The sequence below is a fragment of the Streptomyces sp. NPDC055749 genome (assembly GCF_053617235.1).
The window spans coordinates 94,044-151,714 of sequence record NZ_JBSHFH010000006.1; the positions used below are offsets into that span (position 1 = coordinate 94,044).

The window sequence follows — 57,671 nt, forward strand, 5'->3', positions numbered from 1 at the left end:
CTGGGGTTCGGGGGGGGCGTTTGGCGGCCCCCGACCGCCGCCGCCCTGACCCGGGGGGCTTCCCGGGGGGGCCCGCCCGACGGGGGGGGGGGGGCGGCCCCCCCGGGCGCCCCACCACCGCTCGTAAATCGCAGTGCACCTGCCTGGGGGCATCAGGTACAGTTTTTTCGTCCTGTTGTCTCCGATAGAGGTGGACGTTGCGCATCTGAGGTTCGCGATCATCGCGCCGTACGGCAGTCGCCGTACGCCCGTCACGCTGTAGCCGGCTTCATGCCGCCCGTGACCCTGCGCGGATGCGACCTCGGTGCATGGGCCGTCCTCTCGTTCTCCGGAGGCCCACACCCCCGTCCTTTCCCGGTTCGGTCGCCGCGTGGTGCTCGCATACGACGCCCCCATCCCTGCGTTTGCGACTGCGAGAATCCTCATGACCCATCCCATCGCGCCCAGCGCCTCCGTGACGTCCTCAGCCCTGTCGTTCCGCTGGCCGGACGGCACAGCGGTCTTCGACGGGCTCTCCCTCACCATCGGCCGGGGCAGCACCGGTCTGGTCGGTGCGAACGGCTCCGGTAAATCCACCCTGCTGCGGCTGCTGGCCGGCCGGCTGCGTCCCTCCCAGGGATCGGTGAGCGTCACCGGAAACGTCGCCTACCTCCCGCAGAACATCACGCTCGACACGTCACTGCGCGTGGACCAGGCCCTGGGCGTCGCAGAGCGGCGCGCCGCTCTGCGCGCCATCGAGGCCGGAGACGTCGACGAGGCGCACTTCGAGACGGTCGGTGACGACTGGGACGTCGAGGAGCGGGCCCTGGCGACCCTGGGCTCGCTCGGACTCTGCGAGGTCGGCCTCGACCGCACCGTGGGCGAGCTGTCGGGCGGGGAGACCGTGCTGCTGCGCCTGGCCGCCCTGCTGCTGGAGCGTCCCGAGGTCCTGCTCCTCGACGAGCCGACCAACAATCTCGACGTGTTCGCGCGCCGCCGTCTGTACGACGCCGTCGGCTCCTGGCGCTCCGGAGTGCTGGTCGTGGTCAGCCACGACCGTGAACTGCTGGAGCGGGTGGACCGGATCGCCGAGCTGCGATCGGGTTCGGTGAGCTGGTACGGGGGCGGCTGGTCCCTGTACGAAGAGACTCTGGCCACCCAGCAGGAGGCGGCCGGGCGGCTGCTGCGGGCCGCCGATGCCGATGTGCGTCGGCAGAAGCGCGAACTGGAGGAGTCGCGGATCAAGGTGGCCCGCCGCGAGCGGCACAGCAAGAAGATGGACGCCCAGCGCAGAGCTCCGCGCATCGTCGCGGGCGAGAAGAAGCGGTCCGCGCAGGAGTCGGCGGACAAACTCCGCGGCGTACACGAGGACCGGCTCGTGGAGGCGCGTGAGCGGCGTGAGGAGGCCGCGGACGCGATCCGTGACGACGCCGAGATCCGTGTGAGCCTTCCGCACACCGCCGTGCCCGCGGGACGCACCGTACTGGCCCTGGACCAGCTGCGCCCCGGGTACGGCAGGCTGCGCGAGGCCACGATGCGTGTGCAGGGCCCCGAACGCGTCGCCCTGGTCGGCCGCAACGGCTCGGGCAAGACCACGCTCCTGCGCATCCTCGCCGGGGAGCTCGCCCCGCTGTCCGGGGAGGCCAGGGCGTACGTACCCCTGCGGTTCCTCCCGCAGCGGCTGGACGTCCTGGACGAGGAGCTGAGCGTCGCCGCGAACGTGGCCCGCATGGCTCCCGGCGTCACCGACAACCACATCCGGGCGCAGCTCGCCCGCTTCCTGTTCAAGGGGGCTCGCGCGGAGCAGCAGGCGGCCACGCTGTCGGGCGGCGAACGCTTCCGCGCCGCTCTTGCCGCCACGATGCTCGCAGCGCCGGCCCCGCAACTGCTGATGCTGGACGAGCCGACCAACAACCTGGACCTGGCCAGCGTCCGGCAGCTGACGAGCGCGCTCGGCTCCTACGAGGGAGCGCTTCTGATCGCCAGTCACGATCTGACGTTCCTCGATTCGGTCGGCATCACGCGCTGGCTGCTGCTCGGGGAAGAGCTCCGGGAGACCAGCGCCGAGGAGGTCCGCGAGCTGCTCGAATCACCGGAGGCCGACTGAGACACGGGAGGGGAAGGCCGGGCGCGTAATTCAGGAGACCCCGGCGGGCGGGTCGGCCATAGTGGGGCCATGTCCGCAGGCGCGCACGAACTGCTCGGCTTCCCCCCCGATGCCCGCGTTCTCCTCGTCAACTGCGACGACTTCGGGATGTATCACTCGGTCAACGCGGCGGTCGTCGACTCCATCGAGCAGGGCATCGCTTCCTCGTGCAGTCTCATGGTTCCGTGCCCGTGGGCGCTGCACGCGATGCATCTGCTCGGCCAACGGCCGCACATCCCGTTCGGGATCCATCTCACGCTCGTGTGCGACACGACGCACTACCGCTGGGGTCCCCTCACCGCCAGGGAGAAGGTCCCCTCGCTGCTGGACGCGAACGGGGAGCTGTACACCCCGGCCGGTATTCCCGGCCTCCTCGCCAGGGCCCGCCCGGCGGAGGTGGAGCTGGAGTTCCGCGCACAGATCGACGCCGTCATCGGCGCCGGTCTGGCGCCGACGCACCTGGACTGGCACTGCCTCGCGGACGGCGGACGCGAGGACATCCTCGACCTGACCGTGGCGCTGGCCCGGGAGTACGGTCTCGCGGTACGCGTCTGGGGCGAACCGGGACGCCCGAAAGTCCGGCTCCAGGGGCTGCCGGTCACGGACCACGATTTCCTGGACAGTTTCTCGCTGGGCCTCGACGACAAGCCGGACCGCTATGCCGGACTGTTGCGCGCGCTGCCGCCCGGGCTCAGCGAGTGGGCCGTCCATCCCGGTCTCGGCGACGCCGAGTCCCGGGCCATCGACCCCGACGGCTGGCGGGTGCGGCTGACCGACTACGAGTTCCTGACGTCTCCCCGGGCCCGCGAACTCCTCGACGAGGAAGGCATCTTCGTCGTCGACTACCGGCCCGTGCAGGACGTGTGGGCCCGCACCGGTGACGGGACGCTCTAGGCAGTTTCGTTCTTCACCCGTCGCCTACAATGGGCCGTGCTACAGTGCAAATGGCACGTGTGTACGCCCCTCCTTTCCGGGCGCCGGTGCTGTTCTCGTTTCTCGTTCCACTCGCTGTTGCGCCCGTCCTTTCACGACCGGCGATCAAGCTTCTCTTTTCTCTCCGTTCGGCCTTCTGTCCGGCCCCGGGTTCTCATTCCCGTGTACGGGGCGTGATTCCACCGCCTCCGCCGTTCGCCGGACCCCCATATCGCCATGTCCGCGAAAGGACTTCCCATGACCAGCACACTCGAACGCCCCGTTGCCAAGCAGGACGAGCCCGTGCGTACCGCCGGTGTCCTCGACACCGCGCAGAACGGACACGGCGTACTGCGCACCGACGGCGGCCACCCCTCCCCCGGCGACATCCAGGTGTCGTCCTCCCTGATCCGCCGGCACGGCCTGCGCCGAGGCGATCTGGTCGAGGGCGCCTGCGACAAGCCCCGCGCCCTCAGCCGGGTCGACCGCGTCAACGGCCTTGCGCCGCAGGCCCTTCGGGCCCGGCCGCACTTCCGTGACCTCACCCCTCTGCACCCACGGGAGCGGCTCCGTCTGGAGACCCCGACGGGCGGGCCCGCGATGCGCCTCGTCGATCTGATGGCGCCGATCGGAAAGGGGCAGCGCGGACTGATCGTCGCGCCGCCCCGTACCGGCAAGACGGTGCTCCTCCAGCAACTCGCCGCAGCCGTGGCCACGAACCACCCGGAATGCCATCTGATGGTGGTGCTCCTCGACGAACGCCCGGAGGAGGTCACAGACATGCGCCGGTCGGTACGGGGCGAGGTGTACGCCTCCACCTTCGACCGGCCCGCGAAGGAGCACATCGCCCTCGCCGAACTGGCCGTGGAACGCGCGAAGCGCCTCGTCGAGCAGGGCCGGGACGTGGTGATCCTCCTCGACTCCCTCACCAGGCTCTGCCGGGCCCACAACAACGCGGCGGGTGCGGGCGGCCGGACCCTGAGCGGCGGCGTCGACGCGGCGGCGCTCACCGGCCCCAAGCAGGTCTTCGGTGCGGCGCGCCTGGCCGAGGAGGGCGGCTCGCTGACCATCCTGGCGACCGCGCTCGTGGAAACCGGCTCCCGGGCCGACGACTACTTCTTCGAAGAGCTCAAGAGCACCGGCAACATGGAATTGCGGCTGGACCGCTCGCTCGCGGAGAAGCGGATCTTCCCGGCCGTCGACATCGCCCCGTCCGGCACGCGGCGCGAGGAACTGCTGCTGCCCGCACCGGAGTTGGCGGCGGTACGGGGGCTGCGGCGCGCGCTGCGGTCCAGGGACGGGCAGACCACCCTGGAAGCGCTGCTGGCCAAGATCCGCAGCACCCCGGACAACGCGGCCTTTCTCCGGCAGGTGCACCAGACCGTGCCCGGCGCCTGAACGCCGGGCACGGAGGGTTCCGGTCGGTTCCGGTCGCGGACGCGCCGCGGCACCCTGCGGCGCCGCGGCGCGCGGGATCACCCCGCGGCGTTCAGCGCTGCGGAGACCAGCGCCCGGGCCTCGTCCTGGACTTCCGCCAGGTGGTCAGGTCCCTGGAAGCTCTCCGCGTACACCTTGTAGACGTCCTCCGTGCCGGAGGGCCGGGCGGCGAACCAGGCGCTGTCGGTGCAGACCTTGAGGCCGCCGATGGCCGCGCCGTTGCCGGGAGCCTCGGTGAGGACGGCCGTGATGGGTTCACCGGCCAGCGTGTCAGCCGTGACCTGCTCCGGGGAGAGCCGGGCCAGGACCGCCTTCTCCTCACGGGTCGCGGGAGCGTCGACGCGGGCGTACGCGGGATCGCCGAAGCGTGCGGTGAGCTCACCGTAGTGCTGGGAGGGCGTGGAACCCGTGACGGCGGTGATCTCGGAGGCCAGCAGGGCGAGCAGGATGCCGTCCTTGTCCGTGGTCCACACGCGGCCGTCGCGGCGCAGGAACGAAGCGCCGGCCGACTCCTCGCCGCCGAAGCCAAGACTGCCGTCGAAGAGCCCGTCGACGAACCACTTGAATCCCACCGGCACCTCCGTCAGCGGACGGCCGAGGTCGGCGGCGACCCGGTCGATCATGGAGGAGGAGACCAGGGTCTTGCCGATGCCCGTACCGGCCGGCCAGCCCTCGCGGTGGGAGTACAGATAGCGGATGGCGACGGCGAGATAGTGGTTCGGATTCATCAGCCCGCCGTCGGGGGTGACGATGCCGTGCCGGTCGGCGTCGGCGTCGTTCCCGGTGGCGATGGTGTACGCGTCGCGCTGCGCGATCAGCGAGGCCATGGCGTACGGGGAGGAGCAGTCCATACGGATCTTCCCGTCCCAGTCCAGCGTCATGAAGCGCCAGGTGGGGTCGGCGAGCGGGTTGACCACCGTGAGGTCGATGCGGTGGCGTTCGGCGATGCGCCCCCAGTAGGCGACGGATGCACCGCCGAGCGGGTCGGCGCCGATGCGGATTCCGGCATCGCGGACGGCGTCCAGGTCGAGGACGGACGGCAGGTCGTCCACGTAAGCGGAAAGGAAGTCGTGACGGCCCGTCGTGTCGGCGGCCAGCGCCCGGGCGTACGGAACGCGGCGGACCTCCTTCAGCCCGCCCTCGATGAGGGTGTTGGCCCGGTCCTGGATCCACGACGTGGCGTCCGAGCCGGCCGGGCCGCCGTGCGGCGGGTTGTACTTGAAGCCGCCGTCGCCCGGGGGGTTGTGCGAAGGGGTCACCACGATGCCGTCGGCGAGGCCGACCGTGCGGTTCCGGTTGTACGTCAGGATGGCGTGCGAGACGGCCGGCGTCGGGGTGTAGCCGTCGTCCGAGTCGATCAGGACCGTGGCGCCGTTGGCGGCCAGGACCTCCAGGGCGGTCACCCGGGCGGGTTCGGACAGCGCATGGGTGTCGGCACCGAGGAACAGCGGTCCGTCGGTGCCCTGGCGCGCCCGGTAGTCGCAGAACGCCTGGGTGGTCGCGGCGATGTGGTCCTCGTTGAAACCGGCCGTGAGAGCGCTGCCGCGGTGCCCCGAGGTGCCGAAGGCGACGCGTTGGCCGGGCTCCGCCGGGTCGGGGTGGACGGCGTAATAGGCCGTCACCAGCCGTGCCACGTCCACCAGATCTCCTGGCTGTGCCGGCTGTCCGGCCCGTTCGTGCACCATCTGATCTCCTACGTCTCGGTCGGCCGCCTGCTGTTGCGCCTGATTCTGCCCTCCGGCCCGGCCGCCCTTCACCGGGCATGGCCGGAATGCCGGGCCTTTCAGGTCTTGACCGGTTCCTGCGGCGGCCCGACAGTGGGGTGCGGCCTCGGCCGCCTGCGACAGGCCCCAGGGACGGGGTGGGGGTGGGGACTCATGCAGCTCATCGACGTGTCCGGCTACGCGGTGCGCTCGGCCGTGATCATGATGCGGCGCAAGGACACGCCCCTGACCTTCATGCTCTTCCCGATGGTCCACGTCGCTTCCCCGGCGTTCTACGCCCGTGTGAAGAGGCGGCTCGCCGAGTGCGATCTGATCGTGCTGGAGGGAATCAAGGGGAAGTCGCGGCGGGCGTCCATGCTGCTGCTCGCCTACCGGTTCGCGCCCCGGAGGCGCCGCAACGGACTGGTGGAGCAGACTTCGGCGAACGTACTGCCTCCTGGGGTGCCGGTGCTGTCCCCGGACGTGAGCGCGGTCGAAGCCATGGACGAGCTACGCAAGCTGCCACGCTGGATGTACTGGTCGCTGCTTGCCTGGGCCCCGGTCATGGGCCTGGTCTTCGCGCTGCGGGGACCGCGCGCCTTCCTGGACCCGGATCTGACCGTCGAGGACCTGCCCTCCACGGCCCGCGCGGAGATGCTGGCGGACAACGAGCTGGAACACGCGCTGCTCGACCGGCGTGACGCGCAGCTGCTCACCGCGCTGGCGCGGATACACGACGAACGGTGGCAGGAACCGATCACCGTGGCCGTGGTCTACGGTGCGGCGCACATGCCCGCGGTGGTCTACGGCCTGCTGGACACGTACGGGTACCGACCTCGCGACGGAGAGTGGTTCACGGTCTACGTACCCGATCCGTGACCGCCGCCTTCGTTCACCGTCCACGTGCCAGGTGGACGCGCCCGTGTCGCGGAGGGCGGGTTTCCGACGTCGACTGGTGGTGAACCGATTCCCGACGAGGAGTACGTGATGCCTGCAGGATCCAGCCGCAAACGTGAGCGCCAGTACGAGCACGTCAAGGAGAGCGCCGAGAAGCGCGGCGAGCCCGAGAAGCGCGCGAAGGAGATCGCCGCGCGCACGGTGAACAAGGAGCGGGCACGCGCGGGCGAGGCGAAGACCGCGAGCAGGACGTCGACCCACGACCCGAAGTCCGCCTCGCAGCGGGGCGGCGAGCGCTCGCACAGCGGCGCCCAGGGGCCCACCAGGGACCAGCTGTACGCAGAGGCCAGGAAGAAGAACATCGAGGGCCGTTCAACGATGAACAAGGACCAGCTCCTCAAGGCCGTCGGCCGCTGATCCGTCTCCGCTTCAGGGGCCACCTCAGGGGCCGGACGTGCGGCGGGCCCTCGCTTCCGCTTCCGCTGTGCGGCCGGCGGCTTCGTAACGCCGCCCCTCCGCCTTCAGGCGTTCGTCCCCGAGGGCGGCTCCGTCCGCCTTCAGTATCGCGCCCTTCGCCCTCATGACCTTGGCTCGGATGAGCTCTGCGTGCCTTCCCATGTCCTGCCTGTTCCTCCTCGGCCGGTGCCGTATGCCATATGCGGTGTGCGGTTTGCGGTGTGCGGCTGCATTCGGGACTCGGCCCGAATTGCGCACATGGACGGCATTTCCGGTATGCCGCTTTTGAAACATGCGTGGCGCCGCCCTTCTGAGCTCACAGACAGTTGCCGCTGCGGCGCGCCGGGGCCAAACTGGATGAAAGCTGCACGAGAAGGGAGTGGGTCATGATCCTGCTCGGAGTCATTCTTCTCGTCATCGGGCTCGTGGCCGGCATCGGCATTCTGTGGACGATCGGCATCGTGCTCGTGGTGATCGGAGTCGTCCTGTGGATCCTCGGATCGATGGGGCACGCAATAGCTGGACGAAAGCACTACTGGTAGATCGTCGATCACGTAGGACCCAGCACACCACCGACGGCAGCGACTGCGCCACGGTCGCACCACCCGTGCCGTCGGTCGGCGTGCTGCCCGCAGCCGGGATCGGCCGGGACCCCTCTCAGTACCAGAACGCTTTGACGACTGCCTTTCCTCCGGTCGAGGTGCGGTGGTAGAAGGCACGCAGGGCGGTGTGGTGGTCGTCGTAGATGCGCTTGACGTCTCCCTCCGCCCACCCCGGGCCGAACGCCTCCCGGAACCGGGGATCGGCTGATGCCCAGAGGGCATCGAACGAGACGTCCGCGAGAAAGGCCGACGCCCGTCGCGTCGCATCCGGTGCGAGGCAGACGAACGGCGGCTTCTCGTCCGCGGGGCTGTAGTGGACGATGTCGCCGCCGAAGACGGGCAGCTCCCAGGTACCGTCCCGCCCCTCGGGGAGACGACTGGCCGCTTCATAGAGTTCGTGAACAGAACCGAAGTCCTTCTCGATGGACTCCGCGATTCCCGCGTCGTGCTCCGCCCGATGGACGTCCCAGTCCCACGCGGCGCCCATGAACTCCTCGAGCCAGGCGTGGTCGTGCCTGATCTCGGAGTGCTCGACAGCGCGCAGATGCATATGGAAACTCATGGCCCACCCCTCGTCCCGAGCGACCCGGCGTCCACGGGCCGTCAAAGCTCAGACACTATTCCGGGGCACTGACACAGGAACCTGGCGGCGACGGTCATGCACGGCCCGCCCTCCGGGTCGACTCCCGGGCCGGGCATGGCAAGTTGACCCGGCCGGTGAGGCGTTTCGTAAGATCATGGAAAATTCGGAGTGGAGGGGCCAGGTCGGATGGCAACGCGGCGCAAGAACGGCAGAAGCGGCAGAGGCGCCAGGGACGCCAGCCGAAAGGAGAACTGCGGCGACGCGTGCGCCGACAGTTGTTTCTGGAGTCGCACCTGCTGCCCGGACATGTGGCTCATCTCCTTCCTCCTAGTTGTGCTGCCTCGGGCAGCCGGGCCGTCAAGCCGTGCTGGTGATGATCCGGCGGCGCCCCGTCCGCGTGGCCGGGCGGCGGGCGCGCTGCATGAGGGCGTCCGGCGCTACCGGGCGAAGGTCAGCCCGGTGTTGCCCGCGTGCTGTCCGTACACGCCGAGCTGTTCCACGTACGCCGTCAAGGCGCTGCATCGGCATGGTGCGCTGCGTGGTGGGTGGCTGGTCCTGGGGCGTCTCCTGCGGTGCCGGCCGGGAGCTGCCCGGGCGCGGGGGTTCCACGATCCAGTGCCCGTCTGAGTGTTGGGACGCGTGAAGGGGCCCGGCTGGTGCCGGGCCCCTTCACTTCTCGTAGCGGGGACAGGATTTGAACCTGCGACCTCTGGGTTATGAGCCCAGCGAATTCCCGCCGACCGGACACAGGCCGGCCGACACGGTGGCCTACGACGGCGACCCACGCCACTGCGGATGACCACCCGCGGCGGCTCTCATGTTGCCGTCCCAGCGATGGGCTTGCTGGGCCGCGTCCCGTCCGGTCAGCAGTTCAGCTGCCTGATGCTGCACGTGATCAGCCGCCAGCCGAGCTGCGGCGACGACGTCACCACATTCGCGTACCAGGTCCTCATAGATCGGCAGGTGATCGTTTTCGGTGGAAGTGCGTGTCACAGTCGACCCTTCAGTCGCCGTTACTTCCCTGCATGGCTATCGGCAAGGAAGGCGCCGGCGACAGTGGTTCGTGGCGATCGGTAAAGACCGGTCCGCTGTCAGGCTCGGTTGAGCCGGGCAGCGATCCCATGGCCGATCAGCAAGTACATGGCAGCCGGAAGGCCATAATTGAGGGTGACCCGCAGCCCCTCGGTGTCCATCGTGAAAATGTCCTGCGCCCACCAGGCCAGCCAGTCCGCCGTTCCCCGCACGAACTCGACGAACACATTCGCCTGGTTCGCGTCGAGCAGGAACAACAGGATCCACAGGCCGAGCAGACCTGCCGCGATGTCGGCGATCGTGCAGATGGTGAGGGCGGTGCGCCGCGTGGCGGTCCGGTGACGCACGGGGCGGTCCGGCGGCGGGGGCTGGTCGTACGTCTGGTATCCGGGAACCGGGTCGATGTTGCTCACAGGAAATCCGATCAACGTAGTGCGATGTCGGCGCGCTCTCTGGGTTCGAAACTCAACCCGGCTCGTCGCCCCGCTTCTTCCTTCTTCTGCGTTCCGCATGCGTTACCTGTTACACCCCACGCGCGACGACTCACATACGGCTTCCTATTCAGGTACTTACGCACATGTGGGCGCAACGAGCCTTATTTCGGGATGGAATGGAATCCCATGTGTGCGTGAATTGTGACCAAGTCATGGTGAAGGCAAGTGCGCACCCCCATAAGGTGCCGGGCGCAACTGGTAGATGAATCCCAATTACCTTCCCGCAGGCAGTGGTTGGCAGATTGTTCTTGCGTTTCGTGTGGGAATTCTGGAAGTCTCCGGTCGACTCGTGACGCTCATGAGTCGCACCCGTAACGGAGGCAACCCCCGGCATGTCCCGAAGTCGCATACGTCGTATCAGGCTGGCGACCGCGACTTCACCCTGGCGCCGGGCGTCATGAACGCCAGCGCGAGTGGACCCCTCAGGCCATGACCGGCGTCTCGGACGCCGCGAACGACGAGCTCTACGGAGCCGCCGCGAACATCCAGCTCTTCGCGTCGTACGACAACCATGACCCGGGTAGGGACACCAACCACAACGAGTACGGCGACTGCAACCCCGATGAGGCGGCGCTCCGCGACTCCTGCAACCAGAAGGGGTGCGCATCACCTTCGTCCAGAGCCGGACGAACCCGGCCACGGGCAGCCCCGAGGTCAAGTACCGGCACGTCCTGCTGGGCTGGTCCTACATCAACAGCGCGGACCACATCTCCTTCGACGGGGTGCACTCGACGGCGACAGCAAGGCCGGCGACACGATGGGCAAGGACGGGGCCGGCGATGTGACGACGACCTCCAACGTCGAGGACAAGACGAAGGTCGGCCGTCACAACAACGTCTGGTACAGCTACGGCTACCGCTATGTCATGCCGCAGGTGGCTGCCTGGAAGTTCCAAGCCGCCCAGAACAACCCCACCGGCGATGCGGACAAGTTCAAGTGCGCCACCACGGGCCGTCCGAAGGCCTCGTACCTCTCCCTTGACCGCAGCACGGTCCCGGACCGGCTGATCATGGGCGAGTACTGCCGCCCGGGCGGTTCCACGACGTACCCCTCGACCGGTCGGGTCGCCTCCTATCCGATCGCCGCTCTCGAAGGCCGTACCAGTAACGTCAACGCCGAGGGCTGGGCCAATTACCTGCCTCTGGCGACGGGCGGGGCCCAGGGTGCGTCAGCGTACGACGACACGCTCTACGTCAACGAGAGCCGGGGGACGGACGAGCCGGGCAACCTGTGGCGCTACAAGTGGATCGAAGGTCAGCTGAGCGCCGACGGCAAGGCCCCGATCCAGACCGCCACGGGCGCCGAAGACCTCTACATCGATCGCGGCGCAGGCCGTCTCTGGTCGGTCTCCGAGCACTGGGAGGGAGCCGTGAACGCGGAGCTGGCTGAGGACGGCAAGCCGGAGGGGTGCTACACCGGCCCCGTCAGCGCCCACATCTGCCAGCGCGTGCTCTACGCCCACAAGCTGAGCTGGCTCAACTCCCAGCCGTAGGCGACCCTTTGCGCCACATCAGAACGGCCCCGCCGGAGCACCAGCTCCGCCGGGGGCCGTTCCCGTACGCCGGCTCCTCACACCTCGGTCAAGCGTGGCCCACCTGGAGCAGGTCCTGCACCTGTCTGCTCCTGCCGCTCTATCCCCTCGCGTACTGGACGATCAACGCGTTTTCGGTCGGGCGGGCCGCCCGCGGTCTTGCCAGGAGCAGGTCTGCCGGGGATCCCGCCGCTCTTTCATCGCTGTGCCCGGCGGCGGGCGATGATCAGGCCGAGGCAGATGCCCACGAGGAGGGTTACGGCGAGAACGATCCAGAGTGGGAGCGTTACTCTCGGAATCCACAGTCTGATGGTGACCGACCCGGTGTTCACCGCGATGAACCAGACAGCCAGGCCGGCCAGAGCCACGAACCCGATGGTGCGCAGCCGCATGTTCCGCCCCTTGACCGTCACGGTCGACGGTCGATGCGCCTTCTTCTCGGTATTCTGGGACATAAGACTTATTATCGGCGAGGTGGCTCGAACGGGCGACTTACCCGCTCTTCCGGCGTTCCGAATGCCGGTCGGGAGGTCCAGGGCAGGGCACTGTCAGCGACTCATGCCCTGCCCCTACGGCGTGACCGGTCACGGGCACCGTCGGCGCCTCTGCCCTGGTCCGGCAGCCGAGCAGTGGGTGGTGTGCGGGCAGCGGGGCGCAGGGAATCGGTGCCGCATGCGGAGCGGCCGACATGCCGGCAGGCTCCGTCGCGGAGTGGGTCCACCGCTACAAGACCTGGCTGAACTGGTGCGCCGTCATGCTCGCAGCTCTTGCCTTCGCACCTACGGTCAGTGATCAAATCGGTGGAATACGGAGTCGGACGGAGCGGCCGAGGACGACAACGACGTCACCGTGTCCATAGCACACGCACCGGCGCGGCCATCTCGGCACCCGGCGAACTCCCGCTCCCCCCAGGGGCCGACGCGGGCGACGTGGTCGGGTTCGAGGTGGTCTTCACCAACAGCGACGGCGATCCGCTCCCGTTTACGACGCGACCGGCGGAACCGTCGAGGTGAACCCGGAACTGCGCGACACCAAGCGCTCGGACGGTACGCCGCTGAGGCCCACGGACAGGGTCACCGTCAACAACTGTGCGACCCCGTCCGCCCGGGAGGCCACCGACGGTGAAGTGACCGGGGACCAGGCGTGCGACACGTACGACATTCTTCCGGACGTCCTGGTGCTGAACGGCACCAAGAACTACACCGAGACGCCAGGCCGACGCCCTGGGGACGCTCCTGGACCGGGCGCCCTCACACGGTCAGCCAGCCCCGCAGCGCCGCCTGCACCCCGGCCTGGAACCGGGTCTCCGCGTTCAGGGCCTGCATGAGGCGGGTGATGCGGCGGCGGACCGTGTGTACGTGGATGTCGAGGCGCCGGGCCATCGCCTCGTCCTTCAGGCCGGAGGCGAGCATGGTCAGCAGTTCCCGGTCCTCGTCCGTGATCCGGTCGTGTGTGACGGAACCGATGGGGACGGCCCGCTCCCAGACCGACTCGAACAGTGGCACCAGCGCGTTGCTCAGGAGCGAGTCGCTCACCACCAGGGCCGAGGCCGTCGGGTCCGCCGCGTCGGTCGGCGGCAGCAGTGTCACCCGCCGGTCCACCGTGATCAGTTTCGTCGGCAGATCCGTTCCCACGCGTATCTGCACACCCTGCACGGCCAGATCGCCCAGGCCCCGGGCCCGCCCCTGATAGCTCAGCCCCTCACGGTCCACAGCGACTCGCACCCGTACCCCGCGCCGGACCGGTTCGGCCACGTCGAGGGGCGCGGGCATCCCGTCCGCCTGGCTGGCCGCGTACGGCGGCCGGTCCAGAAGTGCCACCTCCTCGCTCGCCGCCACCAGCAGCGAGGCCACCCGCGCGGCGATCGCCGCCCCGCCCCGGACCGTCTCGATGCCGGTGGCGCGGGGGGTGTTCACGGAACTCAGCAGCTGGGCGGCGATCCGGTCGACGGAGCCGGTCAACTCCTCCAACTCCGCTGATTTGTGCAGAAGTTCAGCCTGTCGAAGGTGAATCAGATTACGCAGCGCGGTGGACGGGGCCACGGCAAGGGGCAGCTTTGCCGCGTCTCGGGCCGGGTGGGTGAAGTTGTGCTCGGCCAGGTGGTCGAGCGCGCTCGTGACCCGGCGGACGGTCAGCCCCAAGGACTGGGCGAGGGCGGTTCGGGAGGGGAGGCCGGGTACGTCGAGCAGCGCTTCGTACACCCGGAGTTCGTCCGCTCCGAGCCCGAGCGCCTGCCATTGCGTATCCCACCCAGTCAGCCCCACTGGCTGAATTCTCACCTGTCAATGCAGGCCACACAAGTGTGGACGTCCACAAGTGCCCACCCGGAACTCATTGTTCACACCCCTGTTCCGGTACTTGCATGTCGGCGTCCGATATCCGTTCATGCAGCAATGGCACCGGAGGGGCACCGTGCGGAGTTCAGCACGCAAGAGATCAGCCAGAGCAGGACAGGGATCCGGCAGCGTGATCGTCGGCCAGGGCATTGCGGCAGTGCTGGCCGCCGCGGGCCTGTTGGTGACGGCGATACCGGCCGCCCAGGCGGACACCGCCGCCGCGTCCACCGCGTCCGAGGTGACGCCGGGTGCGAAGACCGAGACTCCGTCGCTCGTCACCGGACTGAACGAGGAGGCCGCCGCCACCGGCACCGCGGCCGACGCCGCCCGCGGCCACCTCAAGGCCAAGAAGGGCCGCTACCACATCGCGGAGACCTCGGCGAAGGACCTGGCCTCGGCCGGGACGACGACCGAGAAGGGCGGCAAGGAGACGGTCCGCCTCCAGCAGAAGTACAAGGGTGTCGAGGTCCTGGGTGGCCAGTACCTGGTCCGGATGACCAAGAAGGACGGCAAGCGCACCGTCACCGGCACGTCCGGCAGCTACTTCACCCAGTTGAAGCTCGGCACGGTGACGCCGGAGATCTCCGAGGAGACCGCGATCGAGCGTGCGATCGGTGCCGTCTCCTCGCAGTTGGGCGGCGGGCTGCTGCGCGCCCCGGCCAAGAGCGAGAAGCCGGGTGAGCAGAAGCTCGCCGGCACGGTCGAAGGCGTAGCGATCCTGCCGCAGGGCACCGGCGTACTGACCCGGCAGATCACCGTCACCGGTATCAGCCCGGCCGACGGGCAGCCGGTGAAGCAGCAGGTGTACATCGACGCGTACTCCGGCTTCCCGGTCCTCCAGTACAGCGACATCAAGACGTTCGGCGCGACGGGAACCGCCGCAGGCGGCACCGGCGAGACGGGCGCGGATCCGGAGGCGTCGACGGCGGCCGCCGACCAGCTCGTCGTGAAGGGCTCCGGCACTCGCTACGACGGCAAGAAGGTCGAGCTCAACCTGTACAAGGACATCTACGGCGAACTCCAGACGATCGACTACGGCCGTCGGGCCGCCGACTCCCCGTACGACGGCCCCATGCTGACGACGTATGACGCCCGCGGCCGCGAGGTCGCCTCGGCGTCCGGCAGGTGGCCAACCGGAATCAAGACGTTCCGCCCGGCCTCGCCCGACCTCGGCGAGGAGTACACCAACTCCGGTGCGGTGGATGCCCACTGGGCGGCCGGCCAGGTCTACGACTACTACAAGAGCCACTTCGACAGGGCCGGCATCGACGGCAAGGACGGTTACATCTACTCCCTGGTCGGCGTGGTCGCCAACGGGCAGCCGTACAACAACGCCTTCTGGGACGGCGCCAAGATGGTGTATGGCCAGGACGGCGGCGACTACCGCACGTTCTCCGCGGACACCGACGTCGTCGGCCACGAAATGACCCACGGCGTCATCGAGCACACCGCGAACCTGGTCTACGCAGGCCAGTCCGGCGCCATGAACGAGGCCATCGCCGACTACTTCGGCAACGCCATCGACCTGGAGGCCAACAACCAGTCGATGGACGACCCGGACGCCGGGCTGCTCGGCGAGGACCTGTGCACCACGCTCGGCCCGCGCGAGTGCGCCCTGCGCGACCTCAACGACGGCGCCACCACATCGAAGAACTTCATCGGCACCACCTACCGCGGTGACAACGGCGGTGTGCACCTCAACTCCACGATCTTCTCGGGCGCGCTGTGGGACATGCGCCAGGACCTCGGCAGTGAGCTCGCCGACAAGATCGTCTACCGTGCCCTGTCCGCGTACATCACGCCTCTGGACGGCTTCACCGAGGGCCGCGCCGCCGTGATCGCCGCCGCGCAGGAGCTGGGTGTCACCAGGGCCCAGCTGACCACGGTGAAGAAGTCGTTCGACGCGCACGGCATCGTGCCGGGTTGGGAGAAGGCGCTCGGCGTCGACACCGACACCCTCCAGACCAAGGTCAACATCGCGGGAACCGGCGTCGGTGCGGGCGGCGGCAAGTACGCCGTCTCCAACTCCAACGAGGAGGGCAGCGAGCCGTACTCGGTGTGGCTGGGCAACACGTCCGGCGCGGGCACGCCCCAGCTGATGAGCGCCAACAACGGCAACTACAACGTGTACCCGGACACGGACGGCAAGACCGTCGTGTGGACCGAGTTCGGCTCGTCCATCGTGTTCAAGGCACGCCCCGTCAGCGGCGGCGTGGCGAAGACCATCGGTGGTCCCGGCGGCAACACCTCGGGCCTCGCGGTCGACGGTGACCTCGCGGTCTACACCGTGACCGACCCCTCCACCGGGGTCCAGCACGTCGGCTACATCAACATGAAGACCGGCGTAAAGAGCCTGGTCGACCCGGGCCGACCGCACATCTCCACGGCCCTGCCTTCCGTCAAGGACGGGAAGATCGCCTACGCCAAGCTGTGGTACGAGGCCGATGGCCCCAAGCTCGGCGTCGAGGTCCTCGACACGGTCAAGGGCACCAAGACCCTGATGCCGATGGACAAGAACACCGCGCTCGGCGTCGGCCAGACCGCGATCACCGACGACGGTGTCTTCTGGATCGAGGACACCGACGGCAACGACACCGGCCAGGCCGCGGTGCGACGCGCGGACTTCGACGGCGCGAACGCGGTCACCGTCACGCCGGAGGCGGGAGACGGCTCCCTCTACGCCTACTCGATGACCGCCTCGAACGACGCGATCACCGTCACTACGCTGCCCCCGGCCACGACGTGGGCCAACGACACACTGCCGAAGCTGTTCCAGGTCTCCCCCGACGGCAAGGGAGGCGCACAGCGTCTGTCCTGCAACCGCGGTGACCAGGTGTTCGGCGCGGCCGACGAGGGACAGCGGGTCCTGTGGCTGGACGGCACGACCGGCTACACGAACCTCGTGAAGCGGGACCGCCCTGCGGGCCGGTGCTGATCCGGCCTGACACATGATGGAGAGGCGGTCGGGCTTTGGGGAGCCCGGCCGCCTCTCCATGGTCCGTTCGGAGTAGCTCTGGTGGCAACGGAGTGACGCTGCGGCAAGGCTGGCGGACAGGGCCGCCGACGGGCCGGCCCAGTCTGTCGCGAGGGAGCGCACCATGTCCGGGAACACGCAGTCCAAGCCTGCCCAGACTTCGATCAGTCGGGCCAACGAGGATATTCTCAGCCGATTCCCGTTCGACGACACCCAGGACATGGACGACGCCAGGCGCGGGTTCATGGGAACAGCGAAGAGCAGCGAGATCAGTACGGCCGACGGTACGACCGTCTGGGATCTCGACGCCTACGGGTTCCTGGCGCAGGACTGCCCGCCCACCGCCAATCCGAGCCTGTGGCGGCAGAGCCGTCTGGTCGCCGACCACGGACTGTTCGAGGTCGTGGAGGGCATCTACCAGATCCGCGGATTCGATCTGTCGAACATGACGGTGGTCGAGGGCGAGCGCGGAATCCTGGTGATCGACCCGCTGATCTCCTCCGAGACCGCCGCCGCGGCCCTCGCTCTCTACCGCAGCCATCGCGGCGACCGCCCGGTCACCGCCGTGCTGTACACGCACAGTCATGTCGACCATTTCGGTGGAGTGAAGGGCGTGGTCACCGCCGAGGAGGTCGCCTCGGGCGTGCCCGTGATCGCGCCGGAGGGCTTCCTGGAGCACGCGGTCAGCGAGAACGTGTACGCGGGCACGGCGATGGCGCGCCGCGCCGCCTACATGTACGGGGCCGCCCTGCCCAAGAGCCCGCAGGGACAGATCGGCGCGGGGCTGGGGCAGACGACCTCGACGGGATCGGTCGGCCTGATCCCGCCGACGCTCGACATCACCCGCACCGGGCAGACGGAGACCGTCGACGGCATCCGCATGGTCTTCCAGCTCACCCCCGGCACCGAGGCCCCGTCCGAGCTGAACATCCATTTCCCCGACCACGCGGCCCTGTGTCTCGCCGAGAACGCGACCCACAACCTGCACAACCTGCTGACCCTTCGGGGGGCGGAGGTCCGCGACCCGCGGGTCTGGGCCCTGTATCTGACCGAGGCGATCACCCTGTTCGGCGACTCCACCGACGTCGCCTTCGCCTCCCACCACTGGCCCGTGTGGGGGCGGGAGAAGGCACAGCACTTCCTCTCCGAACAGCGCGACCTGTACGCCTACCTGCACGACCAGACGCTGCGGATGATCAACCAGGGAATGACGCCTCTGGAAATCGCCGAGACGATCGAAATGCCCCCGGCGCTGGAGCGGGCATGGCACACCCACGGCTACTACGGCTCCGTCAGTCACAACACCAAGGCCATCTACCAGCGGTACATGGGCTGGTTCGACGGGAACCCGGCCCATCTGTGGGAACACCCGCCCGTCGAGGCGTCGAAGCGGTATGTGGACTTCATGGGGGGCGCCGACGAGGTGGTACGCCGGGCACGTGACGCGTTCGCCACAGGCGATTTCCGCTGGGTGGCGCAGGTCGTGAACCACGTCGTCTTCTCGGACCCGACGCATGCGGAGGCCCTCGCTCTGCAGGCGGACGCACTGGAGCAGCTGGGGTACGGCAGCGAGAACGGCACCTGGCGCAACTTCTATCTGACGGGAGCTCTGGAACTTCGCCGGGGCCCGGTCGGGTCACCGACCGTCACCGCGTCCCCGGACTTCCTGAGAGCCCTCTCGCTGGACCAGCTCTTCGACGCATTGTGCATCCGGGTCGACGGTCCTCGTAGCTGGGACGCGGACATCACCGTGCGGTGGAACGTGAAGGGCGGTGAGCCCGTCACACTGCGGCTGCACAACGGTGTGCTCACCCACGTCGTCGGCACCGGCCCGGCGGCCTTCGCTCCCGACGTCGAGGTGGCTCTGGACGAGGCCGCTCTGCGTGCTGTCCTGCTGGGAAGCCTGCCCCCGTCAGAACTCGCGGGACGCGCCAGCATCACCGGTGACGCGGGGAAGATCACCGAACTCCTAGGCCACCTCAGTCCTCCGGACCCGGACTTCGCCATCGTCACTCCCTGATCCGACCGGCCACGGCGGGCGCGGACCGGAACGGGCTGGTCCGCGCCTGCCTGGTACATGAGCCGTTCCGGCAAGGAGGACACCCATGGCGTCCGTCGACGCTGCCACGCTGCGCCGGATGAGCGACGCGCTCTTCATCGAGCGGGGTCTGCGCAGCGCAGGTTCGACCCGGTTCTGGGGGCTGCTCGTCCTGGCGTCTGTCATCGCGAGCGCGGGCGTCGTCGGCGACTCGACGGCGACCGTCATCGGGGCGATGATCGTGGCTCCGCTCATGACTCCGATCCTGGGCAGCGCACTGGCGTTGGTCCTTGCCGACCGGTCGCAGGTGGTGCGCTGCGTACTGCTGGTGCTGGGTGGTGCGCTGGCTGTGGTGGCGGTCGGCATGCTTCTGGGCTGGATCGCCGCCCCGCCGGACGCGTTCGCTTCCAACAGTCAGGTCACGTCCCGGATCAGCCCGCGCCTGATCGACCTGCTCGCCGCGCTGGCCACAGGCACCGTGGGCGCCTTCGCGCTGGTACGCGCCGACATCTCGGACACCCTGCCGGGTGTGGCGATCGCCATCTCCCTGGTGCCGCCGCTGGCCGTGACCGGGCTCCTGCTCACGGTGGGCCGCTATCACGACGTCGGCGAGTCCGCGCTGCTGTTCGCGACCAATGTGGCGGCCATCGTGGCGACCGGCACGGTCGTCTTCCTCGTCTTCGGCGTACGAGGCGTCGCACAGGAGTCGGGCTTCGCCGTGGGACGGTTCCACGGCGGTTCACTGGCAGCCGTGGTGGGGCTCATGCTGCTGGTCGCCGTGCCGCTGACCACCGGAACGATCAGCGTCGCCAGAGACCGCTCCCTGGCCGCCGACGCCCGCCCGGTCGCCGAGCGCTGGGCGGCTTCCGGGAAATGGCAGATCGCCAACGTCGAGGGCCGCAACGGCATCGTGGTCATCGGTGTACTCGGGCTGCCGCCCCAGCCGGCGCCCACCGCGCTGCGTGCCGCCCTCGATCGCAACGGCATGCGGGACGCGGATCTCGAACTTCATCTGGTGGGCGGCCGTACCCACTGGTGCCCGGCGGACACCGACACCTGCACCGTACGGGACTCGGCCATCGACTGACCGGGCTTCACGAAGTGCCCGGGCACTCCGCCACCATGACATCGCGCGCCCGAGAGACCGCGTCACCGGACCGCCATTGCTCCGCCCCGGGGAGCGACCGCCGCCGCGCCCCGGGCCCTGCGGGCTCAGGGCGCTCGACTACAGTGGCGCCCCCATGAACACGCAGCAAACACCTTCCACCACCGGTCGCCGCTCCGCCCCTTTGCTGCGTCTGCACCTTTTCGGCCATTTTCGGGTTTCGCGTGACGCTTGCCCCGAACCGACCGGGCGGTGGCCGCGGCTGACGGCCCAGGCACTGGTCAAGCTGCTCGCTCTCACTCCGGGCCATCGGCTGCACCGTGAGCAGATCATGGACCTCTGCTGGCCGGATGCCGATCGGCACGCGGCCGCCGGTAATCTCCGCGTCGCGCTTCACGCCGCCAGGCGCGCGCTGGAGCCCGAACTCGCCCCGCGCGCCGCGTCGTCCTACCTCGTGTCCGACGGGGCGATGCTCTCTCTCGACCCGGCCACCGTATGGGTCGACACAGACCATGCCGAAGAGGCTGCCGAGTCCGCGCTGGCGTCGCGTGACCCCATCGCACTGAAGGACGCTCTGGGCCTGTTCACGGGCGAGCTGCTGCCGGAGGACCGTTACCTCTCGTGGACGGAGCCGCGGCGGGCGCGTCTCACCGCCCTGAAGGACGAGATGTACCTGGGGCTGGCTTCGGCTCATCTGGAGAGGGGCGATCTGCAGGAGGCAACGGCGATGGCGGAGCACGTCCTGCAGTCCAGCCCGGCCGAGGAGGCGGCGCACCTGATTCTGATCGACGCCTACATACGCCAGGGTCTGCGACGGCGCGCGGTCGGCCAGTACCACCTGTGCCGTGAGGCGCTCGCCGCCGAGCTGGGTGTCGCACCCGGCCCGGAGACGGAGCGTCTGCACCAGGTCGCACTGGCTACCACGCGCAAGCGGGGTCCGGCCCAGGTTGCCCTGCCCGCACCTCTGCAGAGCCTGGACGTGGCCCCCTTGCGCGGCCGGGACGAGCTCCTGCACCAGCTGCTCAGCAGCGAGGGTCCGCCGGTTCGCATACTGACGGGCGAGGCCGGCGTGGGAAAGACCCGGCTGGTGGCCGAGGCGGCGCGGCTCGCCGCCACCTCCGGATCCGCCGTGCTGTGGGGCGCCGGCCACGACGCGGAGGGGCACACCCCCTACGGCGTCTTCGCGGAAGCGCTCGACGGCTGGCTGGCAGAACAGGACGTGTCCGAACGTGCCCGCGTGGGCTCGGACTATCCGGAACTGGCGGCCTTCCTGCCGTCGTTGGGGCAGGTACGGTCCTTCGGTGACCGCAGCCCCGAGAAGGAACGCGACCGGCTGTTTCGCGCCACGGTCGGCCTTCTCACCGAACTCGCCGCTGTTCAACCGGTGCTGCTGGTTCTGGACGATCTGCACGCTGCGGATTCCGGCTCGTACCAACTGCTGAGCCACCTGGCACGGCACGCTTCCCGTCCCGGATTCCCGTTGCGCGTCCTGGTGACGTACCGGGCCGAGGAGCTCGCCGACTCCGGTCCTCGGGTCGCGGATCTCGCGGCGCTGCTGCGGCAACCGCAGGTCGTGCACGAGATCGTCCAGCGCCTCGACCGGGAAGCGTGCCTGGCGGTGGCGCGCGATGCCGTACAAGCGGTGGGCGACGCGTCTCTTCCCGGGGCCGGGACGGACAGCGCGGAGCGGTTGGAACGGGTGTGGGACCTGTCTCTGGGTAATCCGCTGTTCGCCGGCGAACTCGCCCGGAGCCTGGGCGTCGACGGCCCCGAGGGTGTGGCGCCGGACGGGGTGCGGCAGTTGGTGGCGGAGAAGCTCGCGCGTCTCGACGGAAACACACGACGCGTGGTGGAGGCGCTGTCCGTCGGCGGTGCCGAGACCGCACTGTCCGAGCTGCTCGCCGTGGCCGCCGAGGGCTTGCACCCGCCCCTCTCCGGGGCCGCGGCGATCACCGCTCTGGACGAGGCAATCGGCGCCGCGCTCATCGAGGAGCGGACCGTCGTCGTGACCGGACGGCACGAGACAGGAATCGCCTTCCGGCATCCGCTGGTCCGTCTCACCTGCTACGAGCGGCTTTCCGCCGTCCGCCGCAGGCACCTGCACGGCGCGTTCGCGCAGGCGGTGCACCGGCGCCGCCCCGACGCCGTCGACACGCTCGCCTCGCATTTCGCGCGCGCCGACGACGCCCGCGCGGCCGAGTACCTGCGCCTGGCGGCGGAACGGGCCGCGGCCCTTTACGCGAACGACACGGCCGACCGCTACTACCGGGACCTGATAGCCCGGCTCGATGTCGACGCAGGTCGCGCCCGGCTCGCGCACGCTCAGGTGCTGCGCAGTATGGGCTACTTCGACCAGGCCGTCGGCGCCCTGCGGCCGGCACTGGCCGAGTTCGAACGGCTGCACGACCACGACAACCGCGTCCTCGCGGCGGCGCTGCTGGCGGAAATGCTGGTCAGGACGGGGTCCCCCGAACCCGGCCTCGCCATCCTGCGCCGGCATCCCGTGACGGAGGAAACCGCTCCCGAACCGACGGCTGGTCACTTCCTGACGCTGTCCATCATCCTCAGTACCCAAGGTCATTACGACGACGCGTGCGCCGCCGCCGAACGCGCCCTGACGGCGGCGGACGGCTTGCCGGGGCACTCCGGCCACGGTCTGAAGGCACGCGCCCTCGTCCTGCAGGCGAGCAATCTGGGACTCGCGGGCCACTTCGACCTGGCACGTGCAGCGGGCGACAGAGCGTTGGCACCGGCCGAGGCCTACGGCGATCCGCTGCTGCTCGCATCGGTTCTGTCGATGTTGCGGGAGAACGCGCGCCGCGCCGGCCGGCTGCGCGAGGCGATCGACAGGGGCGAGCGCGCCCTCGGCCTCGCCGAACGGTCCGGCGGCCCGGCTGCCGCCGCTTTCGAGCAGGCGAACCTCGCGGAACTCTGGCTGCTCCTGGAAGAGCCCGAGCAGGCCCGCGCTCTCGCCGAGGCCGCGGTCGCGAGCGCGGAACCGACCGAAGCCTGGTGCCTTCCGTACGCGCTCACGGCGCTGGCCCGCGCCAGGTGGGCCGTGAACGAGGAATCCAGTGCCGAGGTCCTCCTGGACCGCGCCGAGTCGGTCGTCACCACGCTCGGGGACCTGCGGGCGAGCCATGAAGTGCGCGCCGCACGTGCGGAGCTCGCTCTGCACATAGGACGGCCGGAGACAGCACTGCGGGTGCTGGACCGCTTCGGCGACACGGCACCGGTGCCGGCGGCCTGGGCGGAGCTCCTCTCCGGCCGTGCCGAATCCGCCCGACAGCGCGCTCAGGCCGAGGTGTCGCGGGCGGAACGTACCGGGGAACACCTTGCCGAGGTGGAGGCTCGTCTCGCACTCGGTGCCTCCTTGGCCATGCTCGCCGAGGAAGCCGAGGGGGCCGAGGAACTGGCACGGGCCGAATCGCTGGCCGCGCTGCTTCCCTACCCGGCCGGGACGAGCCGTGCCGCCTGGGCGCGAGCTGTGGTGCGCGCCGCGGAGCACGGCTGAGAAGCACGCGTCGAAGGCACCGCTGACGGCGGACCTGCCTGCGCGTCACAGGCATGCCTACCCACGCGTGACAGCGCCGACTACATTAATCCGGAACTCATATCCATTATCTGGAACTCCTGAGAGATGAGGCGCCGTGCACACGCTCACCTTCTTGACCATCGGCCAGGCCCCGCGTCCGGACCTGTCCGAAGCCATCGAGGCACACCTGCCGGCGACCGCACGCGTACGGCACGCCGGGGTGCTCGACGGTCTGACCCGTCGGGAGATCGAGCTCCGCTTCGGGGCGGCAGAGGGACGCGCGACCCTTCTGAGCCGACTGGCCGACGGCAGCTCCGTGACACTGGACGCCGAGGCCGTCGGGGCCGGGCTGCAGTCCCGTATCGATCAGGTGGAGGATGCGGGGGCCGACGTCGTGGTGCTCCTGTGCACCGGTGCGTTCCCCGGCCTGCGGACCCGGCGGGCACGGCTCGTCGAGCCCGACGCCCTGGTCACGGGTTACGTCGGCACCGTCCTGCGGGGCAGTCGTGTCGGGTTCGTCGTACCGCTGCCCGAGCAGGTGACCGAGGCGCGCGAGAAGTGGCGGGCCGTCGTTCCGGCCCCCGCGTTCACCACGGCCTCGCCGTACGCCGACAACGATGCGGCCCTGCTCGCGGCGGCCTGCATACATCTCGAGGACGGCGCGGACGCCCTGATGCTCGACTGCATGGGGTACGGGGCGCGGCATCGCCGGTCACTGCGCGCGGCGGGGCTCACCGTGCCGGTCCTCACGCCGGGCGCGGTGGTGGGCGCCGCCCTCGGACCTCTCCTGGACTGAGGGCGCCTCAGCGGCCCGCGTCGGTCTCGACGTACCGCAGCCAGTACGGGTCGCCGATGCGCTTGCCGACGCGCAGGGCCGCGTCCCGTACCGCCCGGCCGAAGCGGGCCGCGTTCCCGTCGTGCAGCTCGGGCGCGGGCAGCGCGACGCCTATGCCGAAAATCTGTCCGGTGTCGCTGTCGAGTACGGCGGCGGAGACCCCGGCGACGTTCGGTACGTACTCGCCGCGCGAGGACTCCCAGCCGTCGGCGCGGACACGGGCCAGGCAGGAGGTCAGTTCGCCTGGGGTGCGCGGCGCCGAGCCCGTGCTCTGTTCGAGGCGGGCGTCGACGAGGCGCAGCACCTGAGCGTCGCCCAGGCGGGCGAGCAGCGCCCGCCCCATGGAACTGGCGTAGGCGGGTGCCCGGGTGCCGGCCGGGGTGTACGCCTGGAGGGCGCCGGTCGTCCCCAGCCGCATGTGGAGCACGAGCGACTCGGGCCCGTCGAGCACGTCCACGTACCCGGTGTACCCGATGTCGGCGACCAGCCTGGCCAGTTCCTCCTCCAGGAGGGAGGCCGTGCTGCGCGAGGCACGGAAGTGGTAGGAGGCCTCCATGACGAGTACGCCGGGGCGGTAGGCGCGGCTCGTCGGGTCGCGGTCGAGGAAGCCGTAGTCGGCCATCATGCTGAGCGTCCGCGACACGGAGCTCTTGGGCAGGTCCAGAGCCCCCGCGACATCCGTCACGGTCAGATCGCGCTGCAGACGTGCCATCAACTGCAGGACATCGCGCGCGTTGGCGAGTGTGCTCACCGTTCTCCCGCCTCCCCCGAGCTCCCCCGAGTCGTGTCGTCCGATCGTAAAGGGCACCCGCGCGTCTTCGTGACCGCCCCTCGTCCGCCGCTCCGGACGGCCCACATGTCGAGAACCCGGGCGCAGCCCTTGACGGCGGACTGCGCCATATGGATGATCCAGAGAGATCCAGATATTCACACCCTGTTCCATATTTTAGAACTTCCCCAGGCGACTGACAAGGCGCCCACCCGCACGGGAGCACGAAGACCCATGAGCACTGACGCCTCTCCCCAGGCAGAGACCTCGCACCCCGCGAGTGAGGGCCACCGTCATCCCCGCGCCCTCGCCCCCGGCAATCTGATCCTCACCGTGGTGCTCAGCGTGTTCGGCGCGATCGTGGGAGTGCAGCTGCTCGCCACGGTCGGCGTCACCCCCAGCACCTCGCTGATCGGCGCGCTGGCCGCGATGACGCTGGCCCGCGTACCGCTCGTCTGGTTCCGCGGCTTCCGCTCGGTGCACGCCCAGAACCTCGCGCAGACCAGCATCTCCTCGGCCACGTTCGGCGCCGCGAACAGCCTGTTCCTGCCGATCGGCATCCCGTTCCTGTTCGGGATGGACAACATGATCATCCCGATGCTGATCGGGGTCTCCGCCGCCATGCTGGTCGACGCCTGGCTGCTCCGCCGGATGTACGACACCCCTGCCTTCCCCGCGAAGAACCCCTGGCCGCCCGGGCTCGCCGCCGCCCAGGCCATCAAGGCGGGCGACGAGGGCGGCCGACGCGCCAAGGTGCTCGGCCTCGGCCTGCTGACCGGCCTGGCGGGCGCCGCGTTCACGCTGCCGATGTCGGCGTTCGGCGTAGCCCTGATCGGCGGGTTCGGCGCCATGGCCGCCTTCGGCGCCGGCCTGCTGTTCAACCAGTACGCCGACCCGCTGTTCGGCCTCGACCTGGGCGCCATGTACCTGCCTCACGGCATGATGATGGGCGCCGGCCTGGTCGCCCTGGTCCAGGTCGGCCGCACCATCGTCAAGGCCCGGCGCACCCCTGCGGACGAAACCCACGCGACCGGACCGGTCGGCGCACCGGAAGGCGCCCAGCGTCTGGGGCGCTCCATGCGGCTGGGCTTCGGCGCCTACCTCGTGATCTCGGTCCTGCTGGCGTTCGGCACCGGTGCCGCCACGCACATGAACCCCGGCATGCTGATCGGCTTCATCCTGTTCGCCTCCGTCGCCGCGTTCCTGCACGAACTGCTCGTCGGCATCGCGTCGATGCACTCCGGATGGTTCCCGGCCTTCGCGATCGCCCTGATCACGCTGCTGCTCGGGATCCTCATCGGCTTCCCGCCCGAGGCGCTCGTCGTACTGGCCGGCTTCACCGCCGCGACCGGTCCGGCCTTCGCCGACATGGGGTACGACCTCAAGGCGGGATATCTGCTGCGCGGCGAGAACGCCGACCCGGCCTTCGAGCTGGAGGGCCGCCGTCAGCAGCTGATCGCCGCGATGATCGGCTTCGGCGTCGCCATCGTCGTCGTCCTGGTCTCGTACCGGATGTTCTTCAACAACGGGCAGACCGCCCCGATCGACGCCGCGTACGTCGCCGCGATCAAGGCGGGCCCGTCCGCCGAGACCGCCCGGGACCTCGCCCTGTGGGCCATCCCCGGCGCGATCGTGCAGCTGATCGGTGGCTCGAGGCGCCAGCTCGGCATCCTCCTGGCGACCGGGCTGCTGATCACCACACCGATGGCCGGCTGGATGGTCGCCGCCGGCATCGCCGTCCGCGTCCTCGCCCCGCGTGTCCTCGGCCCGAAGGCCAAGGAAGACATGGAGGTCTTCGCCGGCGGCGCGATCGCCGGTGACGCCCTCTACTCGTTCGGCAACGGCGTGTTCAAGGCCGCCAAGTAGCCGGACGCCCCTGCGCCCTCTCGCACACCTGTACAGAACCACCCTGGGAGACCCCCGTGAAGCGACAGTTGACCCATGACGACATCCGCGCGGCCGTGTACGGCGGTGCCGTACTGGGCGGAGGCGGCGGCGGATTCGTCGAGCGGGGGCTGCGCACCGCTGAACTGGCCCTCCAGATCGGCGTACCGGAGCTGTGGACGGCCGAGGAGTTCGCGGCCGACGACCTGACCGCGACGGTGGCCCTGGTCGGCGCCCCTGCGGCGCCCGACCCCCAGGTTCTGCCCACGCACCTGCTGCGCGCCCTGGAGCTGCTCCGTCGTGACCTGCCGCGCCCGCTCGTCGCGATCCACACGAACGAGAACGGCGCCGAGACCACCATCAACGGCTGGTTCCACTCCGCGATGACCGGCCTGCCCGTCATCGACCTGGCCTGCAACGGCCGCGCCCACCCCTCCAGCGTGATGGGCGCGATGGGCCTGCACCAGGAGGAGGGCTACCTCTCCTCCCAGGGCTACGCGGGCGGCAAGCCGTACGCGTACGTCGAGGGCTCGGTCTCCGGCGGCCTGGAGGCCACATCGAACGTGGTCCGGCGCGCCTCCGTCGAGGCGGGCGGCTGGGTGGGTGTCGCCCGTAACCCCGTCGAGGTCGGCTACGCGGTGCGGAACGGCGCGCCGGGCGCGATCGGATTCGCCATCGAACTGGGCCGCCGCTTCCTCGCGGGCGGCGTGCTCGGCGCCGCCCAGCATCTCGGGGGTGCGATCGCCGTGACCGGCACGGTGCGCGAGTACCGCTGCGAGCAGCGGGAGGGCCTGGACGTCGGCGTCGCGGTCCTGGACGACGCGGCGCGCACCACGTTGTACATCGTCAACGAGTACATGGCACTTGACGTCGCCGGTGCCCGCCGGGCCTCGTTCCCCGATCTGATCACGACGTTCGACGAGGCCGGGCAGCCGCTCGCCTCCGCCGACGTCGAGATCGGCAAGGAGGTCAGCGTCCTGGTCGCCCCGGCCGAGAACCTCCTGCTCTCCCGGACGATGTACATGCCCGAGGTGTACGCGCCGGTGGAGAAGCTGCTCGGCATAGAGTTCGCCCCGGCCGCGAGGGTCCTCGCCGATGCCTGAGCAGGTTCCGGCCGGTGTCGCCGATATCGGCCCCGTACGGGACTTCTGCGACGCCCAGTGGGAGACGGAGGTGCTCCCCCTCGTCCAGCAGCACATCCGCGTCCCGGCGGTCAGCCCAGCGTACGACCCTGACTGGGAGGCCCACGGCCACCTCGACCGGGCCGTCGAAGCGGCGGCCTCATGGCTGCGGAAGGTGCCGCTGCCGGGCCTGCGGGTGGAGGTCCTGCGCGCGTCCGGGCGCACGCCGCTGATCTTCTTCGAGCTGCCTGGCGAGGGCACGCGGGCGCAGGAGTCCGTCCTTTTCTACGGCCATCTCGACAAGCAGCCCGCGGGCGACGGATGGACCGAGGGCCGCACCGCCTGGGAACCGGAATTCGACCGCACCCGGCTGTACGGCCGCGGCGGAGCCGACGACGGGTACGCGCTGCCCGCGTCGGTGACCGCGGTGCGGGCACTGGCCGAGCAGGGCGCGGCCCGGCCGCGCTGCGTCGGCGTGTTCGAAGCCGGCGAGGAATCGGGCAGCCCCGACCTCGACCACTGGTTCGCCCGGCTCGCGCCGCGCATCGGTGAGGTGGGCCTCGTGGTCTGCCTGGACTCGGGCGCGGGCGACTACGAACGGCTGTGGGTGGTCACGTCGTTGCGCGGGGCCTGCGGCGGGACGCTCGACGTGCGTGTCCTCGGCGACGGCGCACACTCCGGGGACGCGGGCGGCGTGGTGCCGTCGTCGTTCCGGGTGCTGCGACAGCTGCTGGACCGGTTGGAGGACGGCGCGACGGGTTCGCTGCGCCCGGACGCACTTCACTGCGAGGTACCGGAAGAGCGCCGCGCCCAGACGCGTGAGGCGGCGGCGCTCCTGGGCGAGCAGATCTCCGGCCGCTTCGACTGGTACGGGAACGCGTCCCCGGTGACGCGCGACCTCGAGGAGCTTCTCCTCAACCGGGCCTGGCGCCCGAGTCTTGAGGTGACCGGAGCCGACGGAATTCCTCCGGTCACATCCGCGGGCAACGTGCTGCGTCCTCACACCCGCGTCAAGGTCTCGCTGCGACTGCCCCCTAAGGTGGACAGCGCGGCGGCCCTCACGGAGGTCGGCCGGATCCTTGAATCGGACCCGCCGTACGGCACGTCGGTCCGGTTCACGCCCGACCGGGTCCTCGCCGACGGCTGGCACGCACCCGCCGAACAGCCGTGGCTCCGAGCGGCACTGTCGGCGGCGAGCCGGGCATGCTTCGACGGGGCGGACGTCGCCCGGATCGGGCAGGGCGGCACGATTCCCCTGATGGGGAAGCTGACCCGGCAGTTCCCCGAGGCACAGTTCCTGGCCTGCGGAGTGCTGGGCCCGGGCGCGAACGCCCACGGCCCGAACGAGTCCCTCCACGTCCCCTACGCGCGACGCCTCACGTCGAGCCTGTCGCTCATCCTCAACGGCTACGCCCTCCGGGCCCGGCATGAGTGAACTCGCCTGCGCGGACTGAACAACTGGCGGCAACGGTCACCCTGACCGATGCCGAAGGGCCCGCCCCGGAATGCTTGCGGAGCGGGCCCTGGTGCGCCTACGGCTGTGCCGGATCAGCCCGTCAGGTCAGGGCGCTGCGTCACCCGGATCGAGTTGACCAACGTCGTGCCGGTGACCGCATCGAAACCCACGTCCAGCCGGCCGTCGGTGACCTTGACCGTGAACGTCTTGGACAGTGCGGTCTGGGCGCCGCCCGACTCCAGGCGGACATCCACGTCGGGAACCCTCTCCACGCCTTCGGCCGTGACGTCGAAGACACGCTGTCCCGGCTTCACGCCCGCCGGCTCGGCGAAGCCCAGCTCCACCTGGTAGACGCCGTTCGGGACGGCACCGAAGCGGTACTCGCTGACACCCTCCCGCCCCGAGCGCAGCAGTTGCTGCGCCTGGGAGCTGCCGGCACCCGCGATGTCCTTGCGGGTATAGGTGAGGGCAGTGCCGTCGCCCACGTACCCGAACGAGCCCTCCGCGTACGGCCGGTCCTCGGTCCAGGCGTCGCCGAGGACGTCCACGGAGGCGGTGTCCGCGCCGACGTCGACACCCTGCTGGTAGGCGGGGACCACCAGCTTCAGCTGCACTGAGAGCGTGGGAGTGCGGGCGCTCTGCGATGTCACCACGAGAGTGCCGGTGTGGACGCTGCCGGGCTGGAGGCCCGTCGTGTCGAACGTCAGCGTGACCTGCTGCTGCGCGCCCGCGCCGAGCGTGCCGGACGCCGGGGCGGCCTTCAGCCAGGAGGCGCGGGATTTCTCCGCGACGGTGTACGGGGCGGAGGAGCCGTCGTTGGTGAGGGTCAGGGTGCGCTCGCGCCGCTCCCCCGCCGGTACGACCAGGTGCCACCCGGCCGCGTTGTCCGCCCGCACCGCGCCGGTGGTGAGCGCGGTCTCGGTGCGCAGCGCGGACAGGCTCCGCAGTTCGGCGGTGCGGGTCGCGGAGGCGTAGTGCGGCGCCGCGATCGTGATCTCGTGGTCGGCCGCCGCGGCCACCGGAAGCTGGGTCAGGTACGCCCCGTCGGCCCGGGTGGTGGCGGTGGCGACGGTCGTGCCGCCGCGGGTGACCGTGACGGTGGCACCGGCGACGGGCTTGCCGTCGTTGGCGTCGGTCACCGTGCCGGACACGACCGCGTGGCCCTCGGGGCGGAAACGGATCGCCATGCCGTCGCGGACGGAGAGCTGGTTGTAGGAGTACTGCAGGGCGTCGGTGCCGTCGTGGTTCTCGGCGCCGATGGTGGCGCCGGTGGCCTGCTCGTAGCCCTTGTCGCTCGGGGCGATGCCCTTGTAGTGGAAGGTGTACGTGCCGTCCTCACCGAGCACGGCGGCGAAGCCGATGCGCTTGGTCGTGTCGCGGGCGAGGAGCATGTCACGCCACTCGACGACGTACTCACGGTGCGGGGCGGTGCCGCGTACCGCCGTGTAGATGCCGGAGGAGGCATCCATGGCGAGCTGGTCCCAGAACGGGGAGAGAGCGCCGTTCGCCGGAGCCTTGTTCGGCAGCGGGCTGTTGTCCGTCAGCGCGAGGTAGCCGAAGATCAGCTGGCCGTCGCGGGAGACCCAGCCCTTGTCGTACGTGCGGCCGTACAGGGCGATGGGAAACGGCGGGGTGACGGGCGCGTACGCCTCGGACGGCTTCAGGAGATCGAGCTTCGTCTCGCCTGCCGGGAAGTCCGCGGTCACCTGACTGCACGTCGTGCCGAAAGCATCGGTGCGGGTGGCGAGGGCAATGTCCCTGGTGGCCGTGCCCGTGGCCATGTCGAGCGCAATACCGATGGTGGCCGCGCAGTGGTTGAGCGGTGTCAGGCTGACCTGGTAACTGCCGACGGGCAACGTCAGCTTGTACGTCCCGTCGGATGCCGTCGCCGCGCGTACCGGGGTGCCCTGCACCTTGATCGCGACGTCGGCCTCGGTGCCCGAGTCGCTGCGGACGGTGCCGGTCACGGTGCCGGTGGGGGCGGTGGCGAGCGCCGTGTCGCGGAGCGCGGAGCCGCCGTCGGTGACGGTGAGCGTGGCCGTGTCCGTGAGGTAGCCGAACTTGGTCACGGTGGCCGTGTACTCGCCGGAGACCAGGCGCGGGAAGGCGTAGGTGCCGTCCTTCTTCGTGGTCAGCTTCGCGTGCGTGGGGCCGGCCACGGAGACCTCGACGTCGGCGGCCGGGTCGCCACCGATGGTGACGGTGCCCGTGAGCGCGCCGATGTGGTCGCGCGGGGCGGCGTTGACGGCGGCGTACGCGTCGAGCCGGCCTTCGCCGTACACGTTGTTGAACGCCGCGGTGCCGCCGCAGGTGGTGTCGTCGACGTCGGTCGCGGACTTGTTCAGTACCGCCTCGGTGGCGGAGACGTCACCGCGCAGCGCCGGAGCCGCCGACCAGAGCAGGGCGACGGTGGCCGCGGTGTGCGGTGAGGCCATCGACGTACCGGACTTGGCCGTGTAGCTGCCGCCGGGGGCGGCCGAGCGGATGTTCACACCGGGCGCGGCGATGTTCGGCTTGGCCGTGCCGTCGACGCCGGGGCCGCGCGAGGAGAAGGAGGCGATCTTGTTGTTGTTGTCGAAGGCGCCCGAGGCGTACGTGTTCGTGTAGGCGCCCGGGGAACCGGCCGTGTCACAGCCCGGGCCGTCGTTTCCGTTGGAGAAGGCCGGGAAGATACCGGCGTCCCGCCAGGACTGGACCATCGCCTGGTACCAGGTGTCCAGGCTGTCCGAGCCCCAGGAGTTGTTGATGACGTCGGGCGCGAGATCGGGCCGCGGGTTCTCGCCGTCGGTGTCGGTCGGTGCGAGCATCCACTGCCCGGCGGAGAGCAGCGCTTCCCGCGGGCAGTTCTCGGTGGTGCAGGCCTTGGCGGCGACCCAGCGGGCGCCGGGCGCGACGCCGATGGTGTTCGTCGTGCCGTCCTCGCCGGCCATGGTGCCCACGGTGTGGGTGCCGTGCCCCTGGTCGTCGCAGGGTTGCGTCGTTCCACACGTGCGGGTCGCGTCGAACCAGTTGTACGCGTGGTCGTACGAGCCATCGGTCTTCAGGCCCCGGTAGCCGGCCGCGAGTGCTGGGTGCTGGAAGTCGACGCCGGTGTCGATGCTGCCGATGACGACGCCTTCGCCTCGCACGCCGTACTCGTCCCACACCTTGGGCGCGTTGACGCGGTCGACGTTCCACTCGACGCCGTCGACCTTGGCCTCGTTGGTGCCGTTGGCCGTCGGCGGGAGCTGGATCGGATCGTCGGCCTCGATCGACTCGACGTCGGAGCGGGCGGCGATCCTCTCGGCGAGGGCTCTGCTGCCCGTGACCTTGACGGTGTTGCTGATCCAGTACGACTTGTAGGACGCGTCGGACTGCTTCAGCAGCGCCGTGAGTCCCTGCTGCGAACTCTTGGCGTATGCGGTCTTGGCCTTCAGGACGGCGCGGCCCTGACCGGTCTTGGTGGTGGCTTTCTTCGCGGCCGAGGTGTCGGCCTGCGAGTCGAGCTGCACCCAGAACGAGACCTGGTCGGCCTGCGTGAAGTCCTTGAGCAGGGCGCTGTCCGCCTTGCTCTGCAGAGCGGACGGAGCGGTCGGTGCGGGGTCGGCGGCAACGGCCGGAAGTGCGCCCAGGAAGGGTGCTCCGATGATCGTGGCCAGCGTGGTGGCGAGCAGTCCTCGCCACCGGAGTCTGTGTCGGTTCACGTCTGAACTCCTCATGTGGTCAGCTGCTCAGGTCGGGCCGCTGGGTGACGCGGACGGCGTTGACGAGGGTCTTCTCGGCTCCGGTGGCGACCAGGCGGAGGTTCAGCTGCCCGTCGGTGACCTTGACCGTGAAGGACTTGGCCAGGGCCCGGTAACTGCCGCCGGTCGTACGGACGATGTCCAGGTCGGGAAGGTGGACGGCGCCCTCCGCGAGGACGTCGGTGAGGCGTTGTCCGGCCGCGACTTCGCCGAGCTCGGCGAAGTCCAGCTCGATCTGGTAGATGCCGTCGGGGACCTGGTCGAAGCGGTACTCGACAGCGCCTTCGCGCGCGGTGCGCAGGAGATTGTCGTCGGTGGTGTCCTCGATGGCGTTGGTGGTGCTCGCCTTCGTGGACCGGCCGATGTAGCCGTACGAGCCGGCCGTGTACTTCTGGTCCGGCGTCCAGGTGTCGGCGGCGAAGTCGGTGTACGCCTTGGCCCCGCCGGCGTCGATCGCTGTTCGGTAGCCGGGTACGGACACGGTCACCGGGATCTTGGTCTCGGCGGCCCGTCCGCTGTCGGAGGCGATGACGACGCTGCCCTTGAGGACGGTGCCGGGCGCCACTCCGTGCGTGTCGAAGGTGAGCACGACCTTCTGCTCACCGCCCTTCGCCAGCTGCCCCTCGGCCGGAGCGGCGCTGAACCATCCGGCGCCGCCCGCCTCGGTGATGGTGTAGCCGGTGGCTGAACCGGAGTTGGCGAGGGTGATGGTGCGCTGCCTGCTCTGCTCGGCGGGTACGACGACGGTCGTCGCGGCGGCCGGCGTGGCGGTGACCCGCCCCGTGGCCAGGGCCGCGGAGAGCTGCTCGGTGGAGCCGGACGTGAGCGGCACGGTGCCCTCGTACGCCGTGTAGTGCGCGGCGGAGACGGTGACGTCGTAGTCGGTCCGGTCACCGGTCACCGGCGCCTGCACCAGGTAGGTGCCGTCGGGCGCGGTGGTCCCGCTGGCGACGGGCTCGCCGTCACGGGCGACGGTGACAGTGGCGCCGGCGAGCGCCTTGTTGTCGTTGCCGTCGGTGACGGTACCGGTGAGGGCGGCGCTGCGGGTGGGCGTGAACTCCACCGCCATGCCTTCGCTCACGGACACCTGGTTGTAGGAGTACTGCAGGGCGTCGGTGCCGTCCGCGTTCTCGGCGCCGATCGTGGCGCTCAGGCCGCGCGCGTAGTCGGCGCCGGTGATGTTGCGGTAGTGGAAGGAGTACGTGCCGTCCTCACCGATCACCACCGAGAAGTCGAGCTTCTGGGTGCGCGCGGTGCTGGTCACGGCGTTGCGCCACTCCACGACGACTTCGCGGTGCGGGGCGGTGCCCCGGTTCGACCAGTAGATGTCGCCTGTGCCGGTGGCCAGTTGGAGGTTGTCCCAGAACGGGTAGAGCGAGCCGTTGGGAGAGCCCATGTAGGGCAGGGTCCGGTTGGCGCCGAGGTTGCTGGACGTCGTGAAGCTGAGGTAGCCCTCGATGTTGGCCGTGGCCTGTCTGTACGTCTTGCCGTACAGCGCCACCGGGAAGGGGAACTTGACCGTGGCCGAGCCCTCGTAGTCGCTGCTCGTGCTGAGCCTGGTCGAGCCGGACGGGAACGCGGCCCCGTACGTGGTCCTGCAGATGGTGCCGAACCGGTCACCCCGGTTGGGCAGTACGAGGTCCTTGCCGCCCTCGCCTGCGGGCACCTCAATGCCGAACGATCCGCTCGTGGCACACCGGGAGATGGGCGTGACCGTCACCTGGTAGGTGCCTGCGGGCAGCTGGAGCTTGTACGTACCGTCGGCCGCGGTCGTGGTGCTGGTGTCGGCGGGGGCACCCGCCACCTCGATCCTCGCACCGGCCTCGGGGCCGGACAGGGTGCGCACGGTGCCGGAGAGTGTGCCCGCGGGGGCCGTGGTGAGGCTCAGGTCGCGGGTGGTCGTGGCATCCTCGGTGACGATGGCGGTGGACGTGGCAGGCGTATAGCCGTACTTGGTGACCTTGACCTGGTAGTCGCCGACCATCAGCTTCGGCAGGCCGTACGTTCCGTCGGCCCGGGTGTCAGCGAGGGCGTACATCGGCCCGTCGAGTTCCACGGTGGCTCCGGACACGGGCGCGCCGCCGGACGTGATCGTTCCGAGGAGACCGCCGAGCGGACCGCGCGGAGCGGAAACGACGGCCTGGTAGGCGTCGAGGCGGCCCTCGCCGTAGACGTTGTTGTTCCCGGCGCTGCCGCCGCACGTGATGTCGTCGACGTCGTGTGCGGTGCGGTCGAGGAGGCGTTCGGTGGCCGCTACATCGCCGCGGATCGCCGGGGAGGCCGCCCACATCAGGGCGACGGTGGCAGCGGTGTGCGGGGAGGCCATCGACGTACCGGACATGACGGCGTAGCCGCCGCCGGGAGCGGCCGAGCGGATATCGACTCCGGGAGCGGCGATGTCGGGCTTGACCGCCCCGTCCTCTCCGGTTCCGCGGGAGGAGAAGTACGCGATGTCGCCTTCGCTGTCATATGCGCCGGTGGCATAGCTGTTGGTGTACGCGCCGGGAGAGCCGGCGGTGGCGCAGCCGGGGCCGACGTTGCCGTTGGAGAAGGCGGAGAAGATCCCGGCGTCGCTCCACGCCTGGACCATGTCCTTGTACCAGGTGTCGATGACGTCGGCGCCCCATGAGTTGTTGACGACGTCGGGGGCGAGTTCCGGGCGCGGGTTGTCGCCGTTGCGGTCGGTGGGAGCGAGGATCCACTGGCCCGCGCCCATCAGCGCGTCCCGGGGGCAGCCGAGCGTGGTGCACGCCCTGGCGGCGATCCACCGGGCTCCCGGCGCGACACCGATCTCGTTGCCGTCGTGGTCGTCGCCGACCATGGTGCCCATCGTGTGGGTGCCGTGTCCGTGGTCGTCGCAGGGGGCGTCGCCCGAGCAGCTCGCGGTGGCGTCGGACCAGTTGTAGTCGTGGGCGTAGGTGCCGTCGGTCTTCAGGCCGCGGTACGTGCTCATCAGCGTCGAGTGCTGGTAGTCGACGCCGGTGTCGATGTTGGCGATGACGATGCCGTCGCCGCGTACGCCCAGCTCGTTCCAGACCTTGGGCGCGTTGATGCTGTCGAGGTTCCACTCGACGCCGTCGACCTGGGGCTCCTGCTCGGCGGGCAGCTCGTCGGGCAGCTGAAGCAGCTGGTCGGCCTCGATCGCGGCGACCTCGGGACGGGCGGCGATCTTCGCGGCGAGGGCCTTGTCGCCGGTGACCTTGACGGTGTTGCTGATCCAGTACGAGGTGGAGTGCGCGCCCGCCTTCTTCACCAGGGCCTCGATGCCGGCCTGGGTGGTGGCGGCGTGCTTCTTCCTGGCGGCGATGAGGGCCTTGTCCCGGCCCGTCCTCGTCTTCTCCTTCCTCGCGGCCGAGGTGTCGGCCCGGGAGGCGAGCTGCACCCAGAACGTCGTGGCGTCCTGCTTCTCCAGCTGCCGGACGACCTTGGCGTCGGCCTTGGCCCGCAGTTCGGATGCGGGTGACGGTGCGGGGTCGGCGGTGGCGGTGGCGGGGACCGCTGCGAGGAGCGGCACCCCCAAGGCCACGGTGAGCGCGACGGCCAGCAGGCCGTGCCGTCGCGCAAGTTGCTGTCTCACGTGCGGACTCTCTTTCCAGACGATGTGAGCGGGGGCAGGCCGGGGCGGTGGACCGGCCGGGGCCGGTCCACGCCGGTGACAGGGGGCGAGGTCAGCGCCCAGGCAGTGGCAGGTCCATGACATCCGCAGCCACGGAGGCGACGATGCCGCGTCGCCGTGAGAGGACTTGCCTCAACACGCACTCTCCTTCACAGGAAGTCCACGCAGGAGCCGGGGGCCGTTCGCGAGGTGGTGACCACACAGCAGTATGGATTCGGCACAGCAGGTCACCAGGGGTGCTGGGCTGGCGAGGTGGCGACATGACGCGCTCTCGCCAACCCCCCGTCCGGACGGGCGGAACGGCCCCGCCCCGGCATCGAGCGGCCGACGGTCAGATCCAGTTGTTGCGCATGGCGTACCAGCCCAGTTGCAGCCGGGACGTCACCGACGCCAGGTCCATGAGCGCCCGCAGCCTGCGCTGCACCGTGCGGGGCGAGGTGCCGAGCTGATTCGCGGTCGCCGCGTCCGTAAGGCCGGAGAGCATCAACTGGAGGATCTGCCGGTCGACCGGGGTGAGTTCGGCGACCTCGCGCAAGTACGGCCGGGAGTGCCGCCACACAGCGGCGAACAGCTCGGTCACCAGCATCGTCAGCGGCTGACGCAGCAGCACCGCACGCTCCGGGCCGAGCTGGACCATGGCGACGTCCCCGTCGGCCACGGCCAGTTTGAGCAGCGGGCTGTCCGTCACCCGCACCTGCTCACCGCGTCGTACCCGTTCCTCCAGGGCGGCCACCGCCGCCGGTTCGGCGAGGAAGTCGCGGTCGACCAGGAGCTGGTAGGTGACCCCGGAGGGAGCCCGGCGGTAGTCGGCGGGCGGGTCCGACGCCGCCGACAGGGTCTCGGGCACCGGCGTAATCCTGTTCAGGCCCGTCAGGAACGCCTGGAACGTGTGGCGCGCACCCGTTTCGAGCTCCAGGACCCGGCGGGCCTGTGCCACCGGGCCGTCGACCGTCTCCACGCGCACCCGGCCGTCGTCCGGGGTCCGGTCGCGCACCAGGTCGGCCACGGCCGACTCGGCGCGCCGCAGGTCGTGCCCCAGCTGCTGGAAGACCGCGTGCAGCTGCTCCTCCGCGGCCACGGCCCCGGCAGGCACACGAATGTCCCGAGGGGACGCCTGGTCCGCCTCCTCGGTGGTCGTCACTGATCGTCCAAGATCGGGCATGGCGTCAGTCTGGCCGACGGTCGCGGCTGCGTCCCGGCCCTCAGACCCGGTGGGCAGGCTGCTCAGAAGGCCGATTTACCACGTCAGCGCTGGCCCGGAAGGGCTTCGCCGCCCACCTGAACGGGCCGTGGCGTAAGTACGTCATGTCGTGACCTCGCCACCCTGGGAGGCCACGGTCACACCCCCACCGGCGTGCACCGGAGGCGAGCGGACCGGGACCCTGACGAGGGCGCCGGTCCGCTCACGGTCCGGGCTACCGGCTGGACTTGTTGACCTGGAAGGCCCGGGTGACGGTCTGCTCGACCGCACTGCCGTCGCTCGCCGCGACGGTGGCCCGCAGGGTCGCGTACGAGGCACCTCCGGGAGCGGTCAGATCGGCGTGCGGAGGCGTTCCGTGCCGGCCCTCGGTGAGCTTGACCGCGTGCCAGGTGGCGCCGTCGTCCCAGCTGACCTCCAGCTCGGCGGGAGCGACCGTGGCTTCGACGGCACCCGGTGCACGCTGGACCGCCACGTCCACACGGGTCGTGGCGTAGCGAGGGGCACCGCCGGAGGCGTCGAGGCCGTGCGGGGTGAACCGGACGGCCATGAGCGGCAGGATGGTTCCGGAGCCGTCGTCGGTGTCCGAGTCGAAGCTCCACTGCGACTGCACGCGGGTGGACAGTGTGGCGTAGGGCTGGTTCCGGGTGATGTCCGCGTCGAGCGTGTAATGACCGGGGCCCGCCGGAGCCGGGATGGTCTTCGCACCGCCGACGGCACTCCACGCACTCACCTTCTGGCCGTCCTTGGCCAGGGTGAGGGTGCCCGAAGCGCCCCAGTCGGTGCCGCCGCGGCTCCCGTCGCCGTCGACGAACCACGGTGTGCCGGTCCAGATCATGGAGTTGTTGATCCGGTAGGCGGGCGCGGCCGGGAGCGCCGGTCCGACCACCGCAGCCGCGAAGTCCAGGCGGCGCAGGGCGTTCGGGCCGAACGTCTGCGTCGAGGTCGCGATGGACTGCCGCCCGGCGATCGAGGCCCGGTCGAGCCATTCGCCCGGTGTGCGGTAGTCACGCACGGTCGAGGGGAAGCGGACCGACTGGTCGACGAACAGCGGGAGCAGGACGTCGTCGTCCGGAGTGGCCGCGGTGGTGCCTGCGGCGGGAGTGCCCTGGGCGTTGAAGTGGACACGCACGTCGGTCAGGTCGCGGCGCTGGACCGAGAAGGCGGGCCGGGCCGGGACACCGTCGTTCCAGGTGCGCGCCACGTGGTAGAAGAACGGACTGGGCGCTGCCGACGAGGCGTCCTTGGCCGCGAACACGGCGAACGTACGGTACTTGGCGTCCGCCTCGGCGAACGGCGTCGCGTACAGCGACTGTCCGGAGCGCTCGCCCGAAGTGACCACGCTCAGCGTGTACGTGCCGGTGCCGGCGGGCAGGGCGAGCGCGGCCTGCACGGAGGTGGCGTGGGCCGCGCGGTCGTCGACGTCCGCACGAACCGGAGCGGCGGTGCGGGCGTCGAGGTCGACCGTGGTGTCCGTGACGGGGGTGACCGACGTCGCGGCCATCGTCGTGGTGCGCTCCGTTCCGGTGCCGCTGTTGATCGTCATGCCGATCCAGTACTGCGCCTCGGGCACGGACGCCGTTCCGGTGCCCGCGTTGATGCGGACCGGGTAGCGGTCGCCGGTCCAGCGGTTGACGACCATGGCGGTTCCGGTAGCCGGGGTGCCGTCACGCTGCTCCGCGTTGAGCGTCAACCGATGAGTGGGAACGGGGCTGTTGACGCCGAGGATCGTACGGGTGACGGCCTTGCCGTCCTGCGAGGCGGCGAGTATCGCGGACCACGGGCCGTGCGGCAGCAGTGCGGCGCGGGTGGTGACAGTCGCGGTCGCGGTGCCGTGCGCGGGGACGGTGACCTTGTCGCGGTCTACCGAGAACTGCTCGGCGTTGCCCGGTTGCGCGGTGGGCGACAGCGGCTTTTCGAGGGCCAGGTCGAGCGTCGTGTCGCTGTCACCGGAGTTGGTGAAGGTGACGGTGTGCTCGGTGTTCCTGCCCGCTCCGTCGGACCAGCCGGCCGTCGTCGTCAGGTTCGCCGGGGAGGCGAGGACCGTCTGTCCGACGGCGCGGCCCACGTCCACGCGGCCGGTGCCCTGCTGGTAGGCCGAGCGCTTCGTGTTCGGCTCGGCACTGTTCATGAGCGCGGTCTTGATCTGTTCGCCGCTCCAGTCGGGGTGCGCCTGGGCGACGAGCGCGGCGGAGCCGGCCACATGCGGCGTCGCCATCGACGTGCCGCTCTTGGAGGTGTGGCCGCCGCCTGCCTTCGCCGCGGCGATGTTGACGCCGGGCGCTGTGATGTCGGGCTTCACCGCGTTGTCACTGGGACGTGGGCCGCGGCTGGAGAACGGCGCCAGCTGATCGTCGGCGTCGACCGCGCCCACGGCCAGTGCGGCGTTCGCGATGGCGGGCGCGCCGACCGTGGCGGTCCCGAACTCGCCGTCGTTGCCCGCGGCGACGACGAAGAGCGTGCCTGTGCTCGCCGACAGGTCGTTGATGACCGCGACCGCGGGGTCCGTCTCGTCCGCGGGGCCGCCGAGGCTCAGGTTGACGACCTTGGCGTGGACGGTGTTGACGGCCCAGTCGATGCCGGCGAGGAGCGCGGAGGTGGGGCAGGAGCCGGTGTTGTCGCAGACCTTGCCCACGGCGAGCGACGCGTCGGGGGCGACACCGCGGTATGTGCTGTCGACGCCGGCGATGGTGGAGGCCACGTGTGTGCCGTGGCCGTTGTCGTCCTCGGCGGTGTCGCCGCCGAGGAAGTTGGACGAGACCGTCACCCGGCCCGCCAGGTCCGGGTGGTCGGAGTCGTAGCCGCTGTCGAGGACGGCGACTGTGACACCCTTCCCCGTGAATCCGTTGTCCCAGGCCTGGGGAGCGTTGATCTGGGGGACGCTCTTGTCCAGGGCGACGTGCATCCGGCCGTCCAGCCACAGCTTGTTCGCACCGCCCGCCAGCGAACGGCCGGTGCCGGCGGTCAGGCGCTTCCAGGTGCCGACGGCGTCGGTGCTGTCGTGCGGGTCGAGTGCGGTCAGGCCGAGGCGGGGTATCGCGCGCCCGGGGTTGGCCGCCCTGCCGGCCGCGTCGCGGGCCCTGCTCGCGGCGCCCGAACCCTTGGCATGCTGAACGATCATCCCCACGGCGCCGGAGGCGGTGGTGCCTTTCGTGCCGTATCCCGCGTCCAGCAGCACCTTGACGTCGAAGAGGCGGGGGTCGAGCCGGCCCGCGGCGAGCAGCGGCTCGGCATCCGAGGGCACGACGCTGATGTCGCCGCTCCCCACGGAACTGGTGGTGAAGGTGACGTTTTCCCGGCCGGGTCCGGGGGTGACGGTGGCCGAGCGGATCTCGGCACCGGAGCGTTCGACCGTCACGGTGTCGCCGGTGGGCAGCGGCACGGTGAACGTGGTGGCTGCCGGCGTACGGGAGTCGGCGCCCGGTCCGGACGGGTCTGCCGCGTGGGCGGCGGTGGCAGGTATGAGCGCCGCCATCATGCCGGCCGCGGCCGCGATGGATCTGATGTGCACGGAGAGAACCCCCAAAGATCGCAGAGCGAGAACGGGTCGAATCCTGGCAGCGCCGGGACCGTCAACCAGGCTCAGGGAGTGGCGACTTGACGACGCGTCGCAGATACGCCACGGAGGAGGGCCGGGCCGTCGTGGCCCTTCTCCAGGCAGCACGTCGCGGCCGAGCTCCCCGGCCGTCGCGCCGGAGCAGGTGGCCGTCGGCGACCACCGGGCCGTACACCGCAGGGCCGCCCCGGAAAGAGGCGGCCCTGCGGTGTCTCTCAGCGGACTTCGTATGCGCGGATCATTGTCTGGTCGACCCGCGCCCCGTGTCCGTCGGCGAGCGTGACGCGCAGGTGCACGAACGTGCCCGCGGGCGCGTCGCCCGGAACCGTCGCCCGCCACGCCCCGTGGGACCCCCGCACGTCCGCGGTGCGCCAGTCGGTGACCGCGTCCGTCGTGGCCTGGTCGCCGTAGGCGTACTGGACCTCGACGTCCTCCAGGGCGACGGGGCCGTCCGCCCCGTCCACCACGGCGCCGACACCGATCGTGGTCGTCTCGCCCGCCGGGCGCGTGTTGCGCAGATCGGACGGGAGGTCGAGGACCGGGACGAGGAGGCGCTGGGCGCCCTGGTCGGCGGCGCCGGAACGGAAGTCCCACTGCGTGCTGTACGCGAGGCCGGTGCGGTCGGCGGCCGACGCGGGCCGGCGCCAGGTCTGGCGGTACGTCACGTCGGCCGTGTCCTGCGGCAGCTCGAAGATGCCCGAGACCAGGGCCTGCGGTTCGCCGTTCACCAGCAGCTGCCGGGTGCCGTAGTCGTTCCGGGCACTGGTGGAGTCGTGGCCGCCGGCGTCGCCGAACGGGGCGACGGTGAAGGCCAGCCGGTTGCTGTCGCGGGTCATCAGAGCGGCGCTGTAGGTGTTGCGCACGGGGCCGTACGGCGACTTGTACCAGTTTGCCGTGGAGCTGCCCTGCTGCACCTTGCGCGGCCCGTCATAGGCGGTGCCGCCGTTCGGGCCGAGGTCTCGGCGCATCAGGGTCGTCCACGTCAGGCCCTCGCTGTCCGACGGTGTGAAGAACTCGGTGCGCTGCTGCGGGGCGTGCAGCGGCAGCGTCGTGCCACCCGCCCACAGGCCGGGCATGCCGGGCAGGCCGGGCAGGCCCACCTGTACGTCGGACCAGTACGTGGCGTCGCCGGCGGCCTGCTGCACGTGGTAGCGGGCGTCGGTGACGGCGAGCTCGCTGTCGCGCACCCGCTGGGTGCCGGGTCGGATCGCGTCCTTCGAGGTGTGCGCCAGGTTGTAGACGTACGGGCTGTGGGCGGTCGCGGTGCCGGACCAGCTGACCTTCGCCGAACCCGACCGCGTGGCCTCGGCCTTGAGGGTGAGCGCGTCGTCCCAGGTGATGGTGGCCTGCGGAACACCGCCCTCGGGGCCGGTGATCTGGAAGCGGCCCTTGCTGTCGGGGACGGCGGCCAGGACGCCGACGGCGCCTGCCTTCGCCGCGGCCGTCTCCCAGATGAAGGCGTTGCCCCCGCCCGGGCCAGCGTCGACCAGGGCGACCTTGCCCGACAGGTCGTGGGCGGCGAAGTTGGCGTCCGTGCCCTTGCCGATCGCGACGACCTCGGCGGAGCCCCTGCCGTCGAACTCCGTCGCCTTCTGTACCGGCAGCGGGTCCAGGACCCGCCCGCCGCCCGAGGTGAACCGGGCGAGCGGCGCGGTCTGCCGGGCCGACGCGAGGAACGTGACCTTGTCGGCGTGCCTGACCAGCTGGGCGTAGATCGCCTTGGCGTACGAGGGGACGGATGTGGCGTATCCGGCGAGCAGTCGCCCGGTGCCGTCCAGGCCGTAGGTCAGCCCGATCGCGAACCCGCTGGGCCGGCTCGCGCGGTCGGTGTCCCATGCGACCCGCTCGGCGTCGCGGGCGTCCAGAGTGACCGTGGTGTCGCCGGAGACGGTCAGTTCCGGCCGGTAGAGCTGTGACACCGAGGCCACGCTGCCGACGTTGCCCGGCTCGTCCCGGGTCATGACCAGACCGCTGAGGGAGTACGTGCCGAGCGGCACCCGGATCGTGGTGCTGCCCGCGGCCGGGTAGCCGAGGGTGTACCGCTTCGCGGTGTCGCGGTGGTCGTCGAACAGCTGGAACGCCGACGGGGACGCCGCCGGGTCGCCGTGCCGGTCGAGGCCCTTGACGGTCAGGTCGGCCGACGGCACCTCCAGGTGCACGCCGAAGGGGACGGTGACGCGCACGCCGTGGGCGCCCGTGCCGACGAGGCGGCCGGTGAGCGTGCCGTAGTCACCGGCGTCGAGCTTCGCCGCGGGGTCGATGCGGACCGGCACGTCGGCGGTGCCGTTCGCCGGGACGGTGACCTTGGTGCGGGCCGGCTGGGCGAAGCCGTGGACGCGGGAGCCGTCGTCGCCGCGCACGTCGCGCACGGCAAGGGCGAGGGTGACGTCCTTGTCCGTGGTGTTGGTCAGCGTGATGGTCTTGTCGACCGGTTCGAGTCCGGCCTGCGGGTACGCGAAGTCGCCGAGCAGCGGGTTGGGTTCACCCGCCACCGGCTGGGATGTCGCACGGGCCACGTCCATCGGTCCGGCGCCCTGGTCCAGGACGGGGGCGTCGGTGTCCTTCGCCGACGAGGTGAGCAGCGCCTTGAGGCGGGCCGGCGCGAGGCCGGGGTGCTGTTGGAGGAGGAGCGCGGCGCCCCCGGCGACGTGCGGGGTGGCCATCGAGGTGCCGGACATCGACTGGTACGCCTGGGCGCCACGCCCGCCCGCGCGTGCGGCGACGACGTCGACGCCCTGGGAGGCGATGTCGGGCTTGGCGTTGATCCCGTCGGCGGAGGGGCCCCGGCTGGAGAAGGACGCGGTCTCGTCCTTGCGGTCGACGGCCCCGACGGTCAGAGCGCTCGGTGCGCAGCCGGGCGTGGAGACAGTGCCGCGCAGCGAGGCGTTGCCCGCCGCGATGACGAACAGGGCCTTGTCGCTGAGGCGCTGGACCGCTTCGACGTCCGGGCCCGAGCAGCTGCGGGAGCCGTCGGCGCCGAGCGACATGGAGACGACGTTCGCGCCTTCGGCGACGGCCCACTCCATGCCGTTGACGATGCCGCTGAGTGTGCCGGAGCCGTCGTCGCCGAGCACCTTGCCGACGAGGAGTTCGGCCCCCGGTGCCATGCCCGCGTACCGGCCGTCGGACGCGGCGCCGGTGCCGGCGACGGTGGACGCGGTGTGGGTGCCGTGGCCGGTGCGGTCCTCGCCGTCCTGGCCGTTGACGAACACCTTGGTCCGCGTGATCCGGCCGGCGAGGTCGGGGTGGTCCGCGTCCGCACCGGAGTCCAGGACGGCGACCTTGACGCCGGATCCGTCGAGCCCGGCCTTGCGGGCGGCGCCCGCCCCGGTGAGCGGGACGGTCGGGGTGCCGGGTCCGTCGGCATCGGCGCCCCTGACCTTGGCGTCCAGCCAGATCTTGGTGACGCCGCCGGCCGAGCGTGCCGAAGCCTTCGCCGGGATCAGGTCCTGCCACGCGTCGGCGGCGGACTTCTTGGCGACGTCGAGGCCGGCGCCGCCGATGGATTCGAGCGTGGCGGTGGTCCGCGTACCCGGACGGGCGGTGCGCGGCGCGCGGCCACCCGCGTACTCGACGATCACCGGCACGGTGGCGGAGTGCGCGTCGTCGTAGCCGTCGGCGACGAGTCCGCCGATGTCGAAGAGCCGTGCGTCGACGAGTCCGGCGTCCACCAGCTTCTCGACGCCCTGGGGGAACACGTAGGTGCGGGTGCCGTCCTGCCAGACGGCGGCGGGATGGTCGGTGCTGTCAACGGGACGTGGTGCGGCCGACAGGATCCGGCCGTCGGGGGCCATGCGCGCGTCGACCACGTCACCGGTGATCAGAGTGACGGTCACGGTGCGGGCGGCCGCGTCGCCTGCGCCGGTCGGCGAGGTGGCCGTGGCATCGGCGTCCGCCGCGGGTATGCCGACGGCCATGAGGGCGACGGTCGCGAGGCCGGCGGCCGTGGATCGCCATGGTCGGGTACGTCTCACAGGACAGCTCCTGGTCGAAAGTGGGTGATGGACCAGCAGCGTCGTCAATTCCGCATCTCCATGGGTGTGTTCGGGCTGGCGAGTGCCCGCCATGACGTAATGCCGACATCGACGGCTCCTCGGATCCGTGCACCCTCGAAGCCCTGCCGAGGGGGCCCCTGCCCCTGCGCGCCCGGCGGCGGCGAGACTAGGGGCATGTCGTCCGTTCCAGGAACACCTCCCCCGCAGCCCACAGGCGCCGCGGCGTCCGCCCCTGCCATGCGCGCGTCGATCGTCGAGCTGCAGGAGCGATTGCGCGGAACCGACGCCGCGCTGACCCGGCTGCTGAGCGAGTGGCAGGCGGGCGCGGGCGGGAACGAGGAGCACTTCGTCAGGGTCTGGGAGAACCGGGCGGAGCAGGCCCGCCGCATCTACGACCTGGAGTACACGGCCCGCACTTCCCTGCTCGTCTTCCAGTCCGGGGCGAACACGGTCGCGCCCGTCCCGACGACGCTGCCCGACGAACCCGAGGAGCAGCAGGCGCACGCCACCGGGCCCGCGATACGCAAGGACGGCAATCCCGACGCCGCCTACCGCGTCGTCGTGGACCGTGACTTCCTCTCCGAGCCGGCCGCGCTGCGCGCCCTCGACCTGCGGGCGGCGGCGGGTCATGAAGTCCGCGTCGTCGACCAGCCGTTGGTCAAACTGGTCGTCGCGGACGGCGAGACGGCGATGGTCCAGCTGGAGCCCGGACGGTCGCTGGAGCTGCGACCGCCGCTCGTGCTGCTCGCCACGGAGCTGTTCGAGTCGGTGTGGCGCCGCTCGCGCCCGTACCTGCGCGAGGACGGCGACCTGAGCCCCACCGACCGCCGCATTCTGCAGCTGATGCTGGCCGGGCTGACCGACGCGGCGACGGCCCATCAGCTGGGCACGTCGTCGCGTACGGTGCAGCGCCGGGTACGGGCGCTGATGGATCTGGCCGCCGTGACGTCACGCGTCCAACTGGGCTGGTACGCGATGCGCAACAACTGGGTGTGAGCACCCGGCACGGCGGCCCTGCGCTTACATCAGGTCCAGGTAGTCCCCCAGCGACTTGCCGCGCAGGCGCTTGACCGGGTCGGTGTAGTGGTCGGCCCTGCTGTTCTGCTGCAGGTAGGTGTCCTTCACCCAGGCGAGGTCCTTGGCGCCGACGGTGCCGTCGTGGTCGATGTCGGCGGCGCGGTCGGCTGTCCCGCGCGCCGCGTACACGGCAGCCGCGTCCCGGACGTCGACGACGTCGTCGCCGTTGACGTCACCGGCGACGAGGGCTGCCGCCGAGTTGGCACTGTTGCCGGCCACACCCCAGGTGCCGTCCAGGCCGAGGTCGATGTCCTCGGTCCAGGTGAAGTGACCGGGCGCCGTCACCCGGAACCGGTACGGCTTGTCGGACGGGGTCAGCCCGCTGGCCGAGATCCGGCCCGCCTTGTCCACGGCGACCTCGCGGCTGGTGCCGTCGGGCGCGATGAGCGTCGCCTCGATGCCGTCCGCGGTGTGGTCGCGGAGGTTGTCGTACGCGCCTTCCCTGGTGAGCAGGGCCTGGATGGCAGGGCGGGCGACGAAGGTCGACGTCGGGTTGAGCATCCGCACCGCACCGTAGAACTGGGTGTTCAGGTTCGTCTTGGTGCCCGCCGTGTCCACGGCGGACGTGGTGCCCGCATTCAGGCTCGCGACCGATGTCACCGTGCCGCCGGTCACCTCGTACGTCACCTTCAGCAACGGCATCGAGTCGCCGCTCAGGCCCTCGCTGCCGGCGACATCGAAGGAGAGGGTGCTGTACGAGGACGATCCGGCCGACACGTCGGTGCGGTGGATCTCGGACGGGCCGTGTGCCTTCAGTTCGGCGGTCGGTTCGATGCCGACGACCTTGACGTTCCGGTCGTCGTAGCGGATCTGCGAAGTGAACGTCTTCCAGTTCTTCAGCTCGTGTGCGGTCAGCGTGTACGTGACACGGTCCCCGGCCCGCGCCGAGGACGCGCTCGCGTCGCCGACCACGTAGGGCGTGCCCTTCTTCATGATGCTGATCCGGCGGATGCCACCGATGTTGCCCGCGGCGTCCGTGGGCCACAGCTTCAGATTCGCGACGGGCGGGCCGACGGGAAGCTCGACCTGCCCGTCCACGGCCCCGTCGGACCCCACCGGGAGCCTGCCTTCCGGCGCGTTCGGGTTGTAGAGCGAGTAGTACAGGCGGTTGTCACTCTGGCCGATGTCGAGGCCTGCGGCGCGGATGTCGTCGGCCTGGGCGTCCCGCAGTGTGCCGGTCACGTTGAACGACGTGGCGTCGGCGGGCCGTTCGACGACGGTGGGGTGGGCCGGGTCCCAGGCTCCGTAGGCGTCCTCGTACGCGGGCAGTTCCGTGTCCACGTACACGTCACGCAGTTCGCTGTCGGTGCCGCCGGCGGCGTCCGTGCCGACGATGCGCAGCTTGTAGTGGCCGTCGTCGATGTAGCGGCCTCGCGGGTTGAACGGTGTGGCCTCGTCGCCGGTCAGCGGGAAGTACCAGGGGCCCACCGTCGCCGGGCCGTAGAGGACGCCCTCGGTGAGACCGACGGTGTTGATGCCACCGATGTAGCCGAGGTCCTTGCCGTCGGCGTCGGTGAGGAAGATGTCGATGCTGCGCAGCTGTCCGGCCATCCTCAGGTCGAAGGTGGCCGCGCCTGCCCCGACGGCTCCCTGGTCGGAACCCCGTCCGGTCGACATGACGGACTTGGTCATGTCGACCTCCTCGAACCCGGACTTGGCGACGCGCAGCCCGAACGGGACGTGCAGTGCGGGCAGTCCGCTGCCGCTCGGTGGTGTCAGCGTGACCGTGCCCTCGTAGTAGCCGGCCGCGGCACCGGCGGGCACGCTCAGGGCGGCGGCAACGGACTTCCTGCCGTGGGCTCCGACTGTGATCCGTTCGTTGGTGGTCAGCGTGATGGCCGAGGCGTCGGCGTCCGCGGAACTGCCGGAGCCGCGGCTGAAGGCCGTGTTCACGGCGTACGTGACGGGCCTGCCACTGTCGTTGACCACGCGCAGGGTGCGCGTGAGGTTCGTGGCGCGGCCCACCGGCAGCACGCCGAGGTCCAGCGCACCGGTGACGGCGTCGAGTTCGGTCTGCGAGCCCTCGACCGTGATGTGCGGGGTGGTCTCCGGGACCTGCACGGCGGTGGTGGCGTGCACGGCCGCGTACGGGTCGACGGCTCCGGCACCGGCCTCGAACACGCTGACATCGCCCGGCAGCGTGGTTGCCGTGTTCATCAGCGCCGTCTTGATGTCGTCGGGGCTCCGTCCGTGGTCGTGCTGGAGCATCAGCGCCGCGGTGCCGGCGACGTACGGCGCGGCCATCGAGGTTCCGCTGAGGCGGGCGTACGCGTACGTGTGGTCGCCGCCGGCCGGGTCGACGATGTCGGCGGGGACGGACGACAGGACGCTGACGCCGGGCGCGGTGACCTCGGGCTTGATGGCGGCGCTGCCGTAGACCGGGCCGCGCGAACTGAAGTCGGCCAGCGCACCGTCGCCGAGCCGGAAGGTACCGGCTGAGGTGAACGAGACCTCGGCGCCCGCCGCCATCAGTGCGGCGCCGTCCGGCGCGGTCAGCGAGAACGCCGGAACGTAGTTCGGGTTCTCACCGATGTAGTGCGGGATGTGCCCCTCGTCGGCGTTGTCGTTGACGAGGAGAACGGCCGCGGCGCCCTTGTCGTGTGCGCGCCGCACCTTCTCGTCGAGCGGGATGCCTCCACGCCGGATCAGGACGGCCTTGCCGGTGACGTCCTTGCCGGTGTATCCGGCGGCGGTGCCGGTGGCCGCGTCGACGACCGCGAGGGAGCCGTCCGTCAGCTTGTCGAGGGCGTCGCCGTAGGGCTGGGCGAGCAACCGGCCCTGCGCCGTGGCCGTTTCGGCGGTCAGCGTGTACGCGGGCAGGGTCAGCGGTTCGGAGTGGGCGCCGACCGTCAGCGGGAGGGCGGCCGCGGCCGGCGTGGCGACGGTGCCCGGCTTCGGGCCGCTGTTGCCGGCGGCTATGACGGTGGTGACGCCCGCGAGGACGAGGTTGTCGGCGGCTATGGACTGCGGGCTGAGCGGGTCGTTGATGGCGGCGCCCAGCGACATGTTGACGACGTCCATGCCGTCGTCGGCCGCCTTGTCCATGGCGGCGATGATGCTGCTGGTGCGGCCGCTGCCGTAGGGGCCGAGCACACGGTAGGCGTGGACGGAGGCGCCGGGCGCGACGCCGTGCGCGGCCCGCGCCTTCGCGTCGGCGCCCTGACCGGCGATGATGCCGGCGACGTGGGTGCCGTGCTGTGTGTAGTACGTGGAACCCTGGTTGGTCTCGGCCTGGCCGGACGCCTTCCAGTCCTCGTACGTGGTCTCCATCGGGTCGGCGTCGTCGTCGACGAAGTCGTATCCGCCCGCGTACACGCCCTTGAGGTCGGGGTGTCGGTAGTCGATCCCGGTGTCGATGACGCCGACCTTGACGCCCTTGCCGGTGATGCCCTCGGCGTGCAGGCGGGCCACGCCGTCGTCGGCGCTGCCGGTCTCCTGGCCGCCCGACGCGATGGCCCCCGGGTCGGAGAGCGCCTGCACCGTACTGTCGGGCCACACCGAGGCGACCTCCGCGTGGTCGAGCAGCTCGGCAACCCGGTCACCGGGCAGGCTGAGGCTGACCCCGTCGAAACTGTGGGTGTAACTGCGGTGCAGCCGAGGCGCCTTGGACTGCTGACCGGTCTTCCCCGCAGCCGCGTGCTTCCCGGGGAACATGTCCTTCAGTACGTCACGGAACGCGCCCTGTGCTTCGGTCACCGCGGCGCGCGCGTCCGTCTCGCTGAGGCTGCGCCCCTGGGCGGCGGCGAGGAGGCGGGCCGTCCGGGCGGGCGGCGTCCGCAGTTGCACGATGACGTCAACGGGGTCGGCGGACTTCAGCGCCGCCTTGTCCGTGACGTGCAGTCCGCCCAGGTCCAACGTCGCCATCCGGTGCAGTGCCTGTCGCTCCTGGCCGTCCAGGGAGGCAAGCACGCTGCCGGCGCTCGGCGTGGCGCCCGGGTCCGGTGCGGCGACGGCCGCGGGAGCCACACCCGCCACGGCGGCAAGGACAGCGCCCGCCACCACCAGGGACAGGCGTCTTTGTTCCGGGACATGCGTCATGGTTGCCTTGCTCCGCTCTGAACTTCACCGGGGACGGTCGCCCGATCATCGGCGCGTGACGGAGCAACACGGAAGGACGGCCGGTGGCGTATTCACGACGTGTCGTCAAACCGCCATCAGGGGCGTGGTGTCACTGGACGGCTGTCCATGGCCGGCGTTGCTCCGACGCCCGCTTGTTGGTGTCGATGATCGTGAAGAGTACGAGAGCGAGAGCGCAGGGAATCGCGACTGCCAGGAAGGCCACCTTGACGGGCCGGCTCACCTCGAACTCAAGGAGAAGCACCCAGATAAGCGCACCGGCGCCGATCGCGAAAGTCGTTCTGCCCATCACGAAAGCCTGCCGTCGCGCCGCTTCGGGCGACCAGTCGATCTTGGGGTATTTGGTCAAGTGCCGGAAAGCCACATCGCCGAGCCCCAGGGGGTTGACCATGCACAGCAGCCCGAGGGATGTGAACAGCACGGGCCCGAGGAACATCTCCATATGGGTTGCCTCATAGAGTCGGAGGTGGGGGCAGGCGGCGGACCATACCTGCCCAAGGCCCAGGGCGCCCGGTGCTACCGCCTCACGACCGTGCCTCGACCCCGCAGCTGATCAGCTCCACCACCGATTCGACGAGCGCGTCGTCCGGCATCTGCTGTTCACCGACCATCCGGAACACCAGCGACGCGGCCACCAGCGTCGCCGCGGCGCCCAGGTCCGCATCCGGGCGCACGTCGCCACGGGCGACGCCGCGCTCCAGCAGATGACGGGTCTCACTCATGACCCGTTCCGTGTAGGCCCGGTAGGCGCCCTGCTCGGCCCCCGCCTCCGCCGCGGCACCGATCACACCGGCGAGCAGCCGGCCGACGCCTGGTTGCCGGTACGCCTGAGCGCGTGCGGTCAGAACGGCGTGCAATTCGGCACGGAAGTCGCCCATGTCGGGTACGGACAACGGTCCGATGCGTGACTCGGCGGCAGCGATGACGAGGTCCTGCTTCGTGGACCAGCGGCGGTACATGGCGGGTTTGCTGACGCCCGCGCGTGCCGCCACGGCATCCATGGTCAGCGCGCTCATTCCGCTCTCGGCCACGAGCTCGACGACGGCATCCAGCACCGCGCGGCCGACGCGTTCCTCCCGGGGCCGCCCCGGGCCCCTCCGTACCTGTTCCACCCGGTCCTCAGCCATGCGGTGACCCTACGCGGCCGGAGTCGCGCACCGTGCGAGGGGGCCGCCGGACTTCCGGGAGGCCCGACGGCCGGTAGTGAAATGGATGTGTAACGGCAGCGGTTTACCGTCTGGTGCATTCCCCCTGAACCATGCTCAAGGAGCACCACGATGCACCTGCCTCGATCGCCCTGGCGCAGATCCGCCGTGTGGGCGACCGCCACCCTCACCTCGGCAGCGCTGCTGGCCGGCCTGCCGACCGCTGCCGCCGACTCCGCCCCCGCGAGGTCCTCGAAGATCGACTCGGCACTGCTCGGTGCTGTCGGCCAAGGCCAGGAGGCGTCCTTCTTCGTCGTCCTGAAGAACCAGGCAGATCTCTCACCGGCCCGCGGCAAGCGTTCGCACGCGGCGAAGACCGCTGCCACGTTCTCCGCGCTGCGCACGGAGGCGAAGAACAGCCAGAAGTCCCTGACGGCCTTCCTCGACAAGGAGAAGGTCGGCCACCAGGATTTCTGGATCACCAACGCCGTGAAGGTGACGGGCGACGAGCAGCTCGTCGACCGCCTCGCGAAGCGTTCGGACGTCGCCCGCATCGTCAAGGAGCAGAGGTACGAGCTCGACGAGACGGAGAGCCAGGTCACCGACGCCGCGGTGGCGGCCACCGCGGACGGCACCCCCGAGTGGGGTGTCAAGGACATCAAGGCCGACCAGGTCTGGTCCCAGTACGACAACCGCGGTGAGGGCATAGTCATCGCCAACATCGATTCGGGCGTGCAGTACGACCACCCCGATCTGGTCGCCAACTACCGTGGCAACAACGGCGACGGCTCCTTCACGCACGACTACAACTTCTTCGACGCGACCGGCGAGTGCGGAACGAGCGGTCTGCCCTGCGACAACAACGGCCACGGCACGCACACCATGGGAACGATGGCCGGCAGCGGCGGCGTCGGTGTCGCCCCGAAGGCCACGTGGATCGCGGCGAAGGGCTGCGAGACGTCCTCCTGCTCGGACTCCTCCCTGCTCGCGGCCGGCCAGTGGATCCTCGCCCCGACCGACGGCAACGGGCAGAATCCGCGCCCCGAGCTGGCACCGCACATCGTCAACAACTCCTGGGGCGGTGGCAACACCACCTTCTACCAGAACATCATCGAGGCATGGAACGCCGCCGGTATCTTCGAGGCCTTCGCCGCGGGCAACTCCGGTAACGGAGCGACCTGTTCCACCGCGGAAGCCCCCGGCGCCCAGGCACCCGCCTACGGCGTCGGCGCGTACGACGTGAACGGAAGGATCGCCTCGTTCTCCGGCTTCGGCCCGTCCCGCGTCGACGGCTCCGCGAAGCCGAACATCTCGGCTCCGGGCGTCGACGTCCGTTCCACCTGGCCGGGTTCGACGTACAAGCTCTCCTCCGGTACGTCGATGGCGACGCCGCACCTCGCGGGCGCCGTGGCTCTGCTGTGGTCCTCGGCCCCCTCGCTCATCGGTGACATCGACGGCACGCGCGCGGCGCTCGGCGAGAGCGCGACCGACGTCGACGACACGCACTGCGGCGGCACACCCGGAATGAACAACGTGTGGGGCGAGGGCAAGCTCGACATCTTCACCGCGGTCGACAAGGCCCCGCACACCGCCGGCAAGGTCACCGGCAAGGTCACGGACGAGGCCACGGGCGCCGCACTGAGCGGTGTCACCGTCAAGGCCGAGAACGACGCCACCAGCCGTACCGTCACCACCGGCTCCGACGGCTCGTACCGGCTGTCGCTGCCCGTCGGCACGTACACGTTCTCCTACGCCGGCTACGGCTACGCCGTCCGCTCGGTGACGGGCGTGGAACTCACCGCGGGCCAGGAACTCACGCAGAACCTCGCGCTGGAGCCCGTCGCCACGCACGCGGTGTCCGGTACCGTCCTCGACGTCACCGGCAAGCCGATCGCCAGGACCACGGTCACCGTCGACGGCGCCCCGGTCCCCGAGGTCACAACGGACTCCTCCGGCCGCTTCACCATGCCGAAGGTCGCCGAGGGCGCGTACACGCTGACCGCGTCGCCCGCCGCCCCGATCCTGTGCAACGGCGTCCGCAGCACAGGACTCACGGTCGACGGCGACGAGTCGCTGACGCTCCGGCTCCCGGCGCGCAGCGACGCGGCCGGCAACAGCTGCACCCCGTCGGCGTACTCCTGGGTCAATGGATCCACCAAGGTCGCACTGAGCGGGGACGAGGACGCCGAAGCCATCACGCTGCCCTTCCCGGTGAAGCTGTACGGCGTTTCGTACACCAGCGCCACCGTGAACACGAACGGCCTCATCAACTTCCTCGAGCCGCGCGTGGGCGACTACACCAACACGGCCATGCCGGACCCGGCGAAGCCCAACGGCATCGTCGCGCCTCTCTGGGACGACCTCACCCTCGACAAGAAGTCGAGCGTGCAGACGGCCACCACCGGCAACAACGGCAACAGGCAGTTCGCGGTCGTCTGGAACAACGTGCTCTTCGCCGACGGCTCCTCGAACCGCGCCACGTTCGAGGCGGTCTTCGACGAGGCCACCGGAGCGATCACCTTCCAGTACCTGTCGGTTCCCGGCAACGGCGGCAAGGCCACGGTCGGCATCGAGAACCAGATCGGTACCGACGCACTCCAGTACTCCTTCAACCAGCCGGTCCTGACGAACGGCTCGGCCATCCGCATCGCGCAGGGAGCCAAGTAATGAGAGCCCACACCTCACGGCGGGCCCTGCGGCTCGCCTCCGCCCTGGTCGCGGCGGGACTCGCCCTGACCGCGGCGCCCCACGCACTGGCCGCCGAGGACGACGGTTCGGCGATGAAGCTGACCAGCGAGCAGGCAGCGGAACTGACCGAGCGCGCACAGGTCGACGTCTACGGTGACGCCGCGGAGACCCACAACGCCGAAAGCGCCGAGCCGGACAGCGACACGTCCGGCACCGCCGCAGCCGACACGCCCGTCACCTTCACCGGTAAGTCCACGCTGGAGGGCGTCCGCGGCGTCGGCGCCACCGTGCCGGCCGGCTCCGACGGCAGCTACTTCACCGTGCACAGCCTCGGCAACGTCCAGCTGCACAAGGCCGACGGCACCAGCACGTGGGAGCGCACCAACACGTCGCTGTACGCGGACTGGAGGGTCAAGCCGCTCCGCGTGTGGCAGGCCGAGCCGTACCCGGCGCGCATCGTGATGGGCTACAACGCGGTCAGCCCGTTCACCCCCGCCTCCGACCAGGGATTCGACACCGGTGACCTGACCGGCGACGGCACCCCCGACATCGTCTTCTCGGCGAGCGTCGGCAGCGACGCCTACCGGCCCTTCTCCTCGCCCGGCTCCGCCCTGCCCACCGGCACGTTCGTGACGGTCCTGGACGGCAGCACCGGCAAGACGCTGTGGTCGAAGCTGTACTCGTACGCGACCTCGGTCAAGATCGCGGGCGGCACCCTGCTCGTCGCCGACGTTCCGGACTACAACCTGAACGCCCCGGACACCCAGACGGCCACGCTCAGCGGGATCCGCTTCGCCTACGCCGACGGCGCGCTGACTCCGTCGTCGACGTGGACGTACGACACCGGGGAGACCGCTGCCTCGTGGGGCGCCCTGGAGTCCCTCGGCGGCGGCAAGGCCGCCGCCTCCTGGAACATGGCGCAGACCGACACCACCCCGGCGCAAGGCCGTACGCTCGTCCTGGACACCGCCGACGGTTCCGTCTCCTGGCAGACCGACAGCTCCCTGTACAGCCGGCAGCTGCACCTGGACGCGTCGCGTCAGCGGCTCGTCGCCCTTGAGCAGTCCGCGCCCACCGACGGCGTGCGGTACGAGATCGTCTCGTACGCGCCGAGCGACGGCGAACGCACCGTACTGGACGCGCGCTCCAACGTCCTGCCGACCGCCATGACGATCGGGGACCTGCGCGGCGACAGCAGGACCGAGTACGCCGTCGCCGAGTCCACGCTCGATCCCAACCTGTACGTGAGCGCCGGCACGGTCCGCGTCCTGGACGGTACGGACCCGGCCACCGCTCTGTGGTCGCACACCACCAAGCGCGACTCCGACAACTACGCCGACGCCGCCAGCACCTGGCGGCTGGACGTGGCGGACCGGCGCCTGGTCGCCTCCGCGCAGAACGACAAAGGCATCTACACCGCCGACAACAGCGGAGGCGGCCGGCTGGCCAGGCTGACGGTGTTCGACGGTGCCGGTGCCGTGCGCTGGGAGAAGGCCGGGCCCACCGCGTCGCCGATGTTCCAGCAGGTGTACGGCCAGGGGGACGACACCTACGTCCGTGTCGTCGACCTGGAGCAGAACGTCCGGACGTACAAGCTGGACAACGGACGGCAGCAAGTCCTGACACCGCTCCAGGGTGCTGTGTCGTACGCCAAGGCGCTCGACCTCGACGGCGACAAGAAGCAGGACGTCGTCACCGGGGGCATCTCCAACGGCGTGTGGGCCTACTCCGGTACCTCGCTGCTCGACGGCAAGCCGAAGAAGCTGTGGCAGGCCGCCGTGGGCGGTTCGGTGCACCGCATCGAGACCGGGGACGTGACCGGGGACAGCAAGCCCGAGATCGTCGTCGCGGCGGACAACGCAACCGTCGTTCTCGACGGCCGCAGCGGCAAGACCCTGCGCACGATCGACGGCGGCGGCAAATACGTCCGCTCGGTCACCGTCGCCGACGTCGACGGCCAGGGCAAGGACGAGATCGTCGTCCCGACCGACGCGCTGCGCGTCTACGACGGCGCCGGCAAGAAGCTGTGGACGCACTCCGCGCCCGCGAGCGCCGGTGACGTGGTCTTCTCCGACACGGCGGTGGCCGACAAGCAGGTGTATACGCAGTACACCAGCGTCGGTGCGCTTGGCCTCGACGACGCCGTCGTGAACGGCGTCGCGCTCGACGGCGCCACGGGTGCGGTGCGCTGGACGGCGGACCCGAAGGCCCCGGCCCAGGCCGTGGGCGGGAAACTGACCGGCGCACTCCTCGACCAGGCCGTCTTCGCCTCGCCGAAGATCCCCTACGCGGACGGGCACGCGGTCGTCTACACCTGGATCATGCAGGCGGAGCCCGACTTCGGCTCCGCCACCACCGCTCCCAGCCCGAAGGTCTTCCTGGAGATCCGGGACGGGCGCACGGGTGAGGTGCTGCACAGCGGGGCCACGGGCAGTCCCTGGTCCCACGGCAACTTCTTCATCGACGGCGCGAACGACCCGCTGTACGCCCTGAGTTTCGCTACCTTCCGCGGCTTCGGCGCCCATGGTCTGGACACCAGCAGTTCGGTGTCGGCACCTCTGCGGACCGCTCAGATCATCACCGGTCCTGGCGGGCGCAAGCTGGTGGCGGGCGGCACCGAGGCCGGCGTGGGCGCATGGGACCCGTCCGTCCTGACCAGCGGCTGGTCGTTCCAGTCCGGCGTCGGCAGAGCCACCCTCATGGGCGGCCGCAACTATCTCGCCGCCGACCTCGACGGTGACGGGGCGGAGGAGATGATCTCGCTCAACTTCG

The 57,671-nt window shown here is 70.4% G+C and carries 35 protein-coding genes and 2 pseudogenes (1 of these 37 only partly in view); 21 read left to right on the forward strand and 16 right to left on the reverse strand.

Annotated features, from left to right (window positions below; genetic code table 11):
• Positions 1 to 424: 424 nt before the first annotated feature.
• From ACWGO0_RS06545 to rho, 4 genes and pseudogenes are all read left to right on the forward strand, one after another.
• Positions 425 to 1,036, forward strand: a pseudogene (locus ACWGO0_RS06545) (ATP-binding cassette domain-containing protein); the annotation flags it as partial.
• 477 nt (positions 1,037 to 1,513) lie between these two features.
• Positions 1,514 to 1,901 (forward strand): annotated as a pseudogene (locus tag ACWGO0_RS06550) (ATP-binding cassette domain-containing protein); the annotation flags it as partial.
• A 254-nt stretch (positions 1,902 to 2,155) separates the two neighbouring features.
• Positions 2,156 to 3,019, forward strand: coding sequence for a polysaccharide deacetylase family protein (locus tag ACWGO0_RS06555; protein WP_453528960.1), 864 nt, complete (start codon positions 2,156 to 2,158; stop codon positions 3,017 to 3,019).
• A gap of 276 nt (positions 3,020 to 3,295) precedes the next feature.
• Positions 3,296 to 4,435: a transcription termination factor Rho gene (gene rho, locus ACWGO0_RS06560; protein WP_453528963.1), complete on the forward strand. Its 1,140-nt coding sequence runs from the start codon at positions 3,296 to 3,298 to the stop codon at positions 4,433 to 4,435.
• Positions 4,436 to 4,512: 77 nt separating this feature from the next.
• On the opposite strand, the gene pgm is transcribed toward rho, so the two are convergent.
• Positions 4,513 to 6,159: a phosphoglucomutase (alpha-D-glucose-1,6-bisphosphate-dependent) gene (pgm, locus tag ACWGO0_RS06565; RefSeq protein ID WP_453528966.1), complete on the reverse strand. Its 1,647-nt coding sequence runs from the start codon at positions 6,157 to 6,159 to the stop codon at positions 4,513 to 4,515.
• A 192-nt stretch (positions 6,160 to 6,351) separates the two neighbouring features.
• Here pgm and ACWGO0_RS06570 point away from each other — a divergent pair, with 192 nt between their 5' ends.
• Positions 6,352 to 7,056 carry a hypothetical protein gene (locus ACWGO0_RS06570; RefSeq protein ID WP_453528969.1) on the forward strand — a complete coding sequence of 235 codons (705 nt, stop codon included), beginning with the start codon at positions 6,352 to 6,354 and terminating at the stop codon, positions 7,054 to 7,056.
• A 108-nt stretch (positions 7,057 to 7,164) separates the two neighbouring features.
• On the forward strand, positions 7,165 to 7,491 hold the full coding sequence (locus tag ACWGO0_RS06575) for a plasmid stabilization protein (protein WP_453528972.1): 327 nt from the start codon (positions 7,165 to 7,167) through the stop codon (positions 7,489 to 7,491).
• Between the two features lie 24 nt (positions 7,492 to 7,515).
• On the opposite strand, the gene ACWGO0_RS06580 is transcribed toward ACWGO0_RS06575, so the two are convergent.
• On the reverse strand, positions 7,516 to 7,692 hold the full coding sequence (locus ACWGO0_RS06580) for a hypothetical protein (RefSeq protein WP_453528975.1): 177 nt from the start codon (positions 7,690 to 7,692) through the stop codon (positions 7,516 to 7,518).
• Between the two features lie 224 nt (positions 7,693 to 7,916).
• On the opposite strand from ACWGO0_RS06580, the gene ACWGO0_RS06585 reads away from it, so the two are divergent.
• On the forward strand, positions 7,917 to 8,072 hold the full coding sequence (locus ACWGO0_RS06585) for a DUF6131 family protein (RefSeq protein WP_453528978.1): 156 nt from the start codon (positions 7,917 to 7,919) through the stop codon (positions 8,070 to 8,072).
• Positions 8,073 to 8,187: 115 nt separating this feature from the next.
• On the opposite strand, the gene ACWGO0_RS06590 is transcribed toward ACWGO0_RS06585, so the two are convergent.
• Positions 8,188 to 8,694 carry a DUF1877 family protein gene (locus ACWGO0_RS06590; RefSeq protein WP_453528980.1) on the reverse strand — a complete coding sequence of 169 codons (507 nt, stop codon included), beginning with the start codon at positions 8,692 to 8,694 and terminating at the stop codon, positions 8,188 to 8,190.
• 327 nt (positions 8,695 to 9,021) lie between these two features.
• Here ACWGO0_RS06590 and yidD point away from each other — a divergent pair, with 327 nt between their 5' ends.
• The gene (gene yidD, locus ACWGO0_RS06595) at positions 9,022 to 9,342 is read left to right on the forward strand and encodes a membrane protein insertion efficiency factor YidD (RefSeq protein ID WP_453528983.1); all 321 of its coding nucleotides are present in this window, start codon (positions 9,022 to 9,024) and stop codon (positions 9,340 to 9,342) included.
• Between the two features lie 141 nt (positions 9,343 to 9,483).
• Here the strand turns inward: yidD and ACWGO0_RS06600 are convergent, their stop codons facing one another.
• Both ACWGO0_RS06600 and ACWGO0_RS06605 read right to left on the reverse strand, forming a co-directional pair.
• On the reverse strand, positions 9,484 to 9,708 hold the full coding sequence (locus ACWGO0_RS06600) for a hypothetical protein (protein ID WP_453528986.1): 225 nt from the start codon (positions 9,706 to 9,708) through the stop codon (positions 9,484 to 9,486).
• Positions 9,709 to 9,806: 98 nt separating this feature from the next.
• Positions 9,807 to 10,160 (reverse strand): hypothetical protein, encoded by a 354-nt coding sequence (locus tag ACWGO0_RS06605; RefSeq protein ID WP_453528989.1) that lies wholly within the window; start codon positions 10,158 to 10,160, stop codon positions 9,807 to 9,809.
• Positions 10,161 to 10,840: 680 nt separating this feature from the next.
• Between ACWGO0_RS06605 and ACWGO0_RS06610 the strand changes: the two genes are divergently transcribed.
• The gene (locus tag ACWGO0_RS06610; protein ID WP_453528992.1) at positions 10,841 to 11,026 is read left to right on the forward strand and encodes a hypothetical protein; all 186 of its coding nucleotides are present in this window, start codon (positions 10,841 to 10,843) and stop codon (positions 11,024 to 11,026) included.
• Positions 11,023 to 11,733 (forward strand): hypothetical protein, encoded by a 711-nt coding sequence (locus ACWGO0_RS06615; protein ID WP_453528995.1) that lies wholly within the window; start codon positions 11,023 to 11,025, stop codon positions 11,731 to 11,733. The genes ACWGO0_RS06610 and ACWGO0_RS06615 overlap by 4 nt, the downstream gene beginning before the upstream one ends.
• A 236-nt stretch (positions 11,734 to 11,969) precedes the next feature.
• On the opposite strand, the gene ACWGO0_RS06620 is transcribed toward ACWGO0_RS06615, so the two are convergent.
• Positions 11,970 to 12,227 carry a LapA family protein gene (locus ACWGO0_RS06620; protein ID WP_453528998.1) on the reverse strand — a complete coding sequence of 86 codons (258 nt, stop codon included), beginning with the start codon at positions 12,225 to 12,227 and terminating at the stop codon, positions 11,970 to 11,972.
• A 795-nt stretch (positions 12,228 to 13,022) separates the two neighbouring features.
• Positions 13,023 to 14,036: a LuxR family transcriptional regulator gene (locus ACWGO0_RS06625; protein WP_453529001.1), complete on the reverse strand. Its 1,014-nt coding sequence runs from the start codon at positions 14,034 to 14,036 to the stop codon at positions 13,023 to 13,025.
• Between the two features lie 121 nt (positions 14,037 to 14,157).
• On the opposite strand from ACWGO0_RS06625, the gene ACWGO0_RS06630 reads away from it, so the two are divergent.
• The 5 genes from ACWGO0_RS06630 (at position 14,158) to ACWGO0_RS06650 (ending at position 24,556) form a co-directional block, all read left to right on the forward strand.
• A complete protein-coding gene (locus ACWGO0_RS06630; protein ID WP_453529004.1) occupies positions 14,158 to 17,043 on the forward strand; it encodes a M4 family metallopeptidase in 2,886 nt (961 codons plus the stop codon).
• Positions 17,044 to 17,206: 163 nt separating this feature from the next.
• On the forward strand, positions 17,207 to 19,102 hold the full coding sequence (locus ACWGO0_RS06635) for an alkyl/aryl-sulfatase (RefSeq protein WP_453529007.1): 1,896 nt from the start codon (positions 17,207 to 17,209) through the stop codon (positions 19,100 to 19,102).
• A gap of 85 nt (positions 19,103 to 19,187) precedes the next feature.
• Positions 19,188 to 20,207: a DUF389 domain-containing protein gene (locus ACWGO0_RS06640; RefSeq protein WP_453529010.1), complete on the forward strand. Its 1,020-nt coding sequence runs from the start codon at positions 19,188 to 19,190 to the stop codon at positions 20,205 to 20,207.
• A 154-nt stretch (positions 20,208 to 20,361) separates the two neighbouring features.
• Entirely contained in the window at positions 20,362 to 23,739 is a 3,378-nt protein-coding gene (locus ACWGO0_RS06645) for an ATP-binding protein (protein ID WP_453529013.1), read from the forward strand.
• Between the two features lie 136 nt (positions 23,740 to 23,875).
• Positions 23,876 to 24,556, forward strand: coding sequence for an AroM family protein (locus ACWGO0_RS06650; protein WP_453529016.1), 681 nt, complete (start codon positions 23,876 to 23,878; stop codon positions 24,554 to 24,556).
• A 7-nt stretch (positions 24,557 to 24,563) separates the two neighbouring features.
• Here ACWGO0_RS06650 and ACWGO0_RS06655 read toward each other — a convergent pair whose 3' ends face one another.
• Positions 24,564 to 25,346 carry an IclR family transcriptional regulator gene (locus tag ACWGO0_RS06655; RefSeq protein ID WP_453529019.1) on the reverse strand — a complete coding sequence of 261 codons (783 nt, stop codon included), beginning with the start codon at positions 25,344 to 25,346 and terminating at the stop codon, positions 24,564 to 24,566.
• Positions 25,347 to 25,598: 252 nt separating this feature from the next.
• Here ACWGO0_RS06655 and ACWGO0_RS06660 point away from each other — a divergent pair, with 252 nt between their 5' ends.
• The 3 genes from ACWGO0_RS06660 to ACWGO0_RS06670 are packed head-to-tail and all read left to right on the forward strand — an operon-like array spanning position 25,599 to position 29,804.
• Entirely contained in the window at positions 25,599 to 27,230 is a 1,632-nt protein-coding gene (locus ACWGO0_RS06660; protein ID WP_453529022.1) for an OPT/YSL family transporter, read from the forward strand.
• Positions 27,231 to 27,286: 56 nt separating this feature from the next.
• On the forward strand, positions 27,287 to 28,351 hold the full coding sequence (locus tag ACWGO0_RS06665; protein ID WP_453529025.1) for an S-methyl thiohydantoin desulfurase domain-containing protein: 1,065 nt from the start codon (positions 27,287 to 27,289) through the stop codon (positions 28,349 to 28,351).
• Positions 28,344 to 29,804, forward strand: coding sequence for a M20/M25/M40 family metallo-hydrolase (locus ACWGO0_RS06670; RefSeq protein ID WP_453529028.1), 1,461 nt, complete (start codon positions 28,344 to 28,346; stop codon positions 29,802 to 29,804). The genes ACWGO0_RS06665 and ACWGO0_RS06670 overlap by 8 nt, the downstream gene beginning before the upstream one ends.
• Before the next feature lie 113 nt (positions 29,805 to 29,917).
• Here the strand turns inward: ACWGO0_RS06670 and ACWGO0_RS06675 are convergent, their stop codons facing one another.
• The 5 genes from ACWGO0_RS06675 to ACWGO0_RS06695 all read right to left on the reverse strand — a co-directional run bounded on the left by ACWGO0_RS06675 (position 29,918) and on the right by ACWGO0_RS06695 (position 45,891).
• Positions 29,918 to 33,508, reverse strand: coding sequence for a S8 family serine peptidase (locus tag ACWGO0_RS06675; protein ID WP_453529031.1), 3,591 nt, complete (start codon positions 33,506 to 33,508; stop codon positions 29,918 to 29,920).
• Positions 33,509 to 33,527: 19 nt separating this feature from the next.
• Entirely contained in the window at positions 33,528 to 37,124 is a 3,597-nt protein-coding gene (locus tag ACWGO0_RS06680; RefSeq protein ID WP_453529034.1) for a S8 family serine peptidase, read from the reverse strand.
• Between the two features lie 370 nt (positions 37,125 to 37,494).
• Entirely contained in the window at positions 37,495 to 38,325 is an 831-nt protein-coding gene (locus ACWGO0_RS06685) for a helix-turn-helix transcriptional regulator (protein WP_453529037.1), read from the reverse strand.
• Between the two features lie 253 nt (positions 38,326 to 38,578).
• Entirely contained in the window at positions 38,579 to 41,872 is a 3,294-nt protein-coding gene (locus ACWGO0_RS06690; protein WP_453529040.1) for a S8 family peptidase, read from the reverse strand.
• 260 nt (positions 41,873 to 42,132) lie between these two features.
• Positions 42,133 to 45,891: a S8 family serine peptidase gene (locus tag ACWGO0_RS06695; RefSeq protein WP_453529043.1), complete on the reverse strand. Its 3,759-nt coding sequence runs from the start codon at positions 45,889 to 45,891 to the stop codon at positions 42,133 to 42,135.
• A gap of 258 nt (positions 45,892 to 46,149) precedes the next feature.
• Between ACWGO0_RS06695 and ACWGO0_RS06700 the strand changes: the two genes are divergently transcribed.
• Positions 46,150 to 46,908, forward strand: coding sequence for a response regulator transcription factor (locus ACWGO0_RS06700; protein ID WP_453529046.1), 759 nt, complete (start codon positions 46,150 to 46,152; stop codon positions 46,906 to 46,908).
• Positions 46,909 to 46,932: 24 nt separating this feature from the next.
• Here ACWGO0_RS06700 and ACWGO0_RS06705 read toward each other — a convergent pair whose 3' ends face one another.
• From ACWGO0_RS06705 to ACWGO0_RS06715, 3 genes are all read right to left on the reverse strand, one after another.
• Complete coding sequence (locus ACWGO0_RS06705) at positions 46,933 to 51,027, reverse strand: S8 family serine peptidase (protein WP_453529049.1); 4,095 nt, start codon at positions 51,025 to 51,027, stop codon at positions 46,933 to 46,935.
• 130 nt (positions 51,028 to 51,157) lie between these two features.
• A complete protein-coding gene (locus tag ACWGO0_RS06710; protein WP_453529052.1) occupies positions 51,158 to 51,508 on the reverse strand; it encodes a hypothetical protein in 351 nt (116 codons plus the stop codon).
• Between the two features lie 82 nt (positions 51,509 to 51,590).
• Positions 51,591 to 52,193 (reverse strand): TetR/AcrR family transcriptional regulator, encoded by a 603-nt coding sequence (locus ACWGO0_RS06715; protein ID WP_453529055.1) that lies wholly within the window; start codon positions 52,191 to 52,193, stop codon positions 51,591 to 51,593.
• A gap of 150 nt (positions 52,194 to 52,343) precedes the next feature.
• Between ACWGO0_RS06715 and ACWGO0_RS06720 the strand changes: the two genes are divergently transcribed.
• Together ACWGO0_RS06720 and ACWGO0_RS06725 are read left to right on the forward strand one after the other, a co-directional pair.
• Complete coding sequence (locus ACWGO0_RS06720) at positions 52,344 to 54,878, forward strand: S8 family serine peptidase (RefSeq protein WP_453529058.1); 2,535 nt, start codon at positions 52,344 to 52,346, stop codon at positions 54,876 to 54,878.
• On the forward strand, positions 54,878 to 57,671 hold the 5' portion of the coding sequence (locus ACWGO0_RS06725) for an FG-GAP-like repeat-containing protein (RefSeq protein WP_453529061.1). The gene runs 98 nt beyond the window's last position; 2,794 of the gene's 2,892 nt are visible here — the first part of the coding sequence; the start codon lies at positions 54,878 to 54,880; its stop codon lies off the right edge, out of view. Before ACWGO0_RS06720 ends, ACWGO0_RS06725 begins: the two co-directional genes overlap by 1 nt.

What these genes read in the sequence shown, in the direction of transcription:
- ACWGO0_RS06555 (WP_453528960.1), top strand. Translation starts at nt 2,156, where the DNA reads ATGTCCGCAGGCGCGCACGAACTGCTCGGCTTCCCCCCCGATGCCCGC.
- rho (WP_453528963.1), top strand. Translation starts at nt 3,296, where the DNA reads ATGACCAGCACACTCGAACGCCCCGTTGCCAAGCAGGACGAGCCCGTG.
- pgm (WP_453528966.1), bottom strand. Translation starts at nt 6,159, where the DNA reads ATGGTGCACGAACGGGCCGGACAGCCGGCACAGCCAGGAGATCTGGTG.
- ACWGO0_RS06570 (WP_453528969.1), top strand. Translation starts at nt 6,352, where the DNA reads ATGCAGCTCATCGACGTGTCCGGCTACGCGGTGCGCTCGGCCGTGATC.
- ACWGO0_RS06575 (WP_453528972.1), top strand. Translation starts at nt 7,165, where the DNA reads ATGCCTGCAGGATCCAGCCGCAAACGTGAGCGCCAGTACGAGCACGTC.
- ACWGO0_RS06580 (WP_453528975.1), bottom strand. Translation starts at nt 7,692, where the DNA reads ATGGGAAGGCACGCAGAGCTCATCCGAGCCAAGGTCATGAGGGCGAAG.
- ACWGO0_RS06585 (WP_453528978.1), top strand. Translation starts at nt 7,917, where the DNA reads ATGATCCTGCTCGGAGTCATTCTTCTCGTCATCGGGCTCGTGGCCGGC.
- ACWGO0_RS06590 (WP_453528980.1), bottom strand. Translation starts at nt 8,694, where the DNA reads ATGAGTTTCCATATGCATCTGCGCGCTGTCGAGCACTCCGAGATCAGG.
- yidD (WP_453528983.1), top strand. Translation starts at nt 9,022, where the DNA reads ATGTGGCTCATCTCCTTCCTCCTAGTTGTGCTGCCTCGGGCAGCCGGG.
- ACWGO0_RS06620 (WP_453528998.1), bottom strand. Translation starts at nt 12,227, where the DNA reads ATGTCCCAGAATACCGAGAAGAAGGCGCATCGACCGTCGACCGTGACG.
- ACWGO0_RS06630 (WP_453529004.1), top strand. Translation starts at nt 14,158, where the DNA reads ATGCAGCAATGGCACCGGAGGGGCACCGTGCGGAGTTCAGCACGCAAG.
- ACWGO0_RS06635 (WP_453529007.1), top strand. Translation starts at nt 17,207, where the DNA reads ATGTCCGGGAACACGCAGTCCAAGCCTGCCCAGACTTCGATCAGTCGG.
- ACWGO0_RS06640 (WP_453529010.1), top strand. Translation starts at nt 19,188, where the DNA reads ATGGCGTCCGTCGACGCTGCCACGCTGCGCCGGATGAGCGACGCGCTC.
- ACWGO0_RS06645 (WP_453529013.1), top strand. Translation starts at nt 20,362, where the DNA reads ATGAACACGCAGCAAACACCTTCCACCACCGGTCGCCGCTCCGCCCCT.
- ACWGO0_RS06660 (WP_453529022.1), top strand. Translation starts at nt 25,599, where the DNA reads ATGAGCACTGACGCCTCTCCCCAGGCAGAGACCTCGCACCCCGCGAGT.
- ACWGO0_RS06670 (WP_453529028.1), top strand. Translation starts at nt 28,344, where the DNA reads ATGCCTGAGCAGGTTCCGGCCGGTGTCGCCGATATCGGCCCCGTACGG.
- ACWGO0_RS06685 (WP_453529037.1), bottom strand. Translation starts at nt 38,325, where the DNA reads ATGCCCGATCTTGGACGATCAGTGACGACCACCGAGGAGGCGGACCAG.
- ACWGO0_RS06700 (WP_453529046.1), top strand. Translation starts at nt 46,150, where the DNA reads ATGCGCGCGTCGATCGTCGAGCTGCAGGAGCGATTGCGCGGAACCGAC.
- ACWGO0_RS06705 (WP_453529049.1), bottom strand. Translation starts at nt 51,027, where the DNA reads ATGACGCATGTCCCGGAACAAAGACGCCTGTCCCTGGTGGTGGCGGGC.
- ACWGO0_RS06710 (WP_453529052.1), bottom strand. Translation starts at nt 51,508, where the DNA reads ATGGAGATGTTCCTCGGGCCCGTGCTGTTCACATCCCTCGGGCTGCTG.
- ACWGO0_RS06715 (WP_453529055.1), bottom strand. Translation starts at nt 52,193, where the DNA reads ATGGCTGAGGACCGGGTGGAACAGGTACGGAGGGGCCCGGGGCGGCCC.
- ACWGO0_RS06720 (WP_453529058.1), top strand. Translation starts at nt 52,344, where the DNA reads ATGCACCTGCCTCGATCGCCCTGGCGCAGATCCGCCGTGTGGGCGACC.